The 57671-nt window shown below is 69.7% G+C and carries 37 protein-coding genes, 1 tRNA gene and 2 pseudogenes (1 of these 40 running past the window's edge); 25 read left to right on the top strand and 15 right to left on the bottom strand.

Translation table 11 applies throughout. The features are described 5' to 3' along the window. The 5 genes and pseudogenes from ACFXHE_RS09315 to ACFXHE_RS09295 form a co-directional block, all read right to left on the bottom strand. Positions 1–1918, bottom strand: a pseudogene (locus ACFXHE_RS09315) (amino acid adenylation domain-containing protein); its annotated part reaches 12959 nt to the left of the window's first position; the annotation flags it as partial. A 253-nt stretch (positions 1919–2171) separates the two neighbouring features. Continuing rightward, positions 2172–9611: an amino acid adenylation domain-containing protein gene (locus ACFXHE_RS09310; RefSeq protein ID WP_379381481.1), complete on the bottom strand. Its 7440-nt coding sequence runs from the start codon at positions 9609–9611 to the stop codon at positions 2172–2174. Positions 9612–9872: 261 nt separating this feature from the next. After that, on the bottom strand, positions 9873–17216 hold the full coding sequence (locus ACFXHE_RS09305; RefSeq protein WP_379381479.1) for an amino acid adenylation domain-containing protein: 7344 nt from the start codon (positions 17214–17216) through the stop codon (positions 9873–9875). Positions 17217–17432: 216 nt separating this feature from the next. Further along, positions 17433–18413, bottom strand: a complete 981-nt coding sequence (locus tag ACFXHE_RS09300) for a LuxR C-terminal-related transcriptional regulator (protein WP_379381477.1) — start codon at positions 18411–18413, stop codon at positions 17433–17435. A gap of 59 nt (positions 18414–18472) precedes the next feature. Continuing rightward, on the bottom strand, positions 18473–19312 hold the full coding sequence (locus ACFXHE_RS09295) for a M23 family metallopeptidase (protein ID WP_379381475.1): 840 nt from the start codon (positions 19310–19312) through the stop codon (positions 18473–18475). A gap of 198 nt (positions 19313–19510) precedes the next feature. Here ACFXHE_RS09295 and ACFXHE_RS09290 point away from each other — a divergent pair, with 198 nt between their 5' ends. Together ACFXHE_RS09290 and ACFXHE_RS09285 are read left to right on the top strand one after the other, a co-directional pair. Next, positions 19511–20554 carry a nitronate monooxygenase gene (locus ACFXHE_RS09290; RefSeq protein ID WP_379381473.1) on the top strand — a complete coding sequence of 348 codons (1044 nt, stop codon included), beginning with the start codon at positions 19511–19513 and terminating at the stop codon, positions 20552–20554. Between the two features lie 57 nt (positions 20555–20611). Further along, positions 20612–21004: an SCO5389 family protein gene (locus ACFXHE_RS09285; protein WP_354830660.1), complete on the top strand. Its 393-nt coding sequence runs from the start codon at positions 20612–20614 to the stop codon at positions 21002–21004. 64 nt (positions 21005–21068) lie between these two features. Here the strand turns inward: ACFXHE_RS09285 and ACFXHE_RS09280 are convergent, their stop codons facing one another. Both ACFXHE_RS09280 and ACFXHE_RS09275 read right to left on the bottom strand, forming a co-directional pair. After that, a complete protein-coding gene (locus ACFXHE_RS09280) occupies positions 21069–22463 on the bottom strand; it encodes a protein kinase (RefSeq protein WP_379381470.1) in 1395 nt (464 codons plus the stop codon). 144 nt (positions 22464–22607) lie between these two features. Then, positions 22608–24227, bottom strand: a complete 1620-nt coding sequence (locus ACFXHE_RS09275; RefSeq protein WP_379381468.1) for an acyl-CoA synthetase — start codon at positions 24225–24227, stop codon at positions 22608–22610. A gap of 218 nt (positions 24228–24445) precedes the next feature. On the opposite strand from ACFXHE_RS09275, the gene ACFXHE_RS09270 reads away from it, so the two are divergent. Further along, positions 24446–25255 carry a class I SAM-dependent methyltransferase gene (locus tag ACFXHE_RS09270; RefSeq protein ID WP_379381467.1) on the top strand — a complete coding sequence of 270 codons (810 nt, stop codon included), beginning with the start codon at positions 24446–24448 and terminating at the stop codon, positions 25253–25255. Positions 25256–25275: 20 nt separating this feature from the next. Here the strand turns inward: ACFXHE_RS09270 and ACFXHE_RS09265 are convergent, their stop codons facing one another. Then, the gene (locus tag ACFXHE_RS09265; RefSeq protein WP_379381465.1) at positions 25276–26211 is read right to left on the bottom strand and encodes a helix-turn-helix domain-containing protein; all 936 of its coding nucleotides are present in this window, start codon (positions 26209–26211) and stop codon (positions 25276–25278) included. Between the two features lie 71 nt (positions 26212–26282). Here ACFXHE_RS09265 and ACFXHE_RS09260 point away from each other — a divergent pair, with 71 nt between their 5' ends. Together ACFXHE_RS09260 and ACFXHE_RS09255 are read left to right on the top strand one after the other, a co-directional pair. Continuing rightward, on the top strand, positions 26283–26618 hold the full coding sequence (locus tag ACFXHE_RS09260) for a cupin domain-containing protein (RefSeq protein ID WP_379381463.1): 336 nt from the start codon (positions 26283–26285) through the stop codon (positions 26616–26618). A gap of 112 nt (positions 26619–26730) precedes the next feature. Beyond that, positions 26731–27111, top strand: coding sequence for a YybH family protein (locus ACFXHE_RS09255; protein WP_379381461.1), 381 nt, complete (start codon positions 26731–26733; stop codon positions 27109–27111). A 69-nt stretch (positions 27112–27180) separates the two neighbouring features. Here ACFXHE_RS09255 and ACFXHE_RS09250 read toward each other — a convergent pair whose 3' ends face one another. Next, positions 27181–28818, bottom strand: coding sequence for a long-chain fatty acid--CoA ligase (locus ACFXHE_RS09250; protein WP_379381459.1), 1638 nt, complete (start codon positions 28816–28818; stop codon positions 27181–27183). Positions 28819–29361: 543 nt separating this feature from the next. Between ACFXHE_RS09250 and ACFXHE_RS09245 the strand changes: the two genes are divergently transcribed. Both ACFXHE_RS09245 and ACFXHE_RS09240 read left to right on the top strand, forming a co-directional pair. Further along, positions 29362–30831 carry a flavin-containing monooxygenase gene (locus ACFXHE_RS09245; protein WP_379381457.1) on the top strand — a complete coding sequence of 490 codons (1470 nt, stop codon included), beginning with the start codon at positions 29362–29364 and terminating at the stop codon, positions 30829–30831. Positions 30832–30970: 139 nt separating this feature from the next. Further along, positions 30971–31043, top strand: a tRNA-Arg gene (locus ACFXHE_RS09240). Positions 31044–31197: 154 nt separating this feature from the next. On the opposite strand, the gene ACFXHE_RS09235 is transcribed toward ACFXHE_RS09240, so the two are convergent. Next, positions 31198–32343 (bottom strand): lipase family protein, encoded by a 1146-nt coding sequence (locus ACFXHE_RS09235; RefSeq protein WP_379381455.1) that lies wholly within the window; start codon positions 32341–32343, stop codon positions 31198–31200. Between the two features lie 535 nt (positions 32344–32878). Here ACFXHE_RS09235 and ACFXHE_RS09230 point away from each other — a divergent pair. Both ACFXHE_RS09230 and ACFXHE_RS09225 read left to right on the top strand, forming a co-directional pair. After that, a complete protein-coding gene (locus ACFXHE_RS09230) occupies positions 32879–34156 on the top strand; it encodes an alpha/beta fold hydrolase (protein WP_379381453.1) in 1278 nt (425 codons plus the stop codon). A 256-nt stretch (positions 34157–34412) separates the two neighbouring features. Beyond that, entirely contained in the window at positions 34413–35588 is a 1176-nt protein-coding gene (locus ACFXHE_RS09225) for an alkane 1-monooxygenase (protein WP_379381451.1), read from the top strand. A 97-nt stretch (positions 35589–35685) separates the two neighbouring features. Here the strand turns inward: ACFXHE_RS09225 and ACFXHE_RS09220 are convergent, their stop codons facing one another. Together ACFXHE_RS09220 and ACFXHE_RS09215 are read right to left on the bottom strand one after the other, a co-directional pair. After that, entirely contained in the window at positions 35686–37239 is a 1554-nt protein-coding gene (locus ACFXHE_RS09220; RefSeq protein WP_379381449.1) for an acyl-CoA carboxylase subunit beta, read from the bottom strand. A gap of 117 nt (positions 37240–37356) precedes the next feature. Then, positions 37357–37587, bottom strand: coding sequence for a hypothetical protein (locus tag ACFXHE_RS09215; protein ID WP_379381447.1), 231 nt, complete (start codon positions 37585–37587; stop codon positions 37357–37359). A gap of 265 nt (positions 37588–37852) precedes the next feature. On the opposite strand from ACFXHE_RS09215, the pseudogene ACFXHE_RS09210 reads away from it, so the two are divergent. The 4 genes and pseudogenes from ACFXHE_RS09210 to ACFXHE_RS09195 form a co-directional block, all read left to right on the top strand. Beyond that, positions 37853–38248, top strand: a pseudogene (locus tag ACFXHE_RS09210) (SDR family oxidoreductase); the annotation flags it as partial. Between the two features lie 93 nt (positions 38249–38341). Beyond that, entirely contained in the window at positions 38342–39541 is a 1200-nt protein-coding gene (locus ACFXHE_RS09205) for a TetR/AcrR family transcriptional regulator (protein WP_379381445.1), read from the top strand. A gap of 100 nt (positions 39542–39641) precedes the next feature. Further along, positions 39642–40586, top strand: a complete 945-nt coding sequence (locus ACFXHE_RS09200; protein WP_379381443.1) for an ATP-binding cassette domain-containing protein — start codon at positions 39642–39644, stop codon at positions 40584–40586. Next, positions 40583–41392, top strand: coding sequence for an ABC transporter permease (locus ACFXHE_RS09195; RefSeq protein ID WP_354830707.1), 810 nt, complete (start codon positions 40583–40585; stop codon positions 41390–41392). Before ACFXHE_RS09200 ends, ACFXHE_RS09195 begins: the two co-directional genes overlap by 4 nt. Here the strand turns inward: ACFXHE_RS09195 and ACFXHE_RS09190 are convergent. Next, positions 41376–44555: a BTAD domain-containing putative transcriptional regulator gene (locus tag ACFXHE_RS09190; RefSeq protein ID WP_379381440.1), complete on the bottom strand. Its 3180-nt coding sequence runs from the start codon at positions 44553–44555 to the stop codon at positions 41376–41378. The two genes, ACFXHE_RS09195 and ACFXHE_RS09190, sit on opposite strands and share 17 nt — an antisense overlap. 128 nt (positions 44556–44683) lie before the next feature. Between ACFXHE_RS09190 and ACFXHE_RS09185 the strand changes: the two genes are divergently transcribed. The 9 genes from ACFXHE_RS09185 to ACFXHE_RS09145 all read left to right on the top strand — a co-directional run bounded on the left by ACFXHE_RS09185 (position 44684) and on the right by ACFXHE_RS09145 (position 52800). Then, positions 44684–45319 (top strand): DUF4097 family beta strand repeat-containing protein, encoded by a 636-nt coding sequence (locus tag ACFXHE_RS09185; protein ID WP_379381438.1) that lies wholly within the window; start codon positions 44684–44686, stop codon positions 45317–45319. A gap of 94 nt (positions 45320–45413) precedes the next feature. Next, positions 45414–46484 (top strand): FO synthase, encoded by a 1071-nt coding sequence (locus ACFXHE_RS09180; RefSeq protein ID WP_379381436.1) that lies wholly within the window; start codon positions 45414–45416, stop codon positions 46482–46484. Next, positions 46477–47967, top strand: a complete 1491-nt coding sequence (locus tag ACFXHE_RS09175; RefSeq protein WP_379381434.1) for a flavin-containing monooxygenase — start codon at positions 46477–46479, stop codon at positions 47965–47967. Before ACFXHE_RS09180 ends, ACFXHE_RS09175 begins: the two co-directional genes overlap by 8 nt. A 119-nt stretch (positions 47968–48086) precedes the next feature. Continuing rightward, on the top strand, positions 48087–48998 hold the full coding sequence (locus ACFXHE_RS09170) for a dienelactone hydrolase family protein (protein WP_379381432.1): 912 nt from the start codon (positions 48087–48089) through the stop codon (positions 48996–48998). 69 nt (positions 48999–49067) lie between these two features. Then, positions 49068–49952, top strand: a complete 885-nt coding sequence (locus tag ACFXHE_RS09165) for a LysR substrate-binding domain-containing protein (RefSeq protein ID WP_379381430.1) — start codon at positions 49068–49070, stop codon at positions 49950–49952. Between the two features lie 214 nt (positions 49953–50166). Beyond that, complete coding sequence (dmpI, locus tag ACFXHE_RS09160) at positions 50167–50352, top strand: 4-oxalocrotonate tautomerase DmpI (protein ID WP_036545806.1); 186 nt, start codon at positions 50167–50169, stop codon at positions 50350–50352. A 153-nt stretch (positions 50353–50505) separates the two neighbouring features. Beyond that, positions 50506–51162, top strand: a complete 657-nt coding sequence (locus ACFXHE_RS09155) for a hypothetical protein (protein WP_379381428.1) — start codon at positions 50506–50508, stop codon at positions 51160–51162. 362 nt (positions 51163–51524) lie between these two features. Then, positions 51525–51701 (top strand): hypothetical protein, encoded by a 177-nt coding sequence (locus tag ACFXHE_RS09150; RefSeq protein ID WP_379381426.1) that lies wholly within the window; start codon positions 51525–51527, stop codon positions 51699–51701. Positions 51702–51810: 109 nt separating this feature from the next. Continuing rightward, complete coding sequence (locus ACFXHE_RS09145) at positions 51811–52800, top strand: cation diffusion facilitator family transporter (RefSeq protein ID WP_379381424.1); 990 nt, start codon at positions 51811–51813, stop codon at positions 52798–52800. A 15-nt stretch (positions 52801–52815) separates the two neighbouring features. Here the strand turns inward: ACFXHE_RS09145 and ACFXHE_RS09140 are convergent, their stop codons facing one another. Beyond that, the gene (locus ACFXHE_RS09140) at positions 52816–53658 is read right to left on the bottom strand and encodes a helix-turn-helix transcriptional regulator (RefSeq protein WP_379381422.1); all 843 of its coding nucleotides are present in this window, start codon (positions 53656–53658) and stop codon (positions 52816–52818) included. Between the two features lie 47 nt (positions 53659–53705). Between ACFXHE_RS09140 and ACFXHE_RS09135 the strand changes: the two genes are divergently transcribed. Together ACFXHE_RS09135 and ACFXHE_RS09130 are read left to right on the top strand one after the other, a co-directional pair. Next, positions 53706–55286, top strand: coding sequence for a serine/threonine-protein kinase (locus ACFXHE_RS09135; RefSeq protein ID WP_379381420.1), 1581 nt, complete (start codon positions 53706–53708; stop codon positions 55284–55286). A gap of 259 nt (positions 55287–55545) precedes the next feature. After that, the gene (locus tag ACFXHE_RS09130; protein ID WP_379381418.1) at positions 55546–56307 is read left to right on the top strand and encodes an SDR family oxidoreductase; all 762 of its coding nucleotides are present in this window, start codon (positions 55546–55548) and stop codon (positions 56305–56307) included. Between the two features lie 50 nt (positions 56308–56357). Here ACFXHE_RS09130 and ACFXHE_RS09125 read toward each other — a convergent pair whose 3' ends face one another. After that, positions 56358–56612 (bottom strand): hypothetical protein, encoded by a 255-nt coding sequence (locus ACFXHE_RS09125; RefSeq protein WP_379381416.1) that lies wholly within the window; start codon positions 56610–56612, stop codon positions 56358–56360. A gap of 305 nt (positions 56613–56917) precedes the next feature. On the opposite strand from ACFXHE_RS09125, the gene ACFXHE_RS09120 reads away from it, so the two are divergent. After that, entirely contained in the window at positions 56918–57406 is a 489-nt protein-coding gene (locus ACFXHE_RS09120) for a MarR family winged helix-turn-helix transcriptional regulator (RefSeq protein WP_379381414.1), read from the top strand. Positions 57407–57671 lie beyond the last annotated feature (265 nt).

Below are 57671 nucleotides of genomic sequence, written 5' to 3'. Positions count from 1 at the left end.
ACACCTCCGACAGGTTCGGGTAGCGCTCGCGCAGCCGCGCCTCGTCGTCGGCGCTCAGCTCGACCAGCGGTCCGGTGGCGAGTTCCTCGGTGGCGGCGGCGGTGTCGACCGGCACCGCGAGCTCGGCCAGCGCGGCCACGGTGCGGGCGGCGAACATCTCCTTGGGCTTGAAGCCCAGACCCCGGGCCCGGGCCCGGGACACGATCTGGATGGCGGTGATGGAATCCACGCCGAGGCTGAAGAAGTCGTCGTCGAGGCCGACCCGGTCCAGGCGCAGCACCTCGGCGATGACCTCGGCCACCGCCTGCTGCGCCGCCGTCTCCGGGGCCCGGTACTCGGTGACCTCGAGCTCCGGCTCGGGCAGCGCGCGGCGGTCCAGCTTGCCCGCGGGCGTCAACGGGATGGTGTCGAGGACGATGATGGCGGCCGGCACCATGTGCGCGGGCAGCGTCCGCTCGGCCAGCTCCGACAGCACCGCGGTGTCCACCGGGAAGCCCGGGGCCGCATGCACATACGAGACCAGCGCAGTGGCGCGGCCGTTCACCTCGTGACCGACGGTGACCGCGAAGTCGACCGACTCGTGCCCGGCGAGCACCGCGTCGATCTCGCCCAGCTCGATGCGCAGGCCGCGGATCTTCACCTGGAAGTCGTTGCGGCCCACATACTCCAGCTCACCGGCGGCATTGGCGCGCACCAGGTCACCGGTGCGGTAGAGCCGGGCGCCCGCGCCCCCGTCGAACGGGTTCGCGACGAAGCGGGCCGCGGTCAGTTCGGGCCGGGCGTGATATCCGCGCGCCAGCAGCACACCGGCGATGTACAGCTCGCCCGGGGTGCCGACCGGCACCGGCCGCAGCCATTCGTCCAGCACGTACGCGCCGGCGCCGCGAATGGGGGCGCCGATGGTCACCGGCCGGTCCGGGGACAGCGGATCGGAGATATTGGTCGCGATGGTCGCCTCGGTCGGGCCGTAGGCATTGTGGAAGCGGCGGCGACCGGACGCGTCGCCGGACCAGCGGCGCACCAGCTCGGCCGAAATGGCCTCGCCGCCACCGACGATGGCTTCCATGGTGGTGAGCTGATCCGGATCCAGCGAGGCCAGCACCGACGGCGTGATCAGGCCGTGGGTGACCCGCTCCCGGGCGATCAGGCGGCCCAGTTCGTCACCGCCGTACACCTCGGGCACCGCGACCACCATGGTCGCGGCCGCGCCGATGGCCATCAGCAGTTCCATGATCGAGGCGTCGAAGGACGGGGTGGCGACCTGGAGCACCCGCGACTCCGGCCCGATGCCGAAGCGTTCGCGCATCTCCGCGGTCAGCGCGGCCAGACCGGTGTGGGTGACCACCACGCCCTTGGGCAGGCCCGTCGACCCCGAGGTGTAGATGGCGTAGGCCGGATGCTCGGCCCGCAGCGGGCGCGCGCGGTCGGCATTGGTGACCGGTTCGGCCGGATAGCCCTGGGCGGCGGCCGCGATCTCCTCGGTGTCCAGTTCCAGCCAGGGCAGCGTGGTCGGCAGGCCCGAGCGGGTGTCGGCCACGGTCAGGCCGAGCACCGCCCGCGAGTCCGAGATCATGTGCCGCACGCGGTCGGCCGGATAGTTGGGGTCCACGGGGACGAAGCCCGCGCCGGTCTTGGCGACCGCCCACACCGCCACCACCGACTCCAGCGAGCGGCGGATACCGACCGCGACCAGATCCTCCGGGCCGATGCCGCGGGTGATGAGCAGGCGCGCCAGCCGATTCGAACGCTCGTCGAGTTCGGCGTAGCTCAGCGCGGCCAGGCTGCGGTCGGCGTCGGCGACCGTGACGGCGAGGCCGCCCGGATTGGCCTCGACCGCGGTCGCCAGCAGCTGCGGCAATGTCGGAATGTGGGGTCCACGGCGGGTCCGGGTGGGACGTACGCGAGCCGTGCGGGTCATGCCGCCACCGCCACGAGCTCGATCTTCCGGTCCCCGACCACCCGAATCATGCAGCCTGTCCTCATCCTGTCCGTCATTGCCCATACCGCCGCGTGCACCGACATTGTTCATCGGGTTCACGCAGGCCGCGTTACTCGACCCTGCTGGTGGCAGGGCTGTCGGCCCCCCGCGGAGGGACCGGTCACGCGCGCTTCCCCAAAGGAGTATTCAGTCCTGCGGGCGGGAGGGCCACTCCGGGCCGCTCACCAGGTGCTCATCGGGCGGTGGCGGCCCCCGGGACGGCGACGACGGTCAGACCCGACCACCGCGCGGGGACGGGCAGCCCGTCCACCACGAGGGCGGTGAGATCGTCCAGTTCCGCGGGGTCCGGCCCGTCGAGCCGGGCCCGGTCGGCGAACAGGTGGGTGACCCATTCGTCGGCGAGGGTCTCGGTGAGATCGGCTCCGGCCTCCGCCAGGACCATTGACGCCCCGATGCCGCCGGCGGCGACCGGCTCGATGAGCGCGAGGGGGTGATCCGCCAAACCGGACCAGTAGGTGCGTGATTCGAAGGTGAGCTCGGACTCGGCCCGCACCCGATCCACCATGGCCGCGACTTCGTCATAGCTCAGCGACGCCCGGCCCGGCGCCGCGAAGGCGGTGTCATCGCCGCGCAGTGCGCGAATGCGGTGCGCGTAGGTGACCGGCCGCGCCGATTCGGTGGCGACCTCGGCGGCCACCCCCGGATCGTCCAGGGCGAGCCAGTCGATGCCCGGCACGGCGACCGGTTTCCCGGCGGTCAGGCCCACCTTCACATCCAGTCCGCTGGGCGGCAGCCGGTCCAGACCGGCCAGCGGCACCACCGCCGCACCGGTCTTGAGCACGGCCCAGGTGGCCACGGCCAGGTCGGCTCCCCGGTCCAGCCGCACGGCGACGCCGGTGCCGGGCCCGCAGCCGCGCCCGATCAGGAAGCGGGCCAGTCGCGAGGAGCGGGCGTCGAGGTCCCGGTAGGACACCGTCTCCTCACCCCGGACCAGGGCCGGACCGTCGGGGTCGTCCTCGACCGCGGCGGACAGCGACTGCGGCAGCGCCGTGCCGTGCGCGGTGGTGGTCACCGCCGGGGCGGGCGTGGGCAGCGCCCGGGCGCGGGCGCGCTCGGCCGGGCTCAGCAGGTCGATGTCGCCCACCGGTATGTGCGGATCGGCGGCCACCGCTGCCAGGATGCGTACCAGGCGCGCGCCCAGGGCCTCGATGGTGGACTCGTCGAAAAGCTCGGTGGCATAGGAGAAGACGACGGCGAGGTCGCCGGGGGTGCCGTCCGCGGCGAGCGGCCCGGCCTCGACGCCGATCTGCAGGTCGAACTTGGCGGCCTCGAGCGCCGCGTCCACCCCGGAGACCGACAAGCCCGGGAGCTCGAGCTCGGCCACCTCGTTGTGCTGCAACGCCAGCACCACCTGCAGCAGCGGATCGGCCTGGCCGCGGCTGGGCGCGACCGCCTCCACCACGCGCTCGAACGGCACGTCCGCGTGGGCGAAGGCCGACAGATCGGTTTCGCGGGCGGCGGCCACCAGATCGTCGAAGGAGGCGGCGGGATCGACCATGCTGCGCAGAGTGAGGGTATTGACGAACATGCCGACCAGGCCGTCGAGCACCTGCTCCCCGCGCCCCGCGATCGGGGTGCCGACGACGATGTCCGGGCTGCCCGACTGCCGCGCCAGCAGGACCGCGACGGCCGCGTGCATCACCATGAACAGTGACGCATTGTGGCGGCGTGCAATGCGATTCAGCTCGGCGTGGATCTCGGCGGGCACCACGTAGTCGACCAGCGCGCCCGCCATGGACGGCGCCGGCGGGCGGGGCCGGTCCAGCGGCAGCAGCGGCCGCGCGGGCAGACCGGCGAGCTGTCCGCGCCAGTAGTCCACCTGCGCCGCGGCGACGGAGTTCTCGTCGGTGTCCGAGCCGATCACCGCGTGCTGCCACAGCGCGAAGTCGGCGTACTGCACGGGCAGCGGCGCCCAGCCGGGCGTCTCGCCCACGGCGCGCGCCATGTAGGCGATCATGAGATCGCGGGCCAGCGGCGCGAAGGAGGCGCCGTCGGCGGCGATGTGATGGGCGACCAGGATCAGCAGGTAGTCGTCGGGCGCGTCCCCGGTGAGCAGTCGCATGCGCACCGGAACCTGGTGCGCGACATCGAATCCGGCGTAGATGAGCTCCTGTACCCGCGCGCCGATGTCGCGGGCGCGCTCCGTCTCGAGACCACCCGCCAGCGCCTCCGCGACCGAGAGCACCTCCTGATAGGGAGCGCCGCCGGGGCCCGATTCCGGGTAGCGGGTGCGCAGTACCTCGTGGCGGGTCAGGACGTCCTCCGCGGCCCGTGCCAGCGCGGGCACGTCGAGGGTGCCGGTGAGGCGGATGACCATCGGGATGTTGTAGGCCGGGGATTCCGGGTCCAGCTGATTGAGCACCCACATGCGCTGCTGCGCCAGCGACAACGGCACCCGCGCCGGCCGCTCCCCCGCCACCAGCGGCGGACGCGCACCGGTCGCGGCGCCCGGCACGATCCGGGCGGCCAGACCGGAAACCGTTGCGGTCTCGAAGAGTTCGCGCACCGAGACGGTGGCTTCCAGCGCTTCGTTGATCCGCGAGACCGCCCGGGTGGCGATCAGCGAGTTGCCGCCCAGCTCGAAGAAGTCGTCGTCCGCGCCGACCCGGTCCGCGCCGAGCAGATCCATGAAGACGCCCGCCACGATCTCTTCGATCGGGGTCGACGGCGCGCGGAAACGCCGGGGCTCGAACACCGGGGCGGGCAGCGCCCGGCGGTCCAGCTTGCCGGAGGCATTGAGCGGGAAGGCGTCCATGACCGCGATCGAGGAGGGCACCATGTAGGCCGGAAGCAGCTGCGTCAGAGCGGCTTTCACCAGGGTAGGATCGACCTCCGCGGCGGGGTCGCGGGCCACGTAGCCGACCAGCTGCTCGCCGCCCTGCGCGTCGGCGCGCACCACCACGACCGACTGGGCCACGCCGGGCTGGGCCAGCAGGGCCGCCTCGATCTCGCCCAGTTCGATGCGCAGGCCGCGCAGTTTCACCTGGAAGTCGGTGCGGCCCAGGTATTCCAGTTCGCCGTCGGCACGCCACTTCACGAGGTCGCCGGTGCGGTACATGCGCGCCCCGTGACCGAACGGGTCGGCGACGAACCGGTCGGCGGTCAGGTCCGGGCGGGCCACATAGCCGATGGCCAGCTGGTCACCGGCCAGATACAGCTCGCCCGGGACGCCGGGGGCGACCGGTCGCAGCCGCGAATCCAGCACGTACAGTGCGGTATTGAAGACCGGCCGGCCGATCGGCACCGACACGGTGTCGGCATCGGTCACCTCGTGATAGGTGACGTCGACCGCGGCCTCGGTCGGACCGTAGAGGTTGTGCAGCCGCGCACGGGTCAGCTCCCGTAGTCGCTGCGCCGTCGGCGCGGGTAGCGCCTCGCCGGAGGCGAACACCTGACGGAGTTTGATTGCCCTCCGCTCCGCTCCGGGCGGGTTCGCGGCGCTGAGGGTCTCGTTCTTCCCTCCCTCCGCTCCTCCGCTTCGCTCCCCCGCTCCGCTCGGTCCAGAACGAGACGCGCCGCGAACCACCGGGTCGCTCTCACCCAGTGCCGCAAGGAAGACCGCGAGCATCGACGGCACGAAATGCACCGTGGTGACACCATGTTCGGCGATCGCCTGGGCCAGGTACACCGGATCGCGGTGCCCGTCCGGGGTGGCGAGCACCAGGCGCGCGCCGGTCTGCAAGGGCCAGAAGAACTCCCACACCGAGACGTCGAAGGTGGCGGGAGTCTTCTGCAGCACCACATCCGCGTAGGTCAGGCAGTACTGCGCCTGCATCCAGACCAGCCGATTGACAATGGCGGCGTGACCGACGGCCACGCCCTTGGGCCGACCGGTCGAGCCCGAGGTGAACAGGACATAGGCCGGGTGCCCCGGCCGCAGCGGACGGGTCCGTTCGGCGTCCGAGATCGGTGTGCTCGTCCACCGGGTCCGCGCCCGCTCCTCGGCCTCCTCGACGAAGCGGGCGGGAGTGCCGCTCCCGCTGTCGAAGCCGTCCCGCCGGGTGGTCAGCACCAGGCGCGGCCCGGCGGTGCCGAGAATGTGCTCGTTGCGGTCGAGCGGCTGGTCGGGGTCCAACGGCAGGTAGGCGGCGCCGGTCATGAGGACCGCGTACATGGCCACCACCAGCTCGGTGGAGCGCCGGATGGCCAGGGCCACCGAGGTTTCCGGCCCGACCCCGTAACCGTCGATGAGTTCGCGGGCCAGCCGGCGGGCGCGGTCGGCCAGTTCCCGATAGGTGAGGCGCTCGTCCGCGCAGACCAGTGCCACGGCATCCGGAGTGTCGGCGACCTGCGCCTCGAACATCGAGATCAGGGTTGGCACGACATCGTTCGGCAAGCCGGCCGCGGCGGTGACGTCGAAGCCGGTGGCGTTCCAGTCGGTCAGGACGCGTTGGCGTTCCTCGGGCACGAGCAGGTCGAGATCCCCGACGGGTGCACCCGGGTCGGCCGCGACCAGTTCCAGCACGCGGGCGAAGCGGCGGGCGAACGACGCGATGGTCGGCTCGTCGAAAAGGTCCAGCGCATAGGAGAATTCGGCCGCCATCCCGGTGCCGTCGCCGCGCTCGTCCACCGTCTCCTGCACGGTCAGCTGCAGGTCGAACTTGGCGAAGGGCACCTCGAGGTCGGTGCCGGAGACGGTGAGCCCGGGTAGCCGGAATTCGGCGGGCGCCAGATTCTGGAACGAGAGCATCACCTGGAACAGCGGATTGCGCGCCTGCGAGCGGGCCGGGTCGAGCAGGTCCACCAGTCGTTCGAAGGGCACGTCCGCGTGGCCGAAGGCGCGCACGTCGGTGTCGCGCACCAGGTCCAGCAGGTCGGCGAACCCGGCGGCGGGATCGACGTCGGTGCGCAGCACGAGGGTATTGACGAACATGCCGATGAGGTCGTCCAATTCGGCCTCGCCGCGCCCGGCCACCGGCGTGCCCATGGCGATGTCCCGGGTGCCGGACAGCCGAGCCAGCAGGACCGCGAGTGCCGTGTGCACGACCATGAAGGTGGTGCCGTTGTGGCCGCGGGCCAGCCGGCGCACGGCGGCGTACACGTCGTCGGCGAGTTCGAAGCGGTAGGTGCCGCCGCGATACGAGGCGACCGGCGGGCGCGGGCGATCCGACGGCAGCACCAGTTCGTCGGGTAGTTCGGCCAGTGCCGCGCGCCAGAAGGCGATCTGCCGTGCCAGCGTGGAGTTCTCGTCGTCCTCGGCGCCGAGTGCCGTGCGCTGCCACAGGGTGTAGTCGGCGTACTGCACCGGCAGCGGAGCCCAGTGCGGCGCGGCCCCGGAACTGCGGGATACGTACGCGGTCACCAGGTCCCGGGTGAGCGGGCCCATGGAGAAGCCGTCGGCGGCGATGTGGTGCACCACGCCGACCAGCACCTGCTCGCCGGGTCCGAGGCGCAGCACCCGCAACCGGATGGGCGGGGTGGCGGTGACGTCGAAGCCCGTCCCGCCGAGTGCCATCACCCGGGTGGTCAGCTCCGCGGCATCGATGTCCTCGACCGGCAGGTCCGGTATCGCACGGGGATCGGTGAGCGGCAGCACCTGCTGATAGCCCTCGCCGTCCACCTCCGGGTAGACGGTGCGCAGCACCTCGTGCCGCTCGACCAGGTCCCGGACGGCGGCGCGCATGGCCTCGAGGTCGAGTTCGCCCGAGAGCCGCACCGCGAGCGGCACATTGTCGACCGCGCTGTCGGGTGCGAACCGATTGAGGAACCACATGCGCTGCTGCGCGTAGGACAGCGGCACGCGATCGGGCCGCGGCCCGGATACCAGTGCGGGGGCGGTGTTCCCGGTCGCCTCCCCGGCCAGCAACGCGGCCAGGTCGGCGACGCTGGACGCCTCGAACAGCACGCGCACCGGAACCCGCAGGCCCAGCGCGGTACCGATGCGGGCCACGGCCTGGGTGGCCAGCAGCGAGTTGCCGCCCAGCTCGAAGAAGTCGTCGTCGGAGCCGACGCGCAGCGGCTCGGCGCCGGGCGGCGTGAGCAGGCCGGAGAAGACCTCCGCGACAGCGGCTTCGGCGGCGGTGGCGGGGGCGCGGAAGGCCCGGGTGGTGAAGACCGGTTCCGGCAGCCGCTCGCGGTCGACCTTGCCGACCGGGGTCAGCGGGATCTCGTCGAGCACCATGATGGCGGCGGGAACCATGTACGCGGGCAGGGATTCTCCCGCGAAGGCCGCCAATTCCGCGGTGTCCAGAGCGGTTCCGGGGCTGGGCAGCACATAGGTGACCAGGGCGGCGGCGCCGGTGGGCAGGGTGGTGCCCAGGGTGACCGCGAAGTCCACGCCGGGGTGCGCGGTGAGGGCGCTGTCGATCTCGCCGAGTTCGATGCGCAGACCGCGGATCTTGACCTGGAAGTCGGTGCGGCCGTGGTGTTCGAAGTTCCCGTTCTCCAGGCGTTTGACCAGGTCGCCGGTCCGATACAGCCGCTGCCCGGGTTCGCCGTAGGGTCCGGCGACGAAGCGTTCCGCGGTCAGCCCGGGCCGGTTCAGATAGCCCGCGGCCAGTGCCGGTCCGGCCAGATAGAGTTCGCCGACCACGCCGGGCGGCACCGGCCGCAGGCCCGCGTCCAGCACGTACGCGCCGATGCCGGGCAGCAGGGTGCCGATGTGCGTGCCGCCGCCGGGCGGCAGCGCCGCGGTACCGGTGGACAGCGCGGTGACCTCGGTCGGGCCGTATTCGATATGGAAGTCGCGGTCGGGGGTGATCCAGCGGTCCACCAGCGCGGGCGGCACCCGCTCGCCGCCGCACATGATGGCGCGCAGGTCCTGCGGGACAGCCGGATCCAGCGATTCCAGCACAGCCGGCGTGATGCAGATGTGGGTGATCCGTTCGCGGCGGAGCAACTCGGACAGCTCGTGGCCGCCGAACACGTCCGGCGGCACCACGACCAGGGTGGCGCCAGCGGTGAAGGCGTACAGCATCTCGACGATGGAGAAGTCGAAGCTCGGGGTGGTGAGCTGGGTGATGCGGGAATCCTCGGTCACCGCACGGCTTTCCCGGCGGGCGGCCAGTCCGGCCAGCCCGGAGTGGGTGATGGCGACACCCTTGGGCTTGCCGGTCGAGCCCGAGGTGTAGATGACGTAGGCCAGGTGCTGCTCGGTCAGCGGCCGGGTGCGGTCGGCGTAGGAGATCGGGTGCGCGGGCCGGGCCGCGATGCGCTCGGCCCGGGTGGGATCGTCGAGTTCGATCCAGTAGGCGGCGGTCCCCAGCCCGGCCCGGTGGGTCGCCAGGGTGACACCGAATTTCGCACCGGAGTCGGTGAGCATGTGCTCGATCCGGTCGCCCGGATAGGTCGGGTCCACCGGCAGATAGGTGGCGCCGGTCTTCACGATGGCCCACATGGCCAGCACCGATTCCACCGAGCGCGCGATGCCCATGGCCACCACGTCACCTGGGCCGATACCCAGGGCGATGAGTTCGCGCGCCACCCGCGAGGACTCCCCGTCGAGCTCGCGGTAGGTGAGTTCACGCTGGTCGGAAGGGTTTCCGGTGGGATTGAAGCTGATGGCGACGGCATCGCCGGCGGATTCGACTGCCGCGGTGAGCAGTTGACCGAAGAAGGGGCTGCCGGACCGGCGGCGTCTGCTCCCACGGACTGATCTACGGGTTGTATCCATCCGTGTTGTCCACCTCACACGTCCAGCAATCACACACGTCGAATTTCTTCGACAGCCCGGGCCGACGAAACCGACTCGCCCGGGCGAACCGGCACAGCATAGCCGCGCACAGCAGCTACGGCGGCTCGAACTGGAGGGAGTATCGGCGGCCCGGTCCCGGCGTTGCACCATGTGACCTGCGCCATAGCGATTGCTGTTCGCTACCACTCGCGCCGCCGGGAGGTGGATCCGGCGGCGCGAGCACGGCCCGCTAGCGCTCGGCTACTCGGGCAGAACGAGCACGGCGGCGTCCGTCCAGCGCTCGGCGGCCGTCGTCGGCGCGTCGAGCACCACGGCCCGAAGATCCTCGAGCGGAGCGGGATTCAGCTCGCCGAGGCGATCGTGGTCGGCGAAGACGTGGGTGACCCACTCGTCGGCCAGCGCCTCCGAGAGATCCGGTCCGGCCGAATCCACCAGGACCGCCGAATCCACCAGGACCACAGAGGCTCCGACCGCGCACGCCGCGACCACTTCGATCAGGGTCAGCGCCGAATCGGCCGCACCATGGTGGAAGGTGCGCGACTCGAAGGTCAGGTCGAGGGCGCGGGCCCGGTCCACCGCGGCGGCCAGGCCGTCGTAGGTGAGGGTCCGGTCCGCCGCCGCGTGGGCGATGTCGGTGCCGCTCAGTGCGCGAATCCGGTTGGCGTAGGTGACCGGTCGCGCCGATTCGGCGGCGATCTCGGCCGCCGTCTCGGAGTCGTCGAGCGACAGCCATTCGATGCCACGCACGCTGCCGGGCGCGGTGCCGACGGTGATGCCGACCTTCACATCCCGGCCCGGGACTTCCGCGGCAGCGAAGGGCACCACCATGGTGCCCGCCTTCAGCACCGCCCACACCGCGACCACCTGGTCGACGCCGCGGTCCAGGCGCAGCACCACGCCGGTGCCCGGGCCGCTGCCGCGGGCGATGAGCACCCGGGCCAGCCGGGAGGAGCGGGCGTCGAGTTCCTGATAGGTGAGCGCCTCGTCGCCCCACACCAGCGCCGGGCCGTCCGGGTCGTCCTCGGCGGCGGTGGTGAGCACCTGGGCCAGGGCGGCACCGCGCACGCCGAGCCCGGCGGGTTCCGGCGCGGGCTGCGACAGTGCCTGCACCGCAGCGGATTCCGCGGCGTCCAGCAGCACGATGTCGCCGACCGGCAGCTGTGGATCCGTGGCGACCGAGGTGAGCACCCGCTCGAGGGCCCGGCCGAAGGACTCCATGGAGGATGCCTCGAACAGCTCGGTGTCGTAGTTGAGGATCACGGCCAGCTCACCCGCAGCGGCCGCCGCGCCGGGGCGCGGTTCCACGCTGATCTGCAGATCGAACTTGGCCGTCGCCAGCGCGGTGTCGACCGCCGCCACCGTCAGGCCCGGCAGCTCCAGCACCGGGGTCTCGGTGTTCTGCAGCGAAAGCACCACCTGCAGTAGCGGATTCGCCGCGGTCCGGCCGGGCGCGACGAGTTCGGCCACCCGTTCGAACGGCACGTCCGCGTGGGCGAAGGCCGACAGGTCGGTCTCGCGGGCCCGCTCGACCAGCTCGTCGAACGACGCGGCCGCGTCGACCCGGGTGCGCAGGGTGAGGGTATTGACGAACATGCCGACCAGATCGTCGAGCGCGCGCTCGCCGCGCCCGGCGACCGCGGTGCCCAGGACGATGTCGGCGCTGCCCGACAGCCGCGACAGCCAGGCCGCCACCGCCGCGTGCACCACCATGAAAAGCGACGCATTGTGGTTGCGCGCCAGGCGATTCAGCCCCGCGTGCACCTCGGCGGGCAGGGTGAAGTCCAGCAGCGCGCCGCGCATGGCGGCCGCCGCCGGACGCGGCCGGTCCAGCGGCAGGATGGGGCGGTCCGCCAGTCCGGCCAGCTGCTCACGCCAGAACGCGACCTGCGCGGCGGCGGGCGAGTCCGCGTCGTCCTCGACGCCGATGGCAGCCCGCTGCCACACCGCGTAGTCGGCGTACTGCACCGGCAGCGGCGCCCACGCCGGGGCCTCGCCGGCGGCGTGGGCGAGGTAGGCGGTCATCAGGTCGCGGGCCAGCGGGGCCATGGAGGCGCCGTCGGCGGCGATGTGGTGGGCCACCAGGACCAGCAGGTAGTCGTCCGGGTCGTCGCCGGTGACCAGGCGCACCCGCACCGGAACCCGCTGGGCCACATCGAATCCGGTGCCGACCAGCTCGGCGACCCGGCCGCCGATATCGCCGGACCGCTCCACCTCGAGGCCGTGCGGCAGCACATCGGCGACCGAGAGGATCTCCTGGTAGGCCGGTGCACCCGGAGCCGATTCGGGGTAGCGCGTACGCAGCACCTCGTGGCGGGTCAGCACATCCTCGACGGCGTGCCGCAGGGCGGGCACATCCAGTGCGCCGGTGAGGCGGATGACCATCGGAAGGTTGTAGGCCGGGGACTCCGGATCCAGCTGATTGAGCACCCACATGCGCTGCTGCGCAAGGGAAAGCGGGACACGCGCCGGACGCTCCCCGGCCACCAGCGGCGGACGCACGCCCGTCGCGGCCCCCGGCACGATACGCGCCGCCAGACCGGAAACCGTTGCGGTCTCGAAGAGTTCACGCACGGCCACATTGGCGTCGAGGGCGACGTTGATGCGGGCCACCGCGCGGGTGGCGATGAGCGAGTTGCCGCCCAGCTCGAAGAAGTCGTCGTCCGCGCCCACCCGGTCCGCGCCGAGCAGTTCGGCGAAGACATCGGCCACGCTATCCTCGATCGGGGTCGAGGGCGCGCGGAAGGTCTTGGCCTCGAACACCGGGGCCGGGAGCGCCTTGCGGTCCAGCTTGCCGGAGGCATTGAGCGGGAACGCGTCGAGCACCACGATGGCACTCGGCACCATGTAGGCCGGAAGCGCCCGGGCCAGACCGGCTTTCAGCTCCTCGGCGGTGGCCTCGGTGCTCACCACGTAGCCGACCAGCTGGTCACCGGTGTGCGCGTCCGCGCGCACCACCACGACCGACTGCGCGACGCCCGGCTGCGCCAGCAGCGCCGCCTCGATCTCGCCCAGCTCGATGCGCAGACCGCGCAGCTTCACCTGGAAGTCGGTGCGGCCCAGGTACTCCAGCTCACCCGCAGCATCCCACTTCACGAGATCGCCGGTGCGGTACAGCCGTTCACCCGTGCCGAATGGATCGGCCACGAAGCGATCGGCGGTCAGGTCGGGCCGTTCGACATAGCCACGCGCCAGCTGCACACCGGCGAGATACAGCTCGCCCGCGACACCGACGGGCACCGGATTCAGGCGCGAATCCAGCACATAGACACGGGTGTTGAAGACGGGGCGGCCGATCGGCACCGACACCGTGTCGGCCTCGGTCACCTCGTGATAGGTGACGTCGACCGCGGCCTCGGTCGGACCGTAGAGGTTGTGCAGCCGCGCACCGGTCAGCTCCCGCAGCTGCCGCGCGGTGGGCGCGGGCAGCGCCTCACCGGAGGCGAACACCTGCCGCAGCGCGCGGCCCGCACTCGCCAGCTCGCTGTCGTTGTCCAGGGTGGCGACGAAGGCCGACAGCATGGAGGGCACGAAATGCGCTGTGGTGATGCGCTGTCCGGCGATGATCTGCGCCAAGTACACCGGATCGCGATGCCCGTCCGGCTTGGCGACCACCAGGCGCGCGCCGGTCTGCAAGGGCCAGAAGAACTCCCACACCGACACGTCGAAGGTGGCCGGAGTCTTCTGCAGCACGGCGTCTTCCGCGGTCAGCGTGTACTCGTGCTGCATCCACACCAGGCGGTTGACGATGGCCCGGTGCTCGACGGCGACGCCCTTGGGGCGGCCGGTCGAGCCGGAGGTGAAGATGACGTAGGCGGTGTGTTCCGGCCGCAGCGGCCGGACGCGCTCGGCATCGGTGATCGGTGCACCGCTGTGCGACCGCGCCGCGGCCTCCGCCCGCTCCACCGTGACCGTCACGACATCACGTGCACCGGCGTCGAATTCGTCCCGCTCGGCGGTGAGCAGCAGACGCGGGCGCGCGGTGTCGAGAATGTGGCCGATGCGGTCGAGCGGCTGGTCCGGGTCCAGCGGCACGTACGCGGCACCGGCGTGCAGCACCGCGTACATGGCCACGACCAGTTCCGTCGAGCGCCGCAGGGCCAGCGCCACCAGCGATTCCGGCCCCACGCCCTCGGTGATGAGCAGCCGCGCCAGGCGATTGGCCCGTTCGGACAGCTCACGATAGGTGAGGGTCTCGTCCGCGAAGCTCAGCGCGACGGCGTCCGGGCTGGCCGCGACCTGCGCCTCGAACCGCGAAACCAGGGTCGCCGCAGCGCCTTCCGGCAGCGTCGCCGCCACGTCGAAGGCGGTGGCGTTCCAGTCGCCCAGCACCCGCTGCCGCTCCCCCGCCGAGAACAGCGCGAGATCGCCGACCGGGGCGGCCGGGGCGGCGGTCACCGCGGCGAGCACCCGCTGGAAGCGGGCGGCCAGCTCGGCGACCGTGGCGGCGTCGAACAGGTCCAGGGCGTAGGAGAATTCGGCGGCCAGGCCGGTGGCGTCGCCGTGCTCGTCGTGCGACTCCTGCATGGTGAGCTGCAGGTCGAACTTGGCGAACGGGATCTCGAGGTCCGCGCCGGCCACCGTGAGCCCGGGCAGTTCCAGGCGGGTGGGCGCCATGTTCTGGAAGGTCAGCATGACCTGGAACAGCGGATTGCGGGCCTGCGAGCGGGCCGGGTCCAGCAGTTCCACCAGGCGCTCGAACGGCACGTCGGCGTGGCCGAAGGCGCGCACGTCGGTCTCGCGCACCCGTGCCACCAGGTCCGCGAAGGAGACGGCCGGGTCGATGTCGGTGCGCAGCACCAGGGTGTTGACGAACATGCCGATGAGGTCGTCGAGTTCGGCCTCACCGCGTCCGGCCACCGGCGTGCCGATGGCGATGTCGCGGGTGCCGGAGAGCCGGGCCAGCAGCACGGCCAGCGCCGAGTGCACCACCATGAACAGGGTGGTGTTGTGCGTCTCGGCGAAATGCCGGGCGGCCGCGTAGATCTCGTCGTCGATGTGGAAGGCGTGGGTGCCGCCGCGGTAGGAGGCGACGGAGGGCCGCGGCCGATCCCAGGGCAGTACCAGTTCGTCGGGCAGGTCCGCGAGGGCCTCGCGCCAGTAGGCGATCTGGCGGGACAGCGCCGAGTCCGGATCGTCCTCGCTGCCCAGCGATTCCCGTTGCCACACCGCGTAATCGGCGTACTGCACCGGCAGCGGGGCCCACTGCGGCGCGCCGCCGCGCATGCGCTCGGCATAGGCGGAGACCAGATCGCGAGCCAGTACGCCGATCGAAACACCGTCGGCGGCAATGTGATAGATCGCGGCCACCAGCACGTGCTCGTCGGGCGCGAGCCGCAGCAGGCGCAGCCGCAGCGGCGGCGCGGCGGTGACGTCGAAGCCGGCGCCGACCACCTCGGCCACCCGGGCCGGGATCTCGGCGGCGTCGATATCGACGACCGGCAGTTCGGGTAGCGCCCGCGGATCGCCGGCGGGCAGCACCAGCTGGTAGCCCTCGCCGTCGACCTCCGGGTAGATGGTGCGCAGGACCTCGTGGCGCGCAACCAGATCCGCGGCCGCGGCGCGCATGGCGTCCACGTCGAGGGCGCCGGACAGCCGCACCGCGAGCGGCATATTGTCGACCGCGCTGTTCGGGTCGAAGCGGTTCAGGAACCACATGCGCTGCTGTGCGAACGACAGCGGCACCCGGTTCGGGCGGGGCAGCGAGCCGAGCGCCGGTCCGGCGGCGGCCGGGGCCGATTCGCCGTCGAGCCGGCGGGCCAGCTCGGCCACGGTCGAGCCCTCGAACAGCACGTGGACCGGAACCCGCACACCGAGTGCGGTGCCGATGCGCGCGGCGGCCTGTGCGGCCAGCAGCGAGTTGCCGCCGAGTTCGAAGAAGTCGTCGTCCGCACCCACCCGCGCGTCCGGATTGTCCGGAATCAGCAAGGCGGCGAACACTTCCGCGATGATCTCCTCGGCCCGGGTGGCGGGGGCGCGGAACTCGCGGGCCGCGAAAACCGGTTCCGGCAGGGCATTCCGGTCCAGCTTGCCGACCGGGGTCAGCGGAATCTCGTCCAGCACCAGCAGGGCGGCGGGCACCATGTAGGCGGGCAGCGATTCGCCGACGTGCGCCGCCAGCGCCGCGGTGTCCAGGGTCGCGCCCGGCCGCGGCAGCACGTACGACACCAGCGCGGTCGCGCCGGAGGGCAGCGTCTTGCCCAGTGTCGCAGCGAAATCCACGTCGGGGTGCGCGCTCAGCGCATTATCGATCTCGCCGAGTTCGATGCGCAGGCCGCGGATCTTGACCTGGAAGTCGGAGCGGCCCAGGTACTCGATGACGCCCGCGTTGTCCGATTCGGCGGGGTTGCGGCGCACCAGGTCGCCGGTGCGGTACAGGCGCGCGCCCGGCGTGCCCGCGGCCTCGCCGAAGGGACTCGCCACGAAGCGTTCCGAGGTCAGCCCCGGCCGCCCCTTGTAGCCCTGCGCGAGCGCCGGACCGGACAGGTACAGCTCGCCGACCACGCCGTCCGGCACCGGCCGCAGGCGCGAATCCAGTACGTACGCACCGACACCCGGGATGGCCGAGCCGATGGTGATCGGCTCGCCGGGCAGCAGTGGGGCGCTCGAGGTGGCGAGAATGGTTGCCTCGGTGGGGCCGTAGCCGTTGTAGAAGGAGCGGTCGGCGGTCGCCCAGCGCGACACCAGTTCCGGACCGAACTTGTCACCGGCCACCACCACGGTGGTCAGCTCGGTCAGCCCGGCCGGATCCACCGATTCCAGTGCGCCCGGGGTGATCAGCACATGGGTAACGGCCTCTCGACCCAGCAGCTCGGCCAGTTCCACGCCGCCGAAGACCCCGGCCGGTGCGATGACGAGGGTCGCACCGGCGGTGAAGGTCAGCAGCAGTTCCAGCACCGAGACGTCGAAGCTCGGCGAGCAGACGTGCAGCACACGCGAATCCGCGGTGACCGCGTAGTGCTCCCGCTCGGCGGCCACCAGCCCGGCCAGGCCGGTGTGGGTGACCACCACGCCCTTGGGCTTTCCGGTCGACCCGGAGGTGTAGATGACATAGGCCGGATGCTGCTCGGTGAGCGTGCCCGGCCGGTCGGCATAGGAGATGGGGTGATCCGGGTGCGCGGCGATGCGCTGCGCGTGCGCCGGATCATCCAGTTCGATCCACTCGGCGGCGGTGCCCAGCGCGGCGCGGTACTCCCGCGTCGTCAGGCCCAGCACCGCTCCGGAGTCGGTGAGCAGGTGTTCGATGCGATCGGGCGGATAGGCCGGATCGACCGGCACGTAGGCGGCGCCCGTCTTGGCGATCGCCCAGACCGACAGCACCGATTCGATGGAGCGGGTGATGCCGATCGCGACCATGTCGCCGGGGCCGACGCCGCGGCCGATCAATTCCCGGGCGAGCTGCGAGGACCCGGCATCGAGTTCGCGGTAGCTGATCTCGCGCTGGTCGGCCGGGTTTCCAGTGGGATTGAACCGGATGGCGATGTCGTCGGCGGCGGACTCGACCGCGGCGGTGAGCAACTGCCCGAAGAGTGGGCTGCCGGACCGACGGCGACGATTTCCGCGAGCTGTACGGCGGGCAGTATCCATTCGCGTGCATTCACCTCTCGGGTTCATCTTTTCCGCAGGCCGAAGACACTCGGCCCGACCCACGAAAAATGGCGTCTTGTTCCCTATGGATCGCCAACGGGTGAGCGGATCAAACAATCATATCGATGCTCGCGCGCGGCCTCGAGCGGCCCGAGCACAGTGACTATCGCTGAGCAGCAATGATTGTTGCTATGAAGTGACTTGCACCACAGTGGTTCAGAGCCAGCCGCGGCGTGTCGCCTGCACGCCGGCCTGGAACCGCGTGCTGGCGCCCAGGCGCTCGAGCAGACTCGCGGTGCGGCGCACCACCGTTCGGCGCGAGAGGCCGAGCCGGCGGGCGATGGTGTCGTCGGTGGCGCCCATGCTCATCAGCGTCAGGATGGCCTTGTCGCGCTCGTCGAGGGCTTCGGCCGGGTTCACCGAGATCGGCGTGGCCATCAGCCACAGCGAGTCGAAGGTCTTCACCAGCAGGTCCAGTGTGGGCGACGGGCCGACCCGCACGCCCATGGGGTCGCCGCGGCGCTCGTCGGTGTGCAGCACCAGCACCGCGCGCCGATCGTCGGCGACGATCAGCTTCATGGGCGGATCGGGCAGCGTACGCGCTTGCGCCCCAATCGCATTGGTGGCCAGGACGTGGCGCAGCCGCTCCGGGTCCTGGTAGATGGTCTCCTGGTACAGGGTGCGGTAGGCGATGCCCGCGGTGATGCGCGAGGACTTCAGCTCGAACATCCGCTCCTCGGTCTCGACATCGGAGAGGAACGGGCCGCGCTCCACCACCTTCACGCAGGCGTGCGCGGTGTGCTGCAGGTCCTCGAAATCGGCCAGCAGCTGGCGGCGTTCATAGACCGCCACCACCGCGCCGTCGGCATCGGTGGTGCGGCGCACCGAGCGGAAGGTCTCGCCCAGGCGCGCGGCGGCCGACTGCATGCGCAGCATGTCCTGATTGCGCCGGCGAGTCTCGGCCTCCGACAAAGCTTCCGGCGCGTGCGCGTCGAAACGCACCACGCCCTTGCCGTCGGTGAGGCGCACCGCGGCCTCGAGCTGGCACAGCGCCTCCAGCGCGGCCTCGGCCACGCGCGGCGGGATGGTCAGTCGCTCGGCCACCTCGAGCACGGTCGAGCGCGGGTGCTGCACGAGCACCGCGTAGGAGCGGCCGGGCACGGAGGCCGGGTCGAAGAGGTCGTCCAGTGTCGTCACCGCACCCACCGGCGGGCGCCGGTCCGGAAAGCGTCCGGTCGAGGGCAGCGGTGAACGGTCTACTGGTCCGGTCCCCACTGCTGCTGCATGAGAACGCCCTTGCTGGCTAGCCATGGCAGCGGATCCATCTTGTTGTCGGCGGCGTCCCAGATCTCGAGGTGCAGATGGGGACCTGTGGAGTTTCCGCGATTTCCCACGGAGGCGATGACATCGCCGGTGTTCACCCGCTGGCCGACGGTCACGTACATGTCGTTGACGTGACCGTAGACCGCGGTGGTGCCGTCGTCCTGCTTGACGCGCACCCAGAGGCCGAAGCCCGAGGCGGGGCCGGCGGAGATGACCTCGCCGCCCATGACCGAGTGGATCGGCGTGCCGATCGGGTCGGCGAAGTCGATACCGTAATGCATTGCGCCCCAGCGCATGCCGAAGCCGGAGGTGAGCTGGCCGTCGACCGGCTTGACCACGTTCGGGCCCGGGTTCAGCTGCTGCTGGAGGTTCTTGAGGGTCTGCTCGGCCTGCTGCAGCGGCGCGGAGATCTCCGGCGGCAGGTTCTGCAGGCCGAACGGGGCCGGGTCGGGCGTGGCGGCCGCGATCGGCTGGGCCTGCGGGGTCTGCGCCGCGGGGGCGGAGTCCCTGGCCTGCTTCAGATCGAGGTCGGCCTGCTCGACCGGGGCGACATCCTCGCCGATGGTGGCGGGCTTCTCGTCGTGCGTGGGCAGCAGCGGCGCGGCGTGCGCCAGGGCCGGGACCAGCTGGGTTCCGGTGCCGATCAGGGCGCCGGCGGCGACGGCCACACCCGCGGCGGTCTTCACACGCTCGGCGGTGGAGGGTTCGGCCCGGTGGCGTCGGCGCGGCATGGTGACAGTGCTGCCCGCAGCGGATTCACCGAGCAGATCCATGACTGTGACAGAGTTCGCGGTCGTTCGATGGTGCGGCACTGCAAGTCCTAGCGTTCGGTGGGTCCGGTAACGATTCGGCATCGCTGTGACGGAAACAGTACTCGCTCGTGACCAATTCGCAACCTTTTGTGCGATAACGCCAGGTCGAATGCTCGAACCCTTGGTCACAAACCGTAACCGGAGGCGCACACTTGCGAGATGGTTCTCGACGAGTTGGATACGCCGATCGTTCTTGCCCCCATGGCGGGCGGACCGTCCACCCCCGAACTGGCCGCCGCCGTGACCGCGGCCGGCGGGCTGGGTTTCGTGGCCGCCGGATACCTGCCCGCGAGCGAATTGGCCGCCCGGATCAAGGCCACGCGGGCGCTGACCTCCGGGGCGTTCGGGGTCAATCTGTTCTATCCCTCCGAACCGAGTCCGACCGATCGGTTCGATACATATATAAGGACGCTGGCGGCCGAGTTCCCGGTCGGCGAGGCCCGCTACGACAGCGACGACTGGGCCGCCAAGCTGGACCTGCTGATCGCCGATCCGGTGCCGGTGGTGTCCAGCACCTTCGGCTGTCCGACCGCCGGGGAGATCGCGCGGCTGCACGCGGCCGGGTCCGAGGTGTGGGTGACGGTCACGACCGTGGCCGAGGCCCGGCAAGCGGTCGCCGCGGGCGCGGACGTGCTGATCGCGCAGGGCGCGGAGGCGGGCGGGCACCGCGGCGTCTTCGTCGACGATCCGGCCGACGACCTCACCGACCCGCTGGGGCTGCTGACGCTGCTGCAACTGCTGCGCGCCGAGGTGGATACACCGATCGTGGCGGCGGGCGGCATCGCGACCGGGGCGGCAGTCGCGGGGGTGCTGTGCGCGGGCGCGGCGGCGGCGCAGCTCGGGACCGTGTTCCTGCGCTGCCCCGAGGCCGGGACCGCGCCGGTTGTCCGGGACGCCATCGCCGAGCCGACACCGACCATGCTGACCCGCGCCTTCACCGGGCGGCGGGCACGCGGGCTGCGCAACCGGTTCATCGTGGAACACCCCGACGCGCCGGTCGCCTACCCCGAGATCCATTACGCCACCGGGCCTTTGCGAGCGGCCGCGCGGTCGGCCGGCAATGCCGACGAGGTGAATCTCTGGGCAGGTCAGGCACATTCGCTGACACCTGAGCTACCAGCGGGCGAGCTGGTGCGCACACTGTCGGCGGATGCGAAGAATGCTCTGGAACGGGTACTTTCGCTGCGAATTCAGAGTTATTGACAACGTTTTTCATCTACAATCGGCTGACACCTTCCGCCATCCCATGAGGAGAGCGATATGTCACTCGACGTACCTACCGCACTACTCGAGCGCGCCGAACGCGGTGAAGTCAGCGACGCAGAGTTCGTCGAATGCGTCCGTAATTCGCTGCCCTACGCCTACGAGGTCGTCAGCCGGGTAGCCGCCGACCTGCGTTCCGGCACGGCGGAATACGCCGACAACACCATTCCCCCGCCGGACGAGACCGCCCGCGGCCAGCTGCTGCGCGCCATGGCCTCGGACGCCATCCGCGGCGGCCTGGAACGCCACTTCGGCATCAAGCTCGCCTTCCAGAACTGTCACCGGGTGGCGGCCTTCCCACTCACCTCGGTCGGCGGCGACACCTACACCACCTTCATCTCCACCCGCGCCCAGCTGCTCAACCAGAGCCCGGAACTCCGCAACTGCTGAGCGCGATGCGGTAACCGCTGAGCGCACAACCGATCCGGCGCGATCGCGACCCGGTCGCGCCGGATCATTGCCGTGGGACGGGCTGGTGCGAGGATCGCCGCACCAGCCTGATCTCCCTCCAGGCCAGCCATGCGAACACAACGAAGAGACCGTCGACGAAAACGTTGACACCGATCGCCACCGCCGCGGATTCGAAGCCGCGCGTGAAAATGTCGTGAATGGCGAAAATGGTCATCAGGCCGAAGAACAGCAGCACGATCGCCAGGACGATCCACCAGAGCACACGCAGGAAACCGATCTTCGGGGGCGGGGGCAGGGGCGCGTAGTAGGCGGCAACGCCCGACTGGAACGGACCGCCCTGAGTCTCATGCAGATTCGCCACGGGGTACCCGGGATAGCCCGAGCCACCCAGCGGTGACGGGTCGGCCGACCATACCGACGACTGGTAACCAGGGTGAATTGCCGCCGGCGGGGTGTACCCCGTAGGCGGTGGGGGCGTAGCGAACCGGGTCGGCGACGGGGTCGCCACCGGAGTGCCGGCATGCGGCGTGAAGCCCGGCCTGTAATCGATAGGCGCCTGTCCCCCATCCCATTTGACCGTCGGCGGGGCCGGGCGCGCGGGCACCGGCCGGACCGGGGCCGGGCGGGCTTCGAGGGCCGCGCGGGCGGCGGTGGCCAGGGCGCCCGCGCTGGGGAAACGGTGCGCCGGGTCCTTGGCGAGGCCGCGCGCGACGACCTCGTCCAGCGCCGCGGGAATGAGTGAGCTGTGGTCGCTGGCCCGCGGCGGGTCGGCGGTCAGGTGGGCGGCCATCTGCTGCACCGGATCGGTGTGGGCGAAAGGCTTGGCCCCGGTGAGGATCTCGTAGAGCAGGCAGGCCAGCGAGTACACGTCGGAGCGGAGGTCCTCGGTGCCGGAGTAGCGCTCGGGGGCCATGTAGGCCCAGGTGCCGACGGCCACCCCGGTGGAGGTGATGGTGGCCTGGCCGACGCCGCGGGCGATGCCGAAGTCGATGAGGTAGGCGAAGCCGTTGGGGAGGGTGAGGACGTTGGAGGGCTTCACATCCCGGTGCACCAGGCCCGCCCGGTGCGCGATGTCGAGGGCTTCGGCGATCTGGGTGATGAGGTCGACCGCGCGGTCGGGCGGGAGCGCGCCCACCTCGCGCAGGGTCTTGCTCAGATCGGAGCCTTCGATCAGCTCCATGTCGATGTACAGGCGGCCGTCGAGTTCGCCGAAGGCGTGGATGGGCACCACATGCGGTCCGCGCAGTCGTGCGGCCAGCCGGGCCTCACGTTCGAACCGCCGCCGGTAGTCCTGGTCGCTGGCGAGCTCGGCGGGGAGCAGCTTCAGCGCGACTTCCCGTTCGAGGTGCGTGTCCTCGGCCAGCCACACCTGGCCCATGCCGCCCCGCCCGATCAGCTCGACGAGTCGATAGTGGCCGAGATTGCCTGCCCCCGGCACCTGCCCTCCCCCATGCTCTACCGCGTACTGCGAGGTGCCCAGCATACGACCCCGGGCGGGGAATCACACGGTTCCGAATCCCCCGAACACACTGTGCCGAATCCCCCGAACGCACGGTGCCGAATCCCCCGAATCGCTGTCGGCTCAGGCCTCCTGGAGCTTGCGCTTGAGCACCTTGCCGGTGGGGTTGCGGGGTAGTTCGGCCAGGAAGACCACCTCGCGGGGGACCTTGTAGCGGGCCAGATTGGCCTTCACGAAGTCCTTGATCTCGAGCTCGCTGAGCTGGTGGCCGTCGTGGACGACCACGAAAGCCTTGAGGCGCGCGCCGAATTGCTCGTCAGGGACGCCGAGAACGGCCGCCTCCCGCACCGACGCGTGGGTGTAGAGCAGTTCCTCGACCTCCACCGGGAAGACGTTCTCACCACCGGAGACGATCATGTCGTCGTCGCGGCCGTCGATGAAAAGCCTGCCCGCGCTGTCGAAGTGGCCGACATCGCCGGAGGACATGAGGCCGCGGATGACCTCCTTGTGGCCGCCGCCGGTGTAGCCCTCGAACTGGATGGTGTTCCCGACGAAGATGCGGCCGGTGGCCCCGGCCGGCACCCGGCGGCCCCGATCGTCGAGGATCTCCACCCGCGCCCCCAGCACCGGCCGGCCCACACAACCGGGCTCCTCGGCCAGGTCCTCGGGCGTGGCGATGGTGGCGTAGGCGACCTCCGTCGACCCGTACAGGTTGTAGACGACCGGCCCGAAGGCCGCTGTCACCTCCCGGCACAGGTGCGCGCCCAGCTGGGAGCCCGCGACGAAAATGATGCGCAGCGCGGACAAATCGTGCCCGGTGAGCGCGCGGCCGCCCAGGTCGATCGTGCGGGCCAGCATGACCGGGACGACGATCGCCGTGGTGGCCCGGTGCCGCGCCATGGAGTCGATGGCGGCCTGCGGATCGAAGCGGCGGCGGATCACCAGGGTGGAGCCGAAGCCGAGAGTCAGCATGGCACAGGCGAATCCGAGCGTGTGGAACATGGGGGCGCAGCACTCGGTCACCTCGTTCACCCGGAACGGGACCTTGGACAGCAGACCGCCCAGCGACAGCAGGGATTTCGGCTCGGTGCGCGGCGCGCCCTTGGGGGTGCCGGTGGTACCGCTGGTCAGCAGGATGATCTTGGGTTCCGCGCCGGGCGCGGGCGGCGCGTCGGGCGAGCCGGTCTCGATGAGGAATCCGAGGCTGTCCTCGCGTGGCTGCTCGGTCCAGGCCCGGTAGCTGCCGCGCCGCGGGCTCACCTCGTCGAGCATGGGCGCGTACTCGTCGTCGTAGACGAGTAGGTCGGTGCCCTCGCGGGTGGCGACATCGCGAATCTGCGGGCCGGCGAAATCGGTATTGAGCAGGATGATCCGGGCCCCGCACTTGGCGGCGGCAAAGATCGCGTCCAGCAGGCCGCGGTGATTGCGGGCCAGGATCGCCACGCCCTCATGGGGTTTCAGGCCGCGCTCGCGCCAGGCGTTGGCCAGCCGATTCGACCGGTCCTCCAGTTCGGCGAAGGTCAGCTCGCCCAGCTCGTCGATGACCGCGACCCGCCCGCCGTACCGGGCCGCCGACAGCCGCAGCCCGGCCGCCAGCGTGCCGTAGCGCAGCATGGCCGTGGCCGCCGACAGCAGCACCGCCGGTGATTCCAGCCGGGCCAGCCCGGCCTCCAGCACCAGCCGCGCCGATTCCGCCTCCAGGTAGGCCCGCTCCCCCACCGACCTGATCAGCCCGAGCGTCATGTGCGGCCACCCCCGGCCTGCGTGATCGGCGGTACCTTCCTCGCCGTGACCGGCCGTGCGGCCTGCGCGCGTGTCGATTCCACCCGGACCTCCTCGTCCACCCCTGCAGATTGCGGGCATCTGCCCTCAAACTAACGGTACGGACCCGCAGCCGCGACCGGAACCTCTCCGCCGCAGACTCCGGTCCTGGCGTCCGGGTCGTGCCTATAGTGGCGACCGTGACAGATCCGTTGTCGGCGAACCGGCGGAACTGGGATGCCCGGGCCGGCATTCACGCCGCCAGCAGCTTCTACCGCGACCGGGATTCCAGCTACTGGTTCGCGCCGTTCGAATGGGACGCCCTCGGCGACGTGCGCGGCCTCGACGTGGTGCACCTGCAATGCCATCTCGGCACGGAGACAATCGAATTCGCGCGGCGCGGGGCCCGCGCGGTGGGCCTGGACTTCTCGGCCGAATCGGTGCGCCACGCCCGCGAACTGGCCGGGGGCGCGGTCGACTACGTCTGCGCGGACGTCTACCACGCGCGGGAAGCCCTGGGCGAGCGCACCTTCGATATCGCCTACACCGGCAAGGGCGCGCTCTGCTATCTCCCCGACCTGCCCCGCTGGGCGCGCGAAGTCGCCGGCCTGTTGCGCCCGGGCGGCCTGCTCTACCTGGTGGAATTCCATCCGCTGCTGCACGCCCTCGGCCCCACCCCGCCGCCGGGTGTCGACCCGGGACAGCTTGTGCTGCACGACGATTACCTCGCCGGCCGCGGCGCCCAGCGTCGCGACAGCGCCCACACCTATACCGACGGCCCCGACCTCAGCACCGACACCACCGCCTTCGAATGGCGTCACGGCCTCGGCGAAGTCATCAACGCCCTGCTGGCGGCGGGCCTGCGCATCACCGGCCTCACCGAGACCCACACCCTCCCGTGGCCCCGCTGGCCCCAGATGATCCGGACCGAAACCGGCTGGTGGCGACTCCCTCCCACCGACCCCATCATCCCGGTGCTCTACGGCCTGTCCGCGGTCAAGGACGCCTAGCCCGCGGCGACACCGGCCGCTCACGAGATCCGGAAGGCCCGGCGGTACGCGCCCGGAGTCGTCCCCACCTGCGCACGGAAACGACGGCGCAGGTTCACCGCCGAGACGAGACCGACGCGAGTCGCGATGGCGTCCACCGGCAGGTCCGTATCCTCCAGCAGCGTGCGGGCCGCCGCCACCCGGCGCGCGAGCAACCACGCACCCGGGCTCGTGCCGAGCCGATCGTCGAAGCTGCGGGCCAGCGTGCGGGGCGAGACATTGAGGTGGGCGGCCATGTCGCGCACCGAGAGTGGGGATCCGAGCCGGCCCTCCACCCAGTCGAGCAGGCCGTCCAGCAGGTCGGAGGGCGGGGGCGTCGGCGCGTACTGGGTCTGGCCGCCTTCACGGTGCGGCGGCATCACCATGTGCCGGGCGAGCAGTGCGGCGTGGGCGGCACCGTGATCGCGCCGGACCAGGTGCAGGCACAGATCGATGCCCGCGCCCGCACCGGCGCTGGTGGCGACGTCGCCGTGGTCGACGTAGAGGACGTCCGGTTGCACGCGAATCCGGGGAAACTCCGCCTGCAGCCTGTCGGCACGCGCCCAGTGCGTAGTGGCGGCCCTGCCGTCGAGTAATCCCGTGCGCGCCAGGGCGAATACCCCCTGGCAGATCGTGACGATTCGAGCACCGCGGCCGTGCGCCCGCAGCAGCGCGCGACGCACAGGGTCGGAGAGCGGCGCCTCCACCGGCGTCCAGCCCGGAATTATCACAGTGTCGGCGGAGGCCAGCGCCGCAAGCCCGTCCGCCACATCGAGCGAGTACCCGGCCGTCGTGGGCACCAGTCCCGGCGTTTCGGTGCACACCCCGAATTCGTAGTAGTTCGGCACACCTTCCCGTTCGGTGCCGAACACCTCTGCGGCACAGCCGAGCTCGAAGGTCGACTGGACCGGCCGCACCAGAGCCGTCACGCGATGCATGGCAGAAAAGTACCCCATAATGTCTTTTCTGACACTGTGCCGCCCATGCCGCGCACGGCACCGTGGTCGGCATGACTTCCGAAATCCTCACCCAGCCCGGCTACACCTCGGCCTCCGTCACGGAATCCCCTGTGCGCGAGATCTTCCCGGGCATCCGGGTGCGTCCCCTCTGGACGGGACCGAACGGCGCCAGCGCCAATGTCGTCGAGCTGGACCCGAACGCCTCCTGGCACGGTCGCGACATCCATGAGCCCGGTCCCGAAGAGGCGTACGTGGTTTCGGGCGTCTTCAACGACGGCGCGCGCGACTACCCCGCCGGAACCTTCCTGCACGCCCCTGCCGGTTCGTGGCACGTCCCCTCGACGGTCACCGGCTGCACCCTGTTCGTCTTCTACCCGGAGGGCTAGCCGAACCGCGATCGTCCACTCTTGACCATGACGCGTCCCCTTTCGACCTCGCCCGGGCCACCGCCGCAGACCAGCATGGAAAGCGTCGATCCGACCACGAAAGGACCAGTTCATGGCCACCCAGATCACCGATCCCGCCCAGCTGCCAAGGGTTTTCGAGGAGCGCCTGAACGCGGGCGACGTGGCGGGGGTGCTCTCGCTCTTCGCCCCGGACGCGACCATGCGCACCACCACCGGAGCCGTCATTTCCGGCTCGGACGCCCTGCGTCAGGAGATCAGCGGCACGGTCGCCGCCCGCGGACAGCTCACCAACAACAGCAAACATCTGCTGATCGGCGGTGACGCAGCCCTGCTGGTCACCAACTGGACCCTGGAGATCGACGCGCCCGACGGCACGCGAGTCTCCCCCACCGGCACCACCGCGAATATCGCCCGGCAGCTCGAGAACGGGGAATGGCGATTCGCCGTCCTGAATCCGCTCGGGACGGCGTGAAGCGCTGCGGCACAGCGCATTCGGCTGACCAGCGGGTGCGCCCCCGTGCCGAGGGCGCACCCGGGTGGGTCAGGACAGCGTGACGACGGTCAGCGAGCCGTCGGCGTGCTGGGCGCGCAGGCGCTTCTTGTCGAACTTGCCGACGCTGGTCTTGGGGACCTCGGCGATGAAGCACCAGTGCTCGGGCAGCTGCCACTTGGCGAACTTGGGGGCCAGGAAGTCGCGCAGCTCTTCGGGTTTGGCCTCGGTGCCCTCGACCAGGACGATGGCGACCAGGGGGCGCTCGTCCCACTTCGCGTCCGGGATGCCGATGACGGCGGCCTCGGCCACGGCCGGGTGACCCATGACGGCGTTCTCCAGGTCCACCGACGAAATCCATTCGCCGCCGGACTTGATGACGTCCTTGGAGCGGTCGACCAGGGTGAGGTAGCCATTGGGGCTGATCTTGCCGACGTCGCCGGTGCGCAGCCAGCCGTCGTGGAACTTGTCGGGATCGACCTCGCCGCCCGACGGCGCGTAGTAGGCGCCGGTGATCCACGGGCCGCGAACTTCCAACTCGCCCAGGGCCTCTCCGTTGTTCGGCAGCACCGAACCGTCATCACCGACCAGGCGCGCCTGCACGCCGGCCGGGAAGCGGCCCTGGGTGTAGCGGTAGCTCCAGGCCTCCTCGCCCTCGGCGCCGGCGGGCGGGTGCGCCACCGAACCCAGCGGCGAGGTCTCGGTCATGCCCCAGGCGTGCAGCAGCTTCACGCCGTGCCGCTCCTCGAAGGCCCGCATCATCGACGGCGGGACCGCCGCGCCGCCGACCACACAGGTGCGCAGGTGCGAGATGTCCTGCGGCTGCGCCTGCAGCCCGGCCAGCACGCCGCCCCAGATGGTCGGGACCGCGGCGGCGAAGGTCGGCTTCGCCTCGGCCATCATCTCCAGCAGCGGTGCGGGCTGCAGGAAACGGTCCGGCATCAGCACATTCGCGCCCGACATGAGCGCGGCGTACGGAATGCCCCAGGCATTGGCGTGGAACAGCGGCACGATGGCCAGCACGGTGTCGGCCGCGGTGAAGCCCATACCGTTGGGCGAGATCACCTGCATGGCGTGCAGCCAGTTCGAGCGGTGCGAGTAGACGACGCCCTTGGGGTCGCCGGTGGTGCCGGAGGTGTAGCACATGCCGGCGGCGGAACGCTCGTCGATGACCGGGTAGTCGTAGGTGTCGGGCTGGGCGTCGAGCAGCTCCCGGTAGGAGTGCACGGTGACGCCCTCGGGTGCCTGCAGCGCGGCGGCATCGCCATTGGCGACGATGACGTGGCGCACCGTCTTCAGGTTCGGCAGGTACTGCGCGAACATCGGCAGCAGCGAGCCGTCCACGATGACGACCTGATCCTCGGCGTGATTGGCCACGTAAACCAGCTGCTCGGGGAAGAGCCGGATGTTCAGGGCGTGCAGCACCGCGCCCATGGCGGGCACCGCGATGTAGGCGACCATGTGCTCGTTGTTGTTCCACATGAACGTGCCGACCCGGTCACCGACGCCGATACCCAGGTCACGCAGGGCATTGGCGAGCCGGGCCGCGTCCTGGCCGACCTCGCGATAGGTCTGGGTGCGTAAGCCGTCACCGGTCCAGGTGGAGACGTGGCTGTCGCCCTGGAAGGTGGAGGCATAGCGCAGCAGTGTCGCGAGTGACAGCTGCTCGTCCTGCATGGTGCTCAACATTTCCCAACCGCTCCTTGCATGTACCTACTGGAGAGTGAACTGAGTCACTTGCGGCGAGCCTAGCCGATTCGGACATACACAGGTCGGGGCCCGAACTGACGGCATGGTGACCTCAGTCCGGGGCCGGTGAGCTGGCGAAATATTCGAGCTGCGGGCGGCGAACCCCACCCTCGCCGCCCGCAGCCCGTAGCCGACCCGCCGCCGCCCAACACGACGACCAGCCGGCTCCGCAATCCTGATCAGCGTCACGACCTGCTGACGACGCCCCCTGCGGCGGCGCAGAATAGCCAATCACTAACCAGGACAAGTAAATTGGAGCAAGAACTTCCGTGAATATATTGAGTGCGACACCGGGCTGTCCAGTCGAGGACAGCGTCGCAGGTCAGACGGCGCTCACTGACCCGGACAGCGGGCCGTGAGGGCGGCCATCCCATGATTGCCAGGGGTGAATCCGGACTCACCCGCCCGAGGTGACCGAAAATACGGATTCACTGTCCGGCGATGTCTGCAGGACCAGCGGGAATACGCCCTACCGTTGCTGGTATGCAGCGAGAGCCCTCCATTCTGATCATCGGTGCCGGATTCGCCGGGCTGGGCATGGCGCTGGAACTGCAACGCCACGGCCTGACCAACTTCACCATCCTGGAGAAGGCCGCCGACCTCGGCGGCGTCTGGCGCGAGAACACCTACCCGGGCGCCGCCTGCGATGTGCCCTCGCCGCTGTACTCGTGGTCGTTCGCGCCGAAATCCGATTGGCCACGCCGGTTCTCGCAGCAGGCCGACATCCACGCCTACATGCGCACCGTCGCCGAGAAGCACGACCTGCCCGCCAAGATCGAGTTCGGCGCCGAGGTGGTGGACGCCGAATTCGACGAGCAGGGCGGCCGGTGGCGGGTCCGCACCGCCGACGGCGTCACCCACCTCGCCGACGTCCTCATCCCCGCCGTCGGGCAGCTCTCCCGCCCCGCGATGCCGAACCTCCCCGGCACCGACTCCTTCACCGGCGCGGCCTTCCACTCCGCCGAGTGGGATCACTCGGTCGATCTGACGGGCAAGCGGGTCGCGTGCATCGGCACGGGAGCCAGTGCCATCCAATACATTCCGGCCATCCAGCCGAAGGTCGAACACCTCACGCTGTTCCAGCGCTCGGCCGCCTGGGTATTGCCGAAGTTCGACACCGAGTACACCCCGCTGCACCACGCGCTGTTCAAGTACGTGCCCGGGACGCGGCTGGCCGAGCGATTCGCCATCTGGGCCTTCTTCGAGGTGATGGCGTTGGCACTCACCGACATTCCCGCCATCAAGCATCCGGTGATCGCCGTCGCCGACCGGCATCGCAACCAGCAGGTGCCCGATGAGGCGCTGCGCGCCAAGCTGACTCCGGACTACGCCGCCGGCTGCAAGCGCGGCCTGTTCTCCAACGAGTACTTCCCCGCACTGACCCGGGACAATGTCACGGTCGAGACCACCGCCATCGAAGCGGTGACGCCCAACGGAATTCGCACCGCCGACGGCGTCGAGCACCCCGCCGACGTCATCGTCTACGGCACCGGCTTCAAGGGCACCGAGTTCCTCGCCCCCATGAATATCTATGGCCTGCAGGGCCGCAAGCTCGCCGACGAATGGTCCCCCGAGGGCGCCCGCGCCTTCCTCGGCATGTCGGTCCCCGGCTTCCCCAACCTGTTCATGATGTACGGCCCGAACACCAACGTCGGCTCCGGCTCCATCATCTACATGCTGGAGTCCCAGGCCCGCTATATCCGCCAGGTCATCGACTACCTCTCCGCCCGCCCCGGCCACGTCCTCTCGCCCCGCCCCGACGCCGAAAAGTCCTGGGACGACTGGCTGCAGCGCCGCCTGAAGGACACCCCCTGGAACTTCTGCTCCAGCTGGTACCGCAACGCCTCCGGCCGGATCACCAACAACTGGCCCGGCGCCACCCTCCTCTTCCGCTGGAAGACAAGCAGATTCGCACCGTCGGACTACGACGAGAGCCGACCCGCGGGCCGCTAGCGACTCCGGGCCGGGCTCGCCGCGCCCACCACCCCGCCGATCAGCCGACTCCACCATCCCGACCACGAATGCGACCCCCGGCCCCCCGACCAGGTAGACTCCCCGACGTCCCGGCCGGGCCTCCCGCCCGGCACGTCCAGCCCTCGTAGCTCAGGGGATAGAGCACCGCTCTCCTAAAGCGGGTGTCGCAGGTTCGAATCCTGCCGAGGGCACATTTATCCAGGTCAGAGCGTCGAACTCGGCCGACTGCCCCGCCGGGGCGGGAAGCCGCAGCCGCCCGATCCGGTCAGCTCGGCCCGGTCCGGGCGACCTGCCAGGCCGCCCGGACCGGGTGAAAGCGCCAGCCGTGAAGTCACGGCAACCCCGTCAACAGTTGCTGGGTGCCGGCTCGCCGCGAACCCGGCCGTTGAGCCACGCCAGTACCTCGGGGGCACCCAGCACCGCTCCCGACAGATGCTCGGGTGCGGGAACGCGCAGCGTCTGCACGGGAACGCCGGCCGCGCACCAGCGGTGGTCGGTGTTGTCGATCGCCTGGACCGGAATCAGCGGGTCGTCAGGTGAATGCCATTCGAAAACCGGTGTTTCCGGCACTTCGCCGAAGAGTTCCAAGCTGTTCTCCTCCAGCACCGACTGGCCTTCACGGAAGTTGAAGCCCGCGGGATCGGCCATGTATGCCCGCGCGCTGCCGCCGACGCCCTCGGCGAGGATCTGATTGGTGCAGTCATTGGCCATGGCATTGCGGAGGGCCAAGCCACTCTGGTTGAGGTACGAGCTGATCGGCAGCTCGTTCGGATATTCGCGCTCGAGGCCGATCGCCGCCGCCATGGCCAGCCCGAAGGCCGGGTGCGGGTCGTAGCCCAAGGCCTCCACCATCGTCAGCAGGTTCATCGGGGCACCGCCGATGGCCGCACCCGCGAGTTTCAGCTCCGGCGCGTACGACGGCTGGAGCGCAGCCGCCGCCCCGGTGGCCATGCCGCCGCCGGAGTAGCCGGCCAGCACGACCGGACTGTGCTGGGCGGCGAGTTCCGGCAGCTGTTTCACCGCCCGGACGCCGTCCAGAACGATCCGGCCACCCAGACGTGCCGCCCCGAACGCGACGTACGGACCGAGATGATCCGGCAGCGCTATGCTCCAGCCCTGCGCCAGTGCCATATTCAGAATCGACGCCGTTGTCAGGAGATTCGGATCGTCGGAGTACAGCAGATGTGACACCGCGCAGCTGGTGCCGAGCGCGTTGATGAAGTGCTGATACGACATCAACGGGGCGTCGGGCTGGTGACCGGGCGGGGTAAGGATCGTGGTGGTCGCCGCGATCGGCTCATCGTGGGAGTTGGTGGATCGGAATTGCACCAATGTCACGGTGGCGCCAGGAAATACGGCCACCGGCGGCAATGTCTCCGTGCGGAGCACATCACCGGGCCGGTGTGCCGCCAGATCCGCCGGGGCGGCGTAGAACGGATCCGGATCGGGTATCGGATAGATCGGATCCGCCGCAGCCGTCGTCGTCGTCATCGACAACCCGAGAACCACACCACCCAGCGCGGCCACAACTTTCGCCGACCCGCTGCGCAGGAAAACAGGAAACCGACCAAGCACGTGTCTGACCTCCATGAATAGTTCACGTCGTTCGACAAGCCAGTCCGAGTTCTGACGCGACTATATCGGCAAACTTCCAGCTACACGACAAAACGCGCATTTGTCATTGACCAGCCAACAGTCCTCCCCGAGACCGGGATTCACATGCTCGCCTGCCCGATGCCGGTCACCCGATCAACGAGCCCTCGCGCCTGAGCATCCCGAGGATTCCCAATCTCGTAGGGACGCACAGGTCATTCATAGACATCTCCGAATTGGCAATACCGACACGACAGGCAATCCCATAACGACACGCGGTGGGCCGACGTGAGTTCGGCGTTTCTTCCACTCATTCGCAAAAAACCGATAGCCCGGCGTATAGCCTCAACACCCGATTCGAGATGCCCTGGGTCCCTCACTCGCAGGAAGGATCGATAAAGTGCGGAGGCGACTGCTTGGATTGGCCGCAGCTTTGACAGGAACCCTCATCATGGTCGGCGGCGGCGCCACGAACTCGGCGCTGCTCGCCAGCGCGGAACCCGTCGCGGCGGGCGACGATTTCTATCTGCCGCCGCCGCTACCACCCACACCGGGAGCCATCGTGCGCGCCGAACCGGCACAGGTGGCCTTCTCCGCACCCGGAATGCCCGGCGTCGTTCCCGCCGCCGCGACGCGAATGATGTACGTCAGCAGCGACACCCACGATGCACCGACGGCGGTCGTCGGCACGTACCTGCAGCCGAGCGTGCCGTGGACCGGCCCCGGCGAGCGCCCGCTGGTCGCGTACGCGGGCGGCACCAAGGGCCAGGGCAATCAATGTGCGCCGTCGAAGTTGATGACGCAGGTCGTGCAATACCAGCCCCCGGCGGACATCATTTTCGAATACGACCTGCTGGCGCTGTATTCGCTGCTCGCCCGCGGAATCGCGGTGGTGGTGACCGACTACCACGGCCTCGGCACCCCCGACGTGCACGACTACCTCAACCGCAAGGCACAGGCCTACGCGCTGCTGGATGCGGCGCGCGCCGGACTGCAATTGCCCGGCACCGGCCTCAACCCCGGCACGCCGGTCGTTCTCTACGGATACTCGCAGGGCGGCATGGCTTCCGCGGGCGCGGCCGAACTGCAGTCGAGCTACGCTCCCGAGCTGAATGTACGCGGCGCCTATGTGGGCGGTCCGGTGGTCGACGACGAATACTTCATCGGATACAACGACGGACGGCCCTCCATCGCACCGGCTTTCGCCTGGATCCTCAATGGCATCGCCGCCGACTATCCGGAGACTCGCCCGATACTCGACGCCGAGCTCAATGACACCGGGAAGGCGATCCTGAGCGACGCGCTGGGCAAATGCGCCGTCCCGACCAGCCTGGCCCAGGACCATCCGCGCACGTCCGAATGGACCACCAGCGGCGAACCGCTCACCGCGGTCATCGATCGGAACCCCGAGCTGAAAGCGGCCTTCGACGAACAGCGCATCGGCACGCTCACTCCGTCGGTGCCTGTCCTCGCCGCCTCGGCCATGAACGACGAGGGTGCGCCCTACGTGCCGGTGCGGGAGATGGCGGCCGGTTGGTGCGGCAGCGGCGTGCCCGTCGAACTGGATCCGAACGCGCAGATTCCGACCGTTTCGGGTCTGGTGGGCACCCATGTGCTGGCGTTCTTTCCGTCGCTGGCGGACTCGCAACAGTGGCTGACCGATCGGCTCGCCGGCTGGCCTGCTCCGAGCAACTGCGGAGCCCTGCCCTGACTCTCTGACGTTCGGTCCATGATGCCCGGCAGCCGGGATCGGTCCTCCCACCGGTCCCGGCTGCCGGGCATTCGTGTATAGAACTCGATGTTCGTCACCGGGCATGGGTTGAATTGCCCGGTCAGTCACCATTTTTGGCAGTTCATCTAGCGCGGCGGCGAAATCCGACTAGTCTGAATCGACGGGTTTGAGCCAAAAGAATTCGGCCGTCTGCACTCGCGAGCGAGTGCCGTTCAGTTGGATCAAAGAGGCCCCTATGTCGATTTTCCAGGATTCGAAGTCGCGCGACCCCAAGCGATACCTCTGGATTCTCGGGTTGATCGCTCCCTCGTGCGCTGTAGTTCCCTCACAACTGGTAGCCCGCACAGGGCTCCCGGTCTTCTGGTGGATCGGTCCAGTGTTCGTGCTGGTACTGATCCCACTGCTGGATCTGTCTGTGGGGGATGACGGGAGCAACCCACGCGAGGAAGACTACGAGGCATTATCCGAAGACCGGTTCTATCGGTGGTGTACGTACCTCTTTCTGCCGCTGCAGTTCATCGGGCTGCTCATTGCTGGCTATCTCTGGGCAAGTCGCGAGCTGAGCGTATCCGACAAGCTCGGTCTGGCCGTGACGCTCGGGTTCGTGTCGGGCATCGGCATCAACGCCGCCCATGAACTCGGGCACCGGGCCGAACACCTGGAACGCTGGCTGGCGAAGGTCGCTCTGGCACAGTCGGGTTACGGGCATTTCTTCGTCGAACACAATCGGGGTCATCATGTGCGTGTGGCGACGCCCGAGGATCCGGCCAGCGCCCGATTCGGCGAGTCACTGTGGGAGTTCCTGCCGCGCAGCGCGGTCGGCGGCTTCCGCTCGGCACTGGCCCTGGAGCGAGAACGCCTGTCTCGCAAGGAAAAGCGCTGGTTCAGCTGGCACAATCAGCTGTTGCAGGCCTGGTCGATGAGTGTCGCGTTGTGGGGCACCATGATCCTGGCCTTCGGCCTCGGCGTGATTCCGTTTCTGATGGTGCAGGCGGTGCTGGGTGCGGGCCTGCTGGAAACGGTCAATTACATCGAGCACTACGGACTGCTGCGCCAGCGCCGCGCCAACGGCAACTACGCACGGTGCTCCCCGCGCGACAGCTGGAACAGCGACCGCCTGGTCACGAACGTATTCCTGTTCCACCTGCAACGCCACAGCGACCACCACGCCAATCCCGGTCGCCGCTACCAAACCCTGCGCAGCTCACAAACGGCACCACAGCTCCCGGCCGGCTACGCCACGCTGATCCTGCTCGCCGCCATTCCCCCGCTGTGGCGTGCCGTCATGGACCACCGCGTCCTGGCCCACTACGGCGGCGACCTCTCGCTCGTGAACACCAAACCAGCACGCACGCGCCGCTTCGTGGGACCCCTACGCCTGCATCGAATATCGACGACCGACAGGAGCTGATCGCGAGCAGACGTCGACGAGAACCGAGCGAGCGGCTGCAGCCGGATGGCTCAGTGCCATCCGGCTGTTGTCCCGCACCGGTTTTCGCGCCGGTACGTCACATCGGGTATACCGGGTGCTTGCGGGGGTTGAACTCCGGCTTGACCGGCTTCTTGTCGCGGAGCAGGCGGAGGGCCTGGCGGATTTCCAGGCGGGTGCGGGACGGTTCGATGACGGCGTCGATGTAGCCGCGTTCGGCGGCGACCCAGGGGGTGGCGACCGTCTCGTTGTACTGGTTGATCATGAATTCGCGGGCCGCGGCGCGATGCTCCTCCGGCATCGCGGCCAACTGGCGCTTGCCGAGGAGGTCGACCGCGCTTTCGGCGCCGATCACCGCGATACGGGCTGTGGGCCAGGCGAAACTGACGTCCGCGCCGACCTGCCGGGCGGCCATCATGCCGTATGCGCCACCGTAGGACTTGCGTACCACCAGGTTGATGATCGGCACCGTCGCCTCGATGATGGCGCGCGGGACACGGCCGCCGCGGATGATGACGCCGTTGGCCTCCTCCGCGAGGCCCGGCAGCACGCCGGGAGTGTCGGCGACGAACACGAGCGGGATGTTGAAGGCGTCGCAGAGCCGGATGAAGTAGGTCGACTTGTCCGAGCAGGCGGCGTCGATGGAACCGCCCAGCACCAGTGGCTGATTGGCGATCACGCCGACCGGGTAGCCGTCGACGCGGGCGAAGCCGGTGATCAGGTTCGGCGCGAACGCGGCGCGGATCTCGTGGAACTCGCCGTCGTCGAAGATGCGCAGCAGGATCTCGTGCATGTCGTAGCCGGCACGATCGGAATCCGGGATGATCGTGTCGAGTTCCCGGTCACTGGCCGTGATCTCGGGCTCCAGGCCGGGATTCACGATCGGCGGCTGCTCGACGCAGCTCGTCGGCATGAAGCTCAGGTAGTTGCGGGCCCACTCGTAGGCCTCCTGCTCGGTCTCGGCCACGTGATGCAGGGTGCCGCGTTCGGCCTGCACCTTCGCGCCGCCGAGCTCCTCGGCGGTGACGTCCTCGCCGTTGACCGCCTTGATCACCTCCGGCCCGGTGACGAACATGTAGGAATCCTTGGTGCCGATGAGCACGTCGGTATTGATCGGCCCGTACACCGAGCCCGCGGCGCACTTGCCGAGAATGATCGACACCTGCGGCACATAGCCGGACAGCTTCTCCAGCACCCGGGAGATATCACCGAACGATGCGATGGAACCCACCGCGTCCTGGATCCGCGCACCGCCCGAATCGTTGATCGTCACCACCGGGCACGCGTTGTCGAACGCGAATTTCAGTGCCCGCATGAACTTCTGGGCGGACGTGACCCCGACCGACCCGCCGTACACGGTCTGATCGTGTGAGATCACCACCACCGGACGCCCCCCGATCAGCCCGCGACCGGTGACCAGCCCGTCACCGTAGAGCGCGTCCGGTTGACCGGGCTGGCGAGCCAGCGCGCCGGTCTCGATGAACGTCCCGCGGTCGAGCAGCATCTCCACCCGCTGCCGAACGCTCGGAATGCCTTTCGACGCCCGCTTGGCGACACCGGCCTCACCCGCCGGTTCCGCGGCCATCTCCAGGATCTTGGCCAGTTCATCGAGCTTCGCCCGCGTACCGATCACGCTTGTTGCCCACCTTCCCAAACAAACTGTTGTGCCTCGCGACGGTAAGCGGCGCCGAGACGGTACGGGTCACTGAAGCAGATAAACGTGATGAATCACAGTCCCGGCCAGCGGCCGTCAGCAGAACGGGATGCCCACGGAGCCGTTGAGGCTGGTGTGGAAGAGGATGCAGACCAGGTAGTTGGCGGCGGAGTAGGACCCGCTGGAGGAGCCGGTGGCGGTGGTGTCCACAGGCTGGGCCTGCGCCGGCGCCGGCGCATCGGCCTGGGCGGGGGCGGCCAGCACGCCGGCGGGGGTGAGAAGGGCCGCGGTGACGGCGAACGCGGCGAGGGTCTTCTTCGAATTCATCTGCGGCTCCATCGTTCTCGATCTTGGCGGGAGCAAGTATCGAACCCGGGCCGCAGCCACCAACAGCCCCAACAGTTGGGGTCGCCGACGCCGACGTGAGATTAAGTGAATAATAAATAGTGGAAGATGCAGATATAGAACCGAACCCACCCAAGGATTACGCATCGGCTCCCCGCTGATTTCACCGTTACTCTTGCATCCACGCGCACCCACTGCTCTACTAAGTGAATTCTAGATAGCTCACGCCAGCACGCCGGTCCCGTGCCGCAAGGTCGTGAACATCTCCTCGCTGGCCGGCACGGGAGGCAATGCGGGACAGGCGAATTACGCCGCCGCCAAGGCCGGCATCAACGGACTCACCAGGAGCCTCGCCAAGGAGTGGGGGCGCTACAACGTCACCGTGAACTCGGTCGCCTTCGGGCTCATCAAGACCCGGCTCACCGAGACGCCGGCCGACGGCGACAGCACCATCGACGTCCTCGGCCGGCAGCTGAAGGTGGGCGTCAACCCGGATCTGCTGTCGACCATGGAACGGATGATCCCGCTGGGCCGGGCCGGAACACCCGCCGAGGCGGCCGGCGCGGTGTACCTGCTGTGCAGCCCGGACTCCGACTACGTCAGCGGCCAGACCCTGGTCTGCGGCGGCGGATACATCTTCTAGCCGCCGGCGTCCGCGGCCGATCGGGCCGGGTCGCCCGCTCCCTATAGTGAGGGCGGGCGACCCACCACCGGCGAGCGAGAAGGAGCGGCGACCATGAGCGACACCGCCGAGCACGCTGCCGCCCGCCCGGCCCGCGGCACCCGCCCCGCCAATCGCCGCGACCTCATCGTCGCCGCCGCGACCGAACTGTTCTATCGGCGCGGCTACGCCGATGTCGGCACCGGCGACATCGCCGACGCGGTCGCGGTCGGGCCGTCCGCGCTGTACCGGCACTTCCGCAACAAGAACGATCTGCTGTGCGCCGTGGTAGCCCAGCCCATCGAGATCGTCACGGAACTGCTCGACGCGGCGCGCGCCGAGCCGGACACCGATCTCGCCCGGACACTGGCCACCGCCATGCTGGATCAGCGGGCCATCGGCGTGTTGTGGCACCGGGAAGCGCGACACCTCGATCCCGGCGCGAAAACCGAACTCCGGCAGCGGGCGCGCGGCATCGGCGCACGGTTCGCCGATCTGCTGCGCACGCGGACACCGCGGCTGCCGCCCGCTCAGGCCGAAATAATCGGCTGGGCAGCGCTTTCCACGGCATCCAGCATCTCGTTCCACAATCTGGAACTGCCGCGTCAGCGTTTCGTGCAGGTGCTCACCGACATGGTCGACGCGATCCTCACCGCCGACCTCCCCGTCCCGCGCCCCGCGACCGCACCACCCGCCGGACCGTCGGCGGGATGGTCCCCCTCGCGGCGTATCGCCATTCTCACCGCGGCGACGAAACTCTTCGCCGAGCAAGGCTTTTCCGGTGTGGCGCTCGAGGACATCGGCGCGGCCGTCGGCATTGCCGGACCCAGCGTCTACAACCACTTCGACAGCAAGGCCGACATCCTGATCGCCGTTCTCGACCAGGGCAATCACGTCCTGCGGGGCGACATGTACCGCGATCTGACCCGCGCGACCGACGCCGCCGACGCACTCGACCGATTGCTCACCAGCTACACCGAATTCGCCTTCGAGCAAACCGGTCTCATCCGGCTGCTCACCTCCGACATCGATCAGCTCCCCGCCGCCGATCGGCACCGCATGCGTGGCGTGCAGCACGAGTACATCGCCGAATGGGTGCAGCTGGTGCGCCAGGTCCACCCCGGCCAGGACGAGCTGGAAGCCCGGCTGCGAGTCCAGGCCGCCCTGAGCGTCATCAACGATCTCGCCGCCACCCCCCGCCTCCGAGCCACCCCTGACACGCCCCGTCTGACCCGTCATCTGGCCGCCGCCCTGCTGGCTCCACCCAACGGCTGACAGCCCTCGCCACCCCTTGTGAACAGGTAGAACACCGTGTCAGAGGGCGTATCAGGTCGGTGTCAGGCCGGTATCAGGCCGGGTCGCGACAGTAGTCCACATGAACAGCACAGCAATCGCGGCCTCGGGGCTGCGGAAGGCTTACGGGGACAAGACGATCCTCGACGGCATTGATCTGAATATCGGTGCGGGAACGATCTTCTCGCTGCTCGGGCCGAACGGCGCGGGCAAGACCACGACGGTGAACGTGCTGACCACCCTGCTGACGGCGGACGGCGGGACGGCCCGGGTCGCCGGGCACGACATCGCCACCGAGACCAAGGCGGTGCGGGCGGCCATCGGGGTGACCGGTCAGTTCGCCGCGGTGGACGACCTGCTGACCGGCGAAGAGAACCTGCAGCTGATGGCCGATCTGCACCGGCTGCGGGGCGTGGCGCGCAAGCAGGTGGTCGACACGCTGCTGGAGCGCTTCGACCTCACCGAATCCGCGCGCAAGCAGGCGGCCACCTACTCCGGCGGCATGCGCCGCAAGCTGGACCTGGCGATGACGCTGGTCACCAAGCCGGACATCGTCTTCCTCGACGAGCCGACCACCGGACTGGACCCGCGCAGCCGCCGCACCATGTGGGAGATCGTGCGGGAGTTGACCTCCGACGGCGTGACCATCTTCCTCACCACCCAGTACCTCGAGGAGGCCGACCAGCTGGCCGACCGGATCGCGGTCCTCGACGGAGGTCGCATCGTCGCCGAAGGCACCCCGGACGACCTCAAGCGCCGCGTCCCCGGCAGCTACCTCCAACTGCGGTTCACCCACCTCAGCGAACTGGAAGCAGCCGCGCGGATCCTGCCCGCCGCGACCATGGACAGCGAGGCGCTGACCCTGCAGGTGCCCGGCAACGGCGGCACCAAAACCCTGCGGGCCTTGCTGGATCGGCTCGCCGATCACTCGGTCGAGGCCGCGGAGGTCTCCATCCACACCCCTGATCTCGATGACGTTTTCCTTGCCCTGACCGGGCACGCCACCACGGAGGCCGACGCACAATGAGCACCATCGTTTCCACCGGCAGCACCCCGAACCGCACCGTCGCGACCGGCGCCCTGGCAGCGTCGCTGGGCGACTCGGCGATCATGTTGCGCCGCAACTTCAAACACATCGCCCGCAACCCGGTCGCGATCTTCAACGCCGCGCTGATGCCGGTGGTGATGCTGCTGATCTTCGTCTACGTGTTCGGCAGCGCCTTCAATGTCGGCGAGCACTACATCGACTACGCGACACCGGGCATGATCCTGCTGGCCATCAGCTACGGGCTCTCCGGCACCGCGGTCGCGGTGAGCTCGGACATGGCCAAGGGCGTCATCAACCGGTTCAAGGTCATGGACGTCTCCCGCGGCGCCGTGCTGACCGGACACGTGGTGGCCACCATGCTCACCAATGTGGTCGCCATCGCGGCCGTGCTGGGAGTGGCGTTCGCCCTGGGCTTCCGGCCGCCGGCCACCGCGCTGGACTGGCTGGGCGCGCTCGGCATCGTCCTGGCCACCTCGTTCGGGGCGTCCTGGCTGACCGTCGCCCTGGGCATGGCCGCCAAGACCCCGGAGTCCGCGGGCATGTCCGTGGTGCCGCTGATCATGCTGCCCTTCGTGAGCAGCGCGATCGTCCCGGCCGACCAGATGGGCCAGGGCGTCCGGCAGTTCGCGCAGTACCAGCCCTTCACCCCGATCATCGAGTCCCTGCGCGGGTTCCTCACCGGGCACCCGTCGGGCGGCTACACCGCCGCGGCGCTGGCCTGGTGCGCCGGGTTCGCGATCGTCGGATACCTGTGGTCCCGTGCCACTTTCACGAAGCGAGCGTGATCTCGGCCAGTTCATGCCAGACCGCCCGCGCCCCCTCCCCCGTCGCCTCGGTGAACTTCACGTCACCGAGGCGACTTCGCGTTGTCCGCTCGATCCGCGCCGCATCCGGGTGGGAATGATCCGAGACGCCACGCACCGCGGTACTGGCCGCGAGCAGCCGGACCGCCTGCTCGTCCTGCTCCGCCCGCAGCGCCAGATCCGCGAGACCGACCAGCACCTTGGCCAGCAGGGGCGCGTGCCCTGCCGCCGACGCCACCCGGAAGGCCGCGGCCCGATGGTGGCGGGCCTCGTCGAGACCGTCTGCCAGATAGCCGAGCAGATCGTGGATCACCGCACTCATGAACGGCTGCTCCGATTCTCCCGCCAGCAGAGTCTTCGCGACGCCGATCTGTCGGTGCGCCTCTTCGGGATCCGCGTTCCAGCGCGCCAATTCCGCTCGGGCCAGGGCCATTTCGGCCAGCGCGATCGGCCAGCCGGTCTGATCCGCGTACCGCTGGGCCTCGGCCATGGCGGCCGTGCTCGCCGCCGCGTCGCCCAGCAGCCAGTACAGCTGTGCCTGCCGTGACCGCATCCGGACCAGGTCCTCGATCGCGCCGACCTCGGCGACCACCGCGATCGCCTGCTCGAGATACTCACACGCACTGGCGAATTCGCCGCGCAGGGCGAGGCTGTCGGCCAGCTCGGTCAGCGCGAACGAGATCCCCCAGCGCTCACCGACGGCCCGGAACTCCGCCAGCGCCAGCTCCAGCTGTTCGTCGGCCTCCGGCCCGCCCTGGCCGAGCACGGTCCGCAACTTGCCCAGTTGCAGCCGGGCCAGCGCCCGCACCCACGGATCGTCGTCGCCGAGCAGCGCCTCGAAGGCGGGCAGGAACTGATCCGGCCCCTGCAGCATGCGTTCCAGCGCGACCACGAACGCCAGCGTCGGATGACCGGTCCGGCCGCCGCCGGTCCAATCGCCGCCGGCTCGGTAGGCCTGGTGGATCCATTCCTCCACGTGGTGTTCGTCATTCGGGCCGGAGGTCATGAAATGCACGACGAGCCCGTAGACCGTGGCCCGGGTCTCGTCGTCGGCTTCGCCGGGCGTCCGGGCGGCCGCGGTGACCAGCTCCATGCCCTCGGCCTTGTGCCCGCTCAGCCACCAGTACCAGCCGGCGGCCGCGGCCAGCCCCATGGCCGCGGTCGCGTCCTCCGCGGCGAGCGCGCCGCGCATGGCGGCCGCGATATTGTCGTGCTCGGGTTCGAGGACGGCGAGCCATTCCAGCTGTTCGGCCCGGCGCAGATGCGGTTCCGCGGTCGCGGCCAGTCCGGTGAAATACGCCAGATGCGCGCGCCGCGCCGCGTCCGCCTCCCCCGCCTCCGCGAGCCGGTCGCGGGCGTACTGCTTGATCGTCTCGAGCATCCGGTAGCGCGGCCCGTCGTCGCCCGCGGTGAGCAGCAGCGATTTCTCGGTCAGCGCGGTCAGCAGCTCGAGCACCTCCCACTGTTCGACCGCCGCGGGCTGCCCCTCGGATTCGCCACTCGCACAGACCTGTTCGGCCGCCTCGAGGCTCGCGCCGCCGGCGAACACCGAAAGCCGGCGCAGCACAGCCTGTTCGGCCTCGCTGAGCAGTTCCCAGCTCCAGTCCACGACCGCCCGCAGGGTCCGGTGCTGCGGTTGCGCGGTCCGGCTGCCCCCGGTCAGCAGCCGGAACCGATCGTCGAGACGAGTGGCGAGCTGCTCGAGGGACATGGTGCGCAGGCGAGCCGCGGCCAGTTCGATCGCCAGCGGGATCCCGTCGAGCGCACGGCACACGCGGGCCATGGTCGCCAGGGTGCGGGCATCGGCGCCGAGGTCCTGGCGCACCGCTCCGGCGCGGTCGCGCAAAAGCTGGACGGCCGGGGAGGATTCGATCGCGCCGGCGTCCGCGTCCGCGGCGGGCAGCGCCAAAGGCTCGACCTGCCAGAGCGCTTCACCGGTGATGCCGAGCGGTTCGCGGCTGGTGGCGAGAATGCGCAACCGCTGGCACTCCCCGAGCAGGCGGTGGGCGAACGCCGCCGAGGACTCGATCACGTGCTCGCAGTTGTCCAGGATCAGCAGCATGTCGCGCTCGCGGATGGCCGCGATGAGGCGGTCCATGGGTTCCGCGTTCGCCCCGCCGCCCAGCAGCGCGTCCCGCAGCCCGAGCGCGGCCAGCGCCGCCTGCGCGAGGTCACCGCCCGCGCTCGCCGAGGATAGCTCCACCAGCCACGCGCCGTCCGGCAGCCCGTCGAGCAGGGCCCGCCCGGTCTCCGTGGCCAGCCTGGTCTTTCCCGAACCGCCCGGTCCGGTCACCGTGGTGAGCCGATGGCGGGCCACGAGAGCGCGCACCGCGGCGACGTCGGCCTGCTTGCCGACGTATCGGGTCAGTTCGGCGCGCAGGTTGGTCCGGCGGTCGTCCTCCCGCCCGCCCACCTCCCCACGCAGCAGGGCGACGTGCAGGGCGGACAGCTCCGGCGAGGGATCCACACCCAGCTCGTCGGCGAGGGCCTCCCGGACCCGCTGGTACACGACCAGCGCCTCGGCGCCCCGGCCCGCGGCGGCGAGCGCGCGCATCAGCGACGCGGCGAGTCGTTCCCGCACGGGGTGCTGGGCCACCAGATCATTCAGTTCGGTGACCAATTCCGCGCCCCGGCCGAGCCGGAGTTCCGCGTCGTACCGATCCTCGAGCGCACCGATGTGCAGTCCCTCGAGCCGGGCGATCACCGCGTCGAGGGCCGCGCCGTCCTGCGCCCCGATGTCCCGCATGGGCGCGCCGCGCCACAGTGCGAGGGCCTCGCGCAGCAGTTCGGCCTGGTGGACGTCGTCGCCGCCGCGGGCCCGGTCGAGGAGCTGTTCGAACCGCACGGCGTCGATGTCGCCGGGCGCCACCGTCAGCCGGTAGCCGCCCGCCTGCACGTCGATCGACCCGTCCGGCAGTACCCGCCGCAATCGGGAAACCAAGGCCTGCAAGGCATTCGCCGCATCGGACGGCGGCTCCTCGCCCCAAATCCAGTCGACCAGCCGCGCTTTCGAGACCGCCCGGCCGGGTTCCAGCGCGAGCGCGATCAGCAGCGACCGCAACCGGGCGCCCGGTACCTCCAGCAATCCGCCGTCGTCTGCCCGGATTTCGAGCGGCCCAAGCATTCCGATCTGCACCCGGACCATTCTGCCGTGCGCTGTCCAGCCGGGCCGAACACGTGTCAGCGGACGTGTCAGTGCGGCGTCAGGCCGCTGTCAGCCGGGCTCGCGAAAGTAGTCACATCAGCAGCACAGACCCTCGAAGGAGAAACACCATGACCGCGTTCCAGACCCCCGAAGCCATCACCGTCGCCGTCGACGTGGCCGCCGGAAACGTCACCGTCATCGCCTCGAACCGCACCGACACCGTCGTCGAGATCCGCCCGGCCGACGCGTCCAAGAAGGAGGACGTGCGCGCCGCCGAGCAGATCCGCGCCGAGTTCGCCGCCGGCACCCTGACCGTGCAGGCCCCCAAGGGCTGGCGGAAGTTCTCCCCGCTCGCGGGCCGCGGGTCGGTCGAGGTCACCATCGAGGTGCCCGCCGGCTCCCGCCTGACCGGCTCGCTCGGCATGGGCAACCTGCTGGGCGCGGGCCCGCTCGGCGAGTGCGAGCTGGAGGTCTCCGCCGGTGACATCACCGTCGAGCGCCCGCTCGGCTCGGTCACCGCGAAGGTCGCGAAGGGCGACATCCGCGTCGTCGAGGCCACCCGCGGCGTGATCGACGTGGAAACCTCCACCGGCGACCTGTCGATCGGCATCCACCCGGGCAGCGCCGCCCGGATGGAAACCAACGCACAGAAGGGCACCATCCAGAACCAGCTGTACCCCGTCAGCCGGCCGCAGGACATCGTCGAGGTCCACGCCCGGAACTCCTACGGCAACATCACCATCGGGCACACCACCGCCGCCTGACCCGCATGGTTGTCCACATCCCGGCTCGGGGCCGCCCACCCAGCGGCACCGAGCGGGCCGGGACGCCCGGAGGGGCGGCGGTATCGTGGCGATCGTGGATCGTGGTGTCGCCGAGGTTGGCTTGTCCGATGCGGGGCGGGTGCGGGAGTGGCTCGCGGAAGCGGAGCGGAATCCGGCGGGCCTGCCGGACGCGGGATACATCGCGCTGCTGCACGCGGACGGCTCCGAGCTGGAGCGGTTGTGCGAGCTGGCCGATGCGCTCCGGCAGCGGACGGTCGGCGACGCCCTGACTTATGTCGTGAACCGGAATCTGGATACCGCCGTGGTCTCCGGCTCCGCGGCGCGGGAGCGACTGGCCGCGCTGGTATCCGAGGCGCACGCGCTGGGCGCCACCGAGATCTGCATGCAGGGCCCGCTGCCCGCCGACAGCGATGACGACTATCTGGCGCTGATCGCCGCCATCACCGAGACCGCTCCCCTGCACCTGCACGCCTTCCGCCCGGAGGAACTGCTCGACGGTGCCGCGCGCTGTGCGCTGCCCTTGGACGAGTTCCTGGCGCGGGCAAAGGATTCCGGCCTCGGATCGGTTCCCGGCACCGGTGCGCGCATCCTCGACGACGATGTGCGCGCCCGGTTGAACGGCAGCCCGGACCTGCCCGTGAGCCGCTGGGTGGAGGTGATCGAGACCGCCCACCGCGCGGGCCTGACCTCTACCTCGACCATGGTCTACGGGCATGTGGAGACCCCCGCGCAGCAGGTGGCCCACCTGCGGCTGCTCGCCGATATCCAGGACCGCACCGGCGGCTTCACCGAATTCATCGCCATGCCCATGGTTCCCGTGACCGCGGCGTCCGGCTTCCTCGATCCCGTTGTGCCCGAAGCACTCCGGCGGCAGACGCGGGCGGTGCACGCCGTCGCGCGGCTGCTCCTGCACGGGCGCATCGACAATATTCAGGCCGCGTGGCCCCGGCTGGGGCTGGCGGTGGCCGTCGAGCTGCTGCGCGGCGGCGCGAACGATCTCGGCGGCCTGCTGCTCGACGGCCGGCTCGCGCCGGAGTCCGGTCCGGAGGCCGGGCTGAGCCTCACCGTCACCGATGTCGATCGGATCGCCGCGGAGCTGGGCCGCTCGCTGCGCCGCCGCACCACCCGGTACGGCCATGCCTGAGAGCACGAATCCGGCCACCGCCGAAGGACATTCGAGCCCCGAACGGGTCGACGTGCTGATCGTCGGCGCGGGTTTCGCCGGTATCGGCATGGGCATCCAGCTCGCCCGCCGGGGCCGGGACTCCTTCGTCATCATCGAGCAGGCCGACGATGTGGGCGGCACCTGGCGCGACAACCGCTATCCGGGCGTGGCCTGCGATATCCCCGCCCACCTGTATTCCTTTTCGTTCCGGCCGAATCCGCGGTGGTCGCGGGTGTTCGCCGAGGGCGCGGAGATCCACGCCTACCTGCGGTCGTGCGTCCAGCAGGAAGCGCTGGAACCGTATCTGCGGCTGAATTGCGCGCTGGAACAGGCGGAGTGGGTCGAAGCCGAGGCACGCTGGTTCGTCCGGACCTCCCGCGGCGACTTCTCGGCCGCCACCCTGATCATCGCCACTGGACGGCTGACCGAACCCCGGATCCCGCCGGTCGCGGCGCTGGAGAATTTCGGTGGCCGGCACTGGCATTCGGCGCGGTGGAATCCGAAGGTGTCACTGGTCGGCAAGCGGGTCGGCCTGGTGGGCACCGGCGCGTCCGCGGTCCAGATCCTGCCGCGGCTCGCGGGCGAGGCCAGCGAGGTCGTGGTCTTCCAGCGTTCGGCGCCCTATGTGCTGCCGCGCGGGGACCGCTTCTACACCCCAGACGAGCTGTCGAGCTTCGCCGCCGATCCGCGGACCATCACCGAGCTGCGCGACGAGCTGTTCGCCGAGGCCGAGCTCAGCATCGCCGCCCGGCGCCGCCGCCACCCGGAGATCGATCTGCTGCACCAGCGCGCCACGGACCATCTGGCGGCCCAGGTCCGCGATCCACGCCTGCGGCAGCGGCTCACCCCCGACTACGAAATCGGCTGCAAGCGAATCCTTTTCTCCGACGACTACTACGCGGCCCTGCAGCTGGACACCGTCCAGCTGGAACCGACCGAGCTGACCCGCATCGACGACGGCCTGGCCATCGCCGCGAGCGGGCACACCTACGATCTCGAGATCCTGGTGTTCGCCACCGGATTCAACGCCACCCGGCCGTCGATCGCCAAGCACATCCGGGGCCGCACCTCGCTGCTGTCCGAGCGCTGGAGCAACGGCATGGTCGCGCACGCGTCGACCACCGTGGACGGCTTCCCCAATATGTATGTGCTAGACGGCCCGAACGCGGCGCTGGGCCACAACTCCGCGATCTATGTGATCGAGACCCAGATCGACTACGTGCTCAGCGCGTTGGACCATCTCGCCTCCAGCGCGAACACCGTCCTGGAGGTCACGCCCGAGGCGGTCCGCTCCTCCATGCTCGATATCGAGGAGCGCGCCCGCGACACGGTGTGGACCCAGGGCCGCTGCACCAGCTGGTACCGCGACGAACAGACCGGTCGCGTCACGCTGCTCTGGCCGGACTCCGCGGTCTCGTTCCGCCAGAGCAACGGCGCCTTCGATATTTCCGCCTACCGGTGACCGCGCCCGCGGAGTTTGCGACCACAGCCATGGTGGCAATCATTCGGCCATCTTGGCAGACGGCAGATCCACAGCGTTTCGGCCGAGACCGGACCGGTCCGGCGGCCTAGGCTGAGGGCATGACGCCGCTGCAGCGCTATATCGCAGAGGAAATCGCCACCGATCACGCCGAGGGCCTGCTCAGCCGCCGGGAAGCGCTACGCCGGCTGGGGCTGCTCGGCATGGGGACACCGGCGGCCGTGGCGCTGCTGGCGGCCTGCGCCGACTCGGGCAAGCAGTCCGCCCCCACGACCGCCGCCGCGAGCTCGTCCGCGTCCCCACCGGCCGCACCACCCGGCACCGCGACGGCCCTGCAGCCCACCGCGATCACCTTCGCCGGACCCGAGGGCCGCACCCTGCAGGCCGCGTGGGCCGAGGCGTCCCAGCCCATGGGCGGTGTGCTCGTCATCCACGAGAACCGCGGCCTGACCGACCACATCCGTTCGGTGACAGGGCGTTTCGCGGGCGTCGGGTACTCGGCGCTCGCGGTGGATCTGCTCTCCGAGGAGGGCGGCACCGCCACCTTCACCGATCAGGCGGCCGCCACCGCCGCACTCGGCAAGATCCCTCAGGACCGATTCGTCGCCGATCTGCGCGCGGGGCTGACCGAGCTGCAGCGCCGCGTGCCCGGAAAGAAGCTGGGCGCCACCGGTTTCTGTTTCGGCGGCGGTCTGACCTGGCTGCTGCTCACCTCGGGCACTCCCGAACTCGCGGCCGCCACCCCCTTCTACGGCCCGTTCCCCGACGGCGGCGAGGTCACCGGATCCAAGGCCGCGGTGCTGGCTATCTACGGCGCGCTGGACAGCCGGGTCGACGCCTCCCGTCCGGCCGCCGAGGCGGCCCTGGACAAGGCGGGGCTCCCGCACGAGAGCTTCGTGGCCGACAATGCCGACCACGCCTTCTTCAATGACACCGGCCCCCGCTACCAGCCCACCGCCGCCGCCGAGGCCTGGCGCCGGGTGCTCGACTGGTACGGCCGCTACCTGGGCTGACCCGGCCGGTCACGCCGACCCCGCCGCCTCGCCACAGCCCCGGGCAGGCGCTGATGGTTCCATGGGCTCGTGGAATTGCGTCAGTTGCGGTATTTCGTAACCGTCGCCGAGGAGTTGCACTTCGGGCGAGCGGCCGAACGCTTGCACATCGCGCAGCCCGCGGTGAGCCAGCAGGTGCGCCGGCTGGAACGGGATCTGGGCGTGCAATTGCTGGACCGGTCGCCGCGGCGGGTGCGGCTGACCGAGGCCGGGTTGCGCTTCCTGCCCGCGGCGCGGGGTGTGCTGGCCGCGGCCGATCAGGCCCGGGCCAGCGTGGCCGGCCTGGCGGGTGGCCGCGCGGAGGTGTTCCGGCTGGGCACGGTGACCGGACTGGCCGAACGCCTGGACGCGGTCCTGGATGCCTTCGCCGAGCAGGCGCCGCAGGTGCAGGTCGAGCTGGTGGCGTTGCCGGTGCGGGATCGGCTGGCCCGGGTGGCGGACGGCGGTCTGGACGCCGCCTTCGTGCGCTCGCCGGAACCCGGTGAGAGCCCGGAACTGGACTTCCTGCCCGCCTGGGACGATCCGCTGGTGGTGGCCCTGCCCGCCAAACACACACTGGCAACCCAGGATTCGGTCCGGCTGGCGGACCTGGCCACGGTGCCGCTGCGGCTGACCGAACGGCGCAACCATCCGGCGCTGGTGGATCTGGTGCTGAACGCATGTGTGCGCGCCGGATTCGAGCCGGTGCCCGCGCCCACCTCCACCACCCTGCAGGACACGCTGGCCGCCATCGGCGCGGGCTCGCCCATGTGGACGGTGGTCTACGAATCGAATGCACGGCAGGTCCACAACGCGCGGGTCGCCTTCCGCCCCTTCGCCGATGCGGGCCTGACCCTGCCCATCGCGCTGGCGGTGCGGGCGGATGCGGCGTCGCCGAATCTGCGCCTGCTGGGCGCTCTGCTCGCGCGCGCGTAGGGATCTCGCGGGCGCACAGGGATCTCGCGGGCGTGCAGGGATCTCGCGGGCGTGCAGGCGATAAGGATCGCTTATCACTGCGCGAACGACCTGCTCATTGGTCGGGGTGTGGTTTTCCGGTGAACTGTTCTCAGGCCGCCGAACGGATCGGAGATCGAAACCCCAGGTTCCGAGATGGCCGGTATCCCAGCAGTTTTCACGAAGGAGAACAGTCATGCCCATCGTCACCGTGCAGCAGGGCCCGCGCACCGTCGAGCTGAAGCGGGACCTGGTCCGCCGCATCACCGACGCCTTCGTGGACGCCTATCAGATTCCGGCCGAGGCCGTGCAGGTGTGGATCCACGAGACGCCCGCCGACAGCTGGGGCACGGCCGGTCGCCTGACCGCCGACGGCAAATAGCCGGTACACCGGCGGGTCGCCAGGGGGAGCCGAAACCAGCTGTGCCGCACCCGAACCGACCCGCCGGTACCGTTAGATGTCGGACCCGTGACAACCCGGCATCGACTGTGCATGCTGCCAGGTAGACCCCCGTTTTAGTGATACAACGGCAGCATGACGGAGGATGTCGGCAGCGCGGCCGTACCGACAGCGGCGGGGCGCTCGGTGGAATTCTGGGGCTATTGCATGTGGGGCCTCGCGGGACTGGCGATCGCCACCTCGGAGCTGGCGTCGGTCTTCGGACTGGCGAGCTGGCCGACCATCTCGAACACCATCGGGCATCTGGAGACTCAGCACTCGTTCGTCCGGCTCATCGTCGTGTCGGTGATCGTGCTGCTGGCGTATTACGCTGTCCCGCAACTGGCCACCCCGCCCGAGCCCACCCCGCAGATGGTCGCCGGGCGCACCCTCACCGTGAACGGCCGTGTCACCAACCCTTATTCGCCGATCACCCTGCTGGGCGCGGGGTATCTGCTGGCCGCGATGGGCACCTTCGTCTTCGGCGTCCTGTTCGCCGCCACCGACCGTGGCATGCACCCACAGTCCTACCTGGGCGCGTACGTCCTCTACGGACTGATCGCCCTGATGTGGGTCATCGTGCCCAGCATTCTGGCCATGTTCTTCAGCCGAGATGTGCCCTTCCCCACCCTGTTTCGCACCATCGGCTACCTGGAGCGCCGCGCCCACCCGATCGCCGCCGTCCTGCTGGCCGCACTCGTGGTGCTGCTCATCCACCTGGCCTTCTACCCCTGGCCCCGGGTCCAGAGCTGAGCGCCCGGCAACGCCGAACCCGTTGCCCCCGAACTATTTACGACCGCGTAGCAACAGGAACGCGGCATAGGCCGCGCCGGAGATGCCGATAACCACGACCACACCGATGGTTGTCAGAATTGCGTCCACCCTTGTGATTCTAGGCTTTTCGGCCCTCGGACGGGGCGCTGTCAGCCTGGAACGGTGCGACCGCCGGCGAATCACCAGCGCGTCGGCCACCGACACCGGCAGTGTCGTGATCTCGGGTGTGCGCACCCACCGGCGCTGCGGGACGCCCGCGGCGCAGTAATGGGCGAACCGATCCCGCGCGGGCCCGGCGTGCCGCGAGTGCTCGATCCCCGGAACAGGCGTATGCAGGAGCTATGGGTCGCCATCCGCAGCGGACGCCGTTCTATGGGGCGCTGATGCTGATCGGGGTCATGCTCACCGGGCTGTGGGTCCGGGACTGGCCCTGGCTGTGGCTGCGAGCAGCCGGGTTCGTCGCATTGTTCGTGATCGCGTTCGCCGGGTTCCTCATGACGTTCCGCGACCTCTCATGAGAGGCCGGAGCTTTCTCCGGGCAAACCACCCGAATCGGACGTGTCACAAACATTGCATACATAGCGATTCATGCATATGGTGTTCGTCGGGCACTACCGAAGGAGGGTTATGGGCGGGCACGAGCATTCACACGGGCATGACCACGCCGGACATTCGCACGGCGCGACCGCCGACAGCGACAAGCGCTGGCTGGCCGGCGCGCTCGCGGTCATCGTGGCGTTCCTGCTCGGTGAGGTCGTGGTCGGCCTGGTCGCCAGTTCACTGGCACTGCTCTCCGACGCCGCCCACATGCTCACCGACGCGGCCTCGATCGTGCTGGCACTGTGGGCCATCCGGCTGGCGGCCCGGCCCGCCGCGGGCCGCATGACCTACGGCTGGAAGCGCGCCGAGATCCTCTCCGCCCAGGCCAATGGCCTGACCCTGCTGGGCCTGGCGGCCTGGCTCACCTACGAGGCCATCCGCCGCCTGATCAACCCGCCCGAGGTGACAGGTGGCCTGGTGCTGGCCACCGCGCTGGTCGGCATCGTGGTGAACGTGCTGGCCGGCTGGATGATCAGCCGCGCCAACCGGACCAGTCTCAATGTCGAGGGCGCGTATCAGCACATCCTCAACGACCTGTTCGCATTCATCGCCACCGCGGTCGCCGGTCTGATCATCATGCTCACCGGCTTCGCCCGCGCCGACGGCATCGCCACCCTGATCGTGGTGGTGCTCATGGTGAAGGCCGGCGTCAGCCTGGTCCGCGCCTCGGGCCGCATCTTCCTCGAGGCCGCGCCCGCCTACCTCGACCCGATCGAGATCGGCCGGGAGATGGCCGAGGTGGACTGCGTCATCGAGGTGCACGACCTGCACATCTGGGAGATCACCTCCGGTACCCCGTCGCTGTCGGCGCACATCCTGGTCGGGCCCGGCACCGACAGCCAGGCGGTGCGCGCCGCGGTCGCCGCCATGCTCTCCGACACGCACCACATCGATCACAGCGTGCTCCAGGTCGACTACACCGACCACGCGGAATGCCCGGACACCGAGCACGACCACATCCCACACTGCCAGGACGCGCACGGCCCGGTGCACCGCAAATCCATTGCCACGAACTGAGAGTCGACCGCTGGTTCAGGCGTGCACCGAGTGCAGCCCGGCGAGCCGGGCCAGCGCCGCCGCGGCCGGTGACTCCGGCGCGGCGGTGTACACGACCAACAGCTGGTCGGGATCGCCCGGCAGCGCGAGGGTTTCGTAGCCGAGTTCCAGCCGCCCTGCCTCGGCATGCTGAATCAGCTTGGCGCCGCGCGTCTTCTCCTTGATCGGATGCGCGGCCCACAGCCGCCGGAAGACCGCGCTGCGGGCGGAGAGTTCCCCGACCAGGGCCGCCACCCGCGGATCGTCGGGATGCAGTCCCGCGTCGCGCCGCAGGAACGCGACGGTCTCGCCGGCCACCGTCTCCCAGTCGGGATAGAAGGTGGACGCGGCGGGATCCAGGAACAGGTAACGCGCCTGGTTGCGTTCCGCGGCGGGTATGCGCGAGAAGCCGGATACCAAGTCGCCGAGGGTATTCCAGGCCAGCACATCCATGCGCCGCCCCAGCACGAAGGCGGGCGCGGTGAGGGCGTCGAGCACCAGCCGGACACCGGGGTGGACGGTGTCGCTGTAGACGCTGGACATGGTGGTCGGATGCGCGTCGACGGTGCCGCCCGGCCGGGCCAGCGCGTACAGGTGCAGTCGCTCCTGATCACTCAGCCGCAGGGCACGGGCGACCGCGTCGAGCACGGCATCCGAAACATGTTTGCCGCGACCCTGTTCCAGGCGGATGTAGTAGTCGACGCTCACCCCGGCCAGCTGCGCCACCTCCTCACGGCGGAGGCCGGGGACCCGGCGGCGGCCGTATTCGCGCAGCCCCGCGTCCGCGGGCTGGATGCGGGAGCGGCGCGAGCGCAGGAAGTCGCCGAGATCGTTCTGCATGGGGTCCAGCGTACGAACCCATGCTGTTCCGGGGGTACGGTCAGAGCATGTCCGGGCGGCACGGCGGCTCGTTCGGGACCTATCGTCTCGAACGCTTGCTGGGAAGTGGCGGCATGGGCGAGGTATGGCTGGCGCGCGACCGTACCGGCAGCACCGTAGCCGTGAAGGTGTTGTCTGCCGCGAACTCGGCAGATCAGGGCTATCGGCGTCGCTTCGAGCGAGAGGCTCGGTTGGGGGCTCAGCTGCACCACCCGCATATCGTGCCCATTCGCGCCTTCGGTGAAATCGACGGGCATCTGTTCCTGGAGATGGCCTACATCGAAGGCATCGACCTGGCCGCGCGCCTGCGGTCAGGCACCATGGCTCCGGCTCGGGCTGTGGAGGTCATCACCCAGGCGGCCGAGGCGCTGGATGCCGCACACGCGGCGGGACTTATCCATCGGGATGTCAAGCCGGGCAATATCCTCGAGCACACCACCGGTTTCGTGTACCTGATCGACTTCGGCATCGCCCGCGCCGCCGACAGCACCGCACTCACAGCCACCGGTCTGGTCGTGGGCACGTTGGAATATATGGCACCGGAGCGGTTCACCGGCACGCTCGACGCGCGCTCCGATATCTATTCACTGGCCTGTGTACTCTACGAAGCCCTCACCCGGCATCCGCCCTTCAGCGGCAACCCGGCACAGCAGATGCACGCGCATTTGATGTCCGAACCACCGCACGCCTCGCAGGCTGCCCCTGCTGTCCCGACCGCGCTCGACGATGTCATCGCCCGCGGCATGGCCAAGAACCCGGACAATCGCTACGCAAGCGCGGGAGAATTCGCCGCTGCCGCGCGAGCCGCCCTGGACCTGCCTGCACCGGCACGACCGCCCCCACCGATCCTGGACTCGGCGGCCCCCGGCCCCAGCCCGCCGAACCGTGTCATAACTGCCACCGGCCCGGCGGCGACTCACCCAGTGACGCACCAGTCCCACGCATCCTCACCTGCCCCTGCCGCACATTCCGATCCACGACGAAATCCTTTGGGACCCAAATGGATATCGGCGGCGGCCGGGCTTGCACTCATCGCTGCGGTGGTTCTGTGGCTGTTTACCAGCGGCCTCGATACCGGGTCGGGCCCAGGTACGAGCATCCCGGCGCAGCCCTCTTCCTCGGCGACAACAGCGTCCGGCCCGCCGCCGTTCACGATCGGCGGTCAGCCCGCAGACCCGGCGCACACGGTGTACGACGGCAGTTTCGCCTTCACCGTGAGCGATGTGGTTTCCGGAGTACTTGTCACCGCCCCGGCGAACGCAGACCGCGTCTACACCATCGTGACACTGACGGTCACGAACATATCCGGACGTCAGCAACTGTTCACCATCGCCGCTCAGCGCCTGATCACCGTCGACGGCCGCTCGGTAGCCCCCGATGCAACCGCCACAGCGAGGCTTCACCCGTACAACGGCGAGTTCCACCAGTTCGCTCCCGGCACCACTACCACGATTCCTCTCGCCTTCGAACTCCCCGATAGAGAAGGCAACAAGAATGACGATATGGGCAAAAAGAAAGACGTCACTCCGAGCCATCTGATCCTGCACGGGGAGCCCTCATCACCCGGCGTGACAGTGCCGATCCGCTAGCCGACACAGATCGTGAGCATGGCCCTATCCGGCGTGTCCGAGTGCTGCGAACTGATCCAATTCTGCTGGCGTGTAAGGTCGTTCGCTGCTCGAGGCCGTCCCGGTCCGGCATGGAACCACTGGTGAAGGTCGGGCTGCATGGGTCCATGTGTACGAACCCATCCTGGTACCGGCAGACCCAGGAAAACCGCAACCCTCGTTGCCGATCACGCGCGCTCGCAGGATGAATGCACACGCAGAAAGCGAAGGAGCATTCGACATGAGCTACGAGAACCTGTCCGGCCGCACCGCCGTCATCGCCGGAGCCGCCAGCGGCATGGGCGAGGCCACCGCACTGCTGCTGGCCCGCAACGGGGCCCGGGTGGCACTGCTGGCGCGGCGCGCGGACCGGCTCGACACCCTGGCCGCCAAGATCGAAGCCGAGGGCGGGACCGCGCTGGCGGTGCCGGTGGATGTCACCGACTCGGCCAGCGTGATCGCCGCGGCGGACGCGGTGCGCGCCGCGTTCGGCCCGGTCGACCTGGTGGTGAACTCGGCGGGCGTGATGCTGCCCAACCCGATCACCGACGGCCGCGAGGACGAGTGGACCCGCATGCTGGAGACCAATGTGGCCGGGCGCCTGCGCATGATCCGCGCCTTCCTGCCGGACCTGCTGGCCGCCGCGGACGCGGGCCGCACCGCCGACCTGGTCAACATCTCCTCGATCGGCGCGCACGTGGCGTTCCCCGGCTACGCGGTATACGGGGCCACCCAGGCCGCCATCACCCAGCTGTCGGCGACGCTGCGCACCGAGCTCGGCGCGCGCAAGGTGCGCGTCACCAATATCGAGCCCGGCCTCACCGACACCGAACTCGGCAGCCACATCGACAATGTCGAGCTCAGCGCCGAGCTGGACGGCATGTTCGGGTTCATGGAGTCGCTGCGCGCGGACGATATCGCCGATCTGATCGCCTACACCGCCAGCCGTCCGGCGCACGTGAACCTGCGCCAGGTGGTCGTCCTGCCGACCCGGCAGGCGTGAGCGGATCGGGTAGCCGCCCGGCGAAATCGGCCGGGCGGCAGCCACTTCCGTCAGATCAGCGCGCCCGCCGTATTCAGGTCCGCGCCCGCGTAGGGTCCGGCCGGGGCGAGCACCAGGGTGGCCTCGGATGCCAAGGCCAGCGCCTCGATCAGCTTGCGCGCCAAGGCATTCGAATGCTCGGCGAGCTCGCGGTAGGTGAGGGTGACGGTCCCGGAGACCACGGCCGGAGCCTCCGGATCGTAGGAGGCGGCCCGGGTGAGCAGCTGGGCAGCGTCAGCGCGACGGCCGTGCCGGTATCGTTCCACCGTCGTAGCTGCCGTTGCCAATCGTAGGGCGAGCCGGTGGAGCTACCGGCGAACGTCGTTGCGGTATCGCAAACATCCGGAGAATCAGCAAGCATTGCCCCCCGAAGTCCAGACCTGCGGATTGCACCGGAGCGCGGCGGTTTCGCGCTCCGAATGCGGACAGTACCGCACCGCAGCAGCAAGTCCGCTGCTATTCGACTCGTGCCGCAAATGGAAGAATGATCGGGCGACGGGGCAGCGGCAGGACGGCGACCACTCTTTCCGCTGTGATAGACAGATTCCGCAGCTCGCGACGAAAGGACGGCATGGGACAGCCCGCGGATTCGTCCGGACATCCGGTCTCGTCCGAAAAACCCACGGCCCGTGTGGAATTCGAGACCATGCTGCTCGGCCGCTACTCCATTGCCGCCCGCTACCGCCGCGAAGGCACCCGCCTCGATCGCAGCGCCTACGTCCTGCTCAGCCGCCTCAGCGTCGAGGGACCCATGTCCATCGGCCAGCTCACCGAGGCCTTCGGCCTCGACACCTCGACCGTCAACCGGCAGACCGCCGCCCTGCTGCGCGCCGGACTGGTCGACCGCATCCCTGACCCCATCGGCGGCATCGCCCGCAAATTCCGCATCACCGACATGGGCGAACAGGCCCTGGAGGCCGAGCGTCGGGCCAATACCGAGGGCCTCGACCGCGTCATGGTGAACTGGTCCGCCGACGACGTGGCCGCCTTCGCGAGCTATCTCGAACGCTTCAACACCGATATCGAGCGCCTCGACGGGCGGCCCTGGCCTCGCCCCTGACGGATCGCCGGGGTGCGCACCCGAATCCGACGGTGCTTCAGGCGATGCGCACCGCGACCCGGCCCCGATTGCCGCGGGTCTCGATGAGCTCGAGTGCGGCATCCATCTCGTCGAGCGGAAGAATGGTGTGGCGCGGGGGGATTAGCCCCCCCCCCCGCAGGGTGCACCCTTAGGGCCCCCCCCCCACCCGCACATAGGCCCGCGGACGGCGGGGGAGGGCCCAACCGAAACCCCCCCCCGTGATAAACCCGCCCAGCACGCAGCC

It is taken from the genome of Nocardia sp. NPDC059229 (assembly GCF_042754165.1).
Taxonomy (GTDB): Bacteria; Actinomycetota; Actinomycetes; order Mycobacteriales; family Mycobacteriaceae; genus Nocardia.
Note: the sequence above shows the minus strand (reverse complement) of the source record. Positions and strands in the feature narration are given on the sequence as shown.

What these genes read in the sequence shown, in the direction of transcription:
- ACFXHE_RS09310 (WP_379381481.1), bottom strand. Translation starts at nt 9,611, where the DNA reads ATGGATACAACCCGTAGATCAGTCCGTGGGAGCAGACGCCGCCGGTCC.
- ACFXHE_RS09305 (WP_379381479.1), bottom strand. Translation starts at nt 17,216, where the DNA reads ATGGATACTGCCCGCCGTACAGCTCGCGGAAATCGTCGCCGTCGGTCC.
- ACFXHE_RS09295 (WP_379381475.1), bottom strand. Translation starts at nt 19,312, where the DNA reads ATGGATCTGCTCGGTGAATCCGCTGCGGGCAGCACTGTCACCATGCCG.
- ACFXHE_RS09290 (WP_379381473.1), top strand. Translation starts at nt 19,511, where the DNA reads ATGGTTCTCGACGAGTTGGATACGCCGATCGTTCTTGCCCCCATGGCG.
- ACFXHE_RS09285 (WP_354830660.1), top strand. Translation starts at nt 20,612, where the DNA reads ATGTCACTCGACGTACCTACCGCACTACTCGAGCGCGCCGAACGCGGT.
- ACFXHE_RS09275 (WP_379381468.1), bottom strand. Translation starts at nt 24,227, where the DNA reads ATGACGCTCGGGCTGATCAGGTCGGTGGGGGAGCGGGCCTACCTGGAG.
- ACFXHE_RS09265 (WP_379381465.1), bottom strand. Translation starts at nt 26,211, where the DNA reads ATGCATCGCGTGACGGCTCTGGTGCGGCCGGTCCAGTCGACCTTCGAG.
- ACFXHE_RS09260 (WP_379381463.1), top strand. Translation starts at nt 26,283, where the DNA reads ATGACTTCCGAAATCCTCACCCAGCCCGGCTACACCTCGGCCTCCGTC.
- ACFXHE_RS09255 (WP_379381461.1), top strand. Translation starts at nt 26,731, where the DNA reads ATGGCCACCCAGATCACCGATCCCGCCCAGCTGCCAAGGGTTTTCGAG.
- ACFXHE_RS09250 (WP_379381459.1), bottom strand. Translation starts at nt 28,818, where the DNA reads ATGTTGAGCACCATGCAGGACGAGCAGCTGTCACTCGCGACACTGCTG.
- ACFXHE_RS09245 (WP_379381457.1), top strand. Translation starts at nt 29,362, where the DNA reads ATGCAGCGAGAGCCCTCCATTCTGATCATCGGTGCCGGATTCGCCGGG.
- ACFXHE_RS09235 (WP_379381455.1), bottom strand. Translation starts at nt 32,343, where the DNA reads ATGACGACGACGACGGCTGCGGCGGATCCGATCTATCCGATACCCGAT.
- ACFXHE_RS09225 (WP_379381451.1), top strand. Translation starts at nt 34,413, where the DNA reads ATGTCGATTTTCCAGGATTCGAAGTCGCGCGACCCCAAGCGATACCTC.
- ACFXHE_RS09215 (WP_379381447.1), bottom strand. Translation starts at nt 37,587, where the DNA reads ATGAATTCGAAGAAGACCCTCGCCGCGTTCGCCGTCACCGCGGCCCTT.
- ACFXHE_RS09205 (WP_379381445.1), top strand. Translation starts at nt 38,342, where the DNA reads ATGAGCGACACCGCCGAGCACGCTGCCGCCCGCCCGGCCCGCGGCACC.
- ACFXHE_RS09200 (WP_379381443.1), top strand. Translation starts at nt 39,642, where the DNA reads ATGAACAGCACAGCAATCGCGGCCTCGGGGCTGCGGAAGGCTTACGGG.
- ACFXHE_RS09195 (WP_354830707.1), top strand. Translation starts at nt 40,583, where the DNA reads ATGAGCACCATCGTTTCCACCGGCAGCACCCCGAACCGCACCGTCGCG.
- ACFXHE_RS09190 (WP_379381440.1), bottom strand. Translation starts at nt 44,555, where the DNA reads ATGGTCCGGGTGCAGATCGGAATGCTTGGGCCGCTCGAAATCCGGGCA.
- ACFXHE_RS09185 (WP_379381438.1), top strand. Translation starts at nt 44,684, where the DNA reads ATGACCGCGTTCCAGACCCCCGAAGCCATCACCGTCGCCGTCGACGTG.
- ACFXHE_RS09175 (WP_379381434.1), top strand. Translation starts at nt 46,477, where the DNA reads ATGCCTGAGAGCACGAATCCGGCCACCGCCGAAGGACATTCGAGCCCC.
- ACFXHE_RS09170 (WP_379381432.1), top strand. Translation starts at nt 48,087, where the DNA reads ATGACGCCGCTGCAGCGCTATATCGCAGAGGAAATCGCCACCGATCAC.
- dmpI (WP_036545806.1), top strand. Translation starts at nt 50,167, where the DNA reads ATGCCCATCGTCACCGTGCAGCAGGGCCCGCGCACCGTCGAGCTGAAG.
- ACFXHE_RS09155 (WP_379381428.1), top strand. Translation starts at nt 50,506, where the DNA reads ATGACGGAGGATGTCGGCAGCGCGGCCGTACCGACAGCGGCGGGGCGC.
- ACFXHE_RS09150 (WP_379381426.1), top strand. Translation starts at nt 51,525, where the DNA reads ATGGGTCGCCATCCGCAGCGGACGCCGTTCTATGGGGCGCTGATGCTG.
- ACFXHE_RS09145 (WP_379381424.1), top strand. Translation starts at nt 51,811, where the DNA reads ATGGGCGGGCACGAGCATTCACACGGGCATGACCACGCCGGACATTCG.
- ACFXHE_RS09140 (WP_379381422.1), bottom strand. Translation starts at nt 53,658, where the DNA reads ATGCAGAACGATCTCGGCGACTTCCTGCGCTCGCGCCGCTCCCGCATC.
- ACFXHE_RS09135 (WP_379381420.1), top strand. Translation starts at nt 53,706, where the DNA reads ATGTCCGGGCGGCACGGCGGCTCGTTCGGGACCTATCGTCTCGAACGC.
- ACFXHE_RS09130 (WP_379381418.1), top strand. Translation starts at nt 55,546, where the DNA reads ATGAGCTACGAGAACCTGTCCGGCCGCACCGCCGTCATCGCCGGAGCC.
- ACFXHE_RS09120 (WP_379381414.1), top strand. Translation starts at nt 56,918, where the DNA reads ATGGGACAGCCCGCGGATTCGTCCGGACATCCGGTCTCGTCCGAAAAA.